The sequence below is a fragment of the Kitasatospora sp. NPDC048722 genome (assembly GCF_040650235.1).
Taxonomy (GTDB): domain Bacteria; phylum Actinomycetota; class Actinomycetes; order Streptomycetales; family Streptomycetaceae; genus Kitasatospora.
In genome coordinates this window covers 1-55,598 of record NZ_JBEZGX010000037.1, presented here as the reverse complement: position 1 = coordinate 55,598, position 55,598 = coordinate 1, and the positions used below count along the sequence as shown (strand labels likewise).

Genomic DNA, 55,598 nt, shown 5'->3' with positions numbered 1-55,598 from the left:
GCCTGGTCGACGCGGTCGACGCCGAGCGCCGCCGGATCGAGCGCGACCTGCACGACGGCGCCCAGCAGCGCCTCACCTCCCTCGCGATGAACCTCGGCCTGGCCCGGCGCACCCTCAGGGACGTCCCGCCGGACGCCATGGCGGTGATCGTCGCCGCGCACGAGGAGGCGCAGGCGGCCATCGACGAACTGCGCGACCTGGTCCGCGGCCTGCACCCGGCCGTCCTGGAGGACCGCGGCCTGGACGCGGCGCTGTCCGGCATCGCCGCCCGGGCCCCGCTGCCGGTGCGCCTGGACGTCGAACTGGCCGAGCGGATCGCCCCGACGGTCGAGGCGGTCGCCTACTTCACCGTCTCCGAGGCGCTCACCAACGTGGCCAAGCACGCCCGCGCCACGAGCGTCGACGTGTCGGTGCGGACGGCCGGGGGCAGGCTGCGCCTGGTCGTCAGCGACGACGGCGTCGGCGGCGCCGATCCGACGCGGGGCAGCGGGCTCACCGGTCTGCGCCAGCGCGCCGCCTCCGTCGACGGCACGCTGTCCGTTCTCAGCCCCCTCGGGGGCCCCACCACACTCACCGTGGAGTTGCCGTGCGCGCTGTGATCGCCGAGGACTCGGTCCTGCTGAGGGTCGGGCTGGTCAAGCTGCTGGAGGCGGTGAGCTTCGAGGTCGTGGCCGAGGTCGGCGATGCCGAAGCCCTGCTGGTCGCCGTCGAGGAGCACCGCCCCGACGTCGTGGTCGCGGACGTCCGGATGCCGCCGGGCTTCCACGACGAGGGCGTGAAGGCCGCGATGGTCATCCGCCGGCAGTGGCCGCAGGTGGCCGTCCTGCTGCTCTCCCAGTACGTGGAGGAGCGCTACGCCGCCGACCTGCTGTCCACCAACACCAGCGGCGTCGGGTACCTGCTCAAGCAGCGGGTGGCCAACGTGGACGACTTCCTCGACGCGCTCCAGCGGGTCGCCGCGGGCGGCACCGCGCTGGACCCGGAGGTCGTCGCCCAGCTGCTGGTGCGCCGCCACCGGGACCCGTTGGAGAAGCTGACCCCGCGCGAGCGCGACGTCCTCGCCCTGATGGCGGAGGGCCGCTCCAACGCCGCGATCGCCGCGTCCCTGGTGGTCAGCGACAGCGCGGTGGCCAAGCACATCAACTCGATCTTCACCAAGCTCGACCTCCCGCCGGCCGACGACAGCCACCGCCGGGTGATGGCCGTGCTGCGCTTCCTGGAGGTCGGCTAGCCATGGCGGACGCTACGGGGGAGGCCAGGCCAGGGGCGGCGGACCGGGCGCTCGGGAGGGCGAAGGCCTGGCGGATCACCGGCTCGCTCGCCGTCGCGTTCGTGACGATCATGGGCGCCTCGCAGACCTGGGGCCTGGTGGCGCGCCAGCAGACGACGGCGGAGCGGACGTACGACCACGCCGTCCGCAAGCTCCAGCTGGCTGCGGGCAGTGCGTCCGTGCAGGTCAGGGCGGGCAAGGAGGGCCGGGTCGTGATCCGCAAGAACCTGGACTACACGTTCCGCGCGCCGCAGGTCTCGACCGAGGTCGAGGGCGACGTCCTGGTCGTCGCGGTGTCCTGCCGACAGCCGCTGCCCTTCTTCGGCTGCGGTGCCGAGATCGAGCTGGAAGTGCCGAGCGGCACCGAGGTCGCGGGCTCGGTGGACTCGGGCAGCGTCGACGTGGCGGACCTGGGCGGCGAGGTCAGGCTGGAGGCGACCTCCGGGGCGCTGAACCTGCACCGCCTCTCCGGCGAGGTCCACACCCGGACCACCTCGGGCATGGTGCAGGGTACGGAGCTCACCTCGGCCCGGGTGGAGGCGAGCAGCACCTCGGGCTCCGTGGAGCTGGACTTCGTCAGGGCCCCGCACGCCGTGGACGTGAGCACCACCTCCGGTTCGGCGACGGTGACGCTCCCGAAGGGCAGCCGGTACGCCTTCAGCGGGCAGGTCGGCTCGGGCAGCCGCAGCGTCGACCCGAAGCTGCCCGACGCCTCCAGCCCGGACAGCCTCCGGGCCTCGGTCGTGTCGGGCTCGTTGCGGATCGGCTACCGCGACGACGGCCGAAGCGGGTGAGCCGAGTGGGGGACAATGGAGAGTCCCGTCCCCTGCTCCCGAGGTCAGCCGCGCATGACAGCCACGCCCGCACCCACCGCGACCAGCTCTGAGTTCGCGCCGTTGGACATCGGCCCGATCCAGGTGTGGCCGCCCGTCGTGCTGGCGCCGATGGCCGGCATCACCAACGCCCCGTTCCGCACCCTGTGCCGGGAGCAGAGCGGCGGCAAGGGCCTGTACGTCTCGGAGATGATCACCACCCGGGCGCTGGTCGAGCGCAATGCCAAGACCATGCAGCTGATCAAGTTCGACCCGAGCGAGAAGCCGCGCTCGATCCAGCTGTACGGCGTGGACCCGGTGACGGTCGGCAAGGCCGCCCGGATGATCTCGGACGAGGGCCTGGCCGACCACATCGACCTCAACTTCGGCTGCCCCGTCCCCAAGGTGACCCGCAAGGGCGGCGGCTCGGCGCTGCCGTACAAGCGCAACCTGCTGCGCGAGATCCTGCGCGAGGCCGTCGCCAACGCGGGCGGCCTGCCGGTGACCATGAAGATGCGCAAGGGCATCGACGACGACCACCTCACGTACCTGGACGCCGGCCGGATCGGCGCCGAGGAGGGCGTGGCCGCGATCGCCCTGCACGGGCGCACCGCCGCCCAGCACTACGGCGGGACGGCCGACTGGTCGGCGATCGCCCGGCTGCGCGAGTCCGTGCCGGCGCACGTCCCGGTGCTGGGCAACGGCGACATCTGGTCGGCGGACGACGCGCTGCGGATGATGCGCGAGACCGGCTGCGACGGCGTCGTGGTGGGCCGCGGCTGCCTGGGCCGTCCGTGGCTGTTCCGCGACCTCGTCTCGATCTTCGAGGGCGACGTCGACTACGCCCGCCCGGACTTCGCCTACGTCGCCGCGGCGATGGTCCGGCACGCGCAGCTGCTCGGCGAGTGGCTGGGCGACGAGGCACGCGGAGTGATCGACTTCCGTAAGCACGTCGCCTGGTACACCAAGGGCTTCTCGGTCGGTTCCGAGCTGCGGGTGCGGCTGGCCAACTCGTCGTCGCTGGCCGAACTGGCCGAAACCCTGGCCCTGGTGGAGCAGTCCCAGCCCTGGCCGGCCGGTGCCGACGGCCCGCGCGGACGGACCGCCGGCAACAACCGCGTGGTCCTGCCCGAGGGCTGGTTGGACGATCCGTATGACTGCGCCCGGCCGGGCGAGGACGCCGAATCGGACACCTCTGGCGGGTGATCTGTCCGGAGCGTCGAAATGACCCCTCATGGCGGGTCCGACGCCCTGGCCCAGCCCTCTTGTCCAATCTGGACAGGAGGGCTCCCTTTCGGCAGTGGATCATGACTCAGCGAGCACGATTCTGGACGGAGTGCGACGATCGTCGGAGTCGGACTACGTCCGGCCGGCGTGACGCGCTGGTGACACTTGCCACACGCGGCCGAGGCTGACGCGGGGTCAGTGGACGAAATGGCCAGATCGGCCGTGGATCGCTTCCCGAAGCCGCCCGGCCACGGACGGCCGATTCGGGTGCAGGAAATCAAGCCGGGGCAACGCGGTCGACCACCACCGGCTACCGTGCGTCCGGATCGTGTGATCTTCACGTTTCCTTGCTTTCAAGACTTGAAGGCTGGCTCGCGTCAGCCGGACGATTTCGGCTACAGAGGTGAACGCCTTTACGCGCTTTCGATCTAGCGGGTTACCCCTGGGTACCGGCCTCGTACGGCCTATTGGGGGCAGAGAAAGACCTTCGAAATGGGTATGTTCTCCGGCGTCAGGGCAACCGCGTACGAGGAGACCGACCCGTGCCGTCCCAGCAGAAGTTTGTTTACTCCTTCACCGAAGGAAACAAGGACCTCAAGGATCTTCTTGGCGGCAAGGGCGCGAACCTGGCCGAGATGACCAACCTGGGTCTCCCCGTCCCTCCGGGGTTCACCATCACCACCGAGGCCTGCAAGGTCTTCCTGGAGACCGGCAGCGAGCCCTCCTCCCTGCACGAGGAGATCAGCGCCCACTTGGCCGCCCTCGAGGAGGAGATGGGCAAGAAGCTCGGCCAGGCCGACAACCCGCTGCTGGTCTCCGTCCGCTCGGGCGCCAAGTTCTCCATGCCCGGCATGATGGACACCGTCCTGAACATCGGCCTGTCCGACGCCTCGGTGGCCGGCCTCGCCGCCCAGTCCGGCAACGAGCGCTTCGCCTGGGACTCCTACCGCCGCCTGGTCCAGATGTTCGGCAAGACCGTGCTGGGCGTCGACGGCGAGCTGTTCGAGGAGGCCCTGGACGAGGCCAAGCACGCCAAGGGCACCGTCAACGACCTGGACCTGGACGCTTCCGACCTCCGGGAACTCGTCGAGGTGTTCAAGGGCATCGTCGAGCGCGAGACCGGCCGGGCCTTCCCGCAGGACCCGCGCGAGCAGATGGACCTCGCCATCCACGCCGTCTTCCACTCCTGGAACGGCGACCGCGCCCGGCTGTACCGCCGCCAGGAGCGCATCCCGAACGACCTCGGCACGGCGGTCAACGTCTGCACCATGGTCTTCGGCAACCTCGGCGAGGACTCCGGCACCGGCGTCGCCTTCACCCGCGACCCCTCCACCGGTGCGCAGGGCGTCTACGGCGACTACCTGTCCAACGCCCAGGGCGAGGACGTCGTCGCCGGCATCCGCAACACCCTGCAGCTGTCCGAGCTGGAGAAGCTCGACAAGAAGTCGTACGACGAGCTCATGGCGATCATGCAGAAGCTCGAGAACCACTACCGCGACCTCTGCGACATCGAGTTCACCATCGAGCGCGGCAAGCTCTGGATGCTGCAGACCCGCGTCGGCAAGCGCACCGCCGCCGCGGCCTTCCGGATCGCCGTCCAGCTCGTCGACCAGGGTCTGATCGACCTGGACGAGGCCCTGATGCGCGTCACCGGCGGCCAGCTGGCCCAGCTGATGTTCCCGCGCTTCGCCCCGACCGCCGAGTCCAAGCAGATCGGCTGGGGCCTCGCCGCCTCGCCGGGCGCCGCGATCGGCAAGGTCGTCTTCGACTCCTACACCGCCGTCAAGTGGTCCCGCTCGGGCGAGAAGGTCATCCTGGTCCGCCGGGAGACCAACCCGGACGACCTGGACGGCATGATCGCGGCCGAGGGCATCCTCACCTCGCGCGGCGGCAAGACCTCGCACGCCGCCGTCGTCGCCCGCGGCATGGGCAAGACCTGTGTCTGCGGCGCCGAGGAGCTGGAGGTCGACACCAAGTCCCGCAAGTTCACCACCGCCGACGGCCTGGTGGTCCACGAGGGCGACGTCGTCTCCATCGACGGCGCCAGCGGCAAGGTCTACCTCGGTGAGGTACCGGTCCTGCCGTCCCCCGTCGTCGAGTACTTCGAGGGCACCCTGCACGCCGGCGCCGACGTCCAGGGCGGGCTGGTCCAGGCCGTCCACCGGCTGATGTCGCACGCCGACGGCCGCCGCCGCCTGGCCGTGCGCGCCAATGCCGACAACGCCGAGGACGGCGGGCGCGCCCGCCGCTACGGCGCCCAGGGCATCGGCCTGTGCCGCACCGAGCACATGTTCCTCGGCGAGGAGCGCCGCAAGGAGGTCGAGCACCTGATCCTCGCGGACAACGACAAGGACCGCGAGCAGGCCCTCTCCACGCTGCTGCCGCTGCAGAAGAGCGACTTCCTGGAGCTCTTCCAGGCGATGGACGGACTGCCCGTCACCGTCCGCCTGCTCGACCCGCCGCTGCACGAGTTCCTGCCGGACATCACCGAGCTGTCGGTGCGCGTCGCCCTCGCCGAGGCCCGCAAGGACCCGAACGAGAACGACCTGCGCCTGCTCCAGGCGGTGCACAAGCTGCACGAGCAGAACCCGATGCTCGGCCTGCGCGGCGTACGCCTCGGCCTGGTCATCCCCGGCCTGTTCGGCATGCAGGTCCGCGCCATCGCCGAGGCCGCCGCCGAGCGCAAGCTGGCCGGCGGGGACCCGCGCCCCGAGGTGATGATCCCGCTGGTCGGCACCGTCCAGGAGCTGGAGCTGGTCCGCGACGAGTGCGAGCGCGTGCTCGCCGAGGTCGCCCAGTCCACCGGCGTGAGCCTGGACATCAAGCTCGGCACCATGATCGAGCTGCCGCGTGCCGCGGTGACCGCCGGTCAGATCGCCGAGGCCGCCGAGTTCTTCTCCTTCGGCACCAACGACCTGACCCAGACGGTGTGGGGCTTCTCCCGCGACGACGTCGAGGCCTCGTTCTTCACCGCCTACCTGGAGAAGGGCATCTTCGGGGTCTCCCCGTTCGAGACCATCGACCGCGACGGCGTCGGCTCGCTCGTCAAGCACGCCGTCGAGGCCGGCCGGGCCACCCGCCCCGACCTCAAGCTCGGCGTCTGCGGCGAGCACGGCGGCGACCCGGATTCGGTCCACTTCTTCCACGAGGTGGGGCTGGACTACGTGTCCTGCTCCCCCTTCCGGATCCCGGTGGCGCGCCTGGAGGCAGGCCGCGCCGCCATCGAGACGGCGGGCAGCGACTCGCGCTGAGGCAGGGAGGCATCCCCTCCTCACCCGCGTGGTCGACTGACCGCTCTCCCTCCCGCCGGGAGGGCGTGCACCGGAGCTCGGCGCAGGAGAACCGGCGTACGTAACACGGCCGGGCGGGGACGGACAACGGCGTCCGTCCCCGCCCGGCCGTACGTGTGTGTGGCGGCGGCCGCCCACCCGTGGCCCACCCCCGGTCCTGGCAAGCTGGTGCGCATGACCAGACGCAAAAGCCCGCTCGTAGTCGTGGCCGTCCTGATCCTGGCCGTCCTCGGCGCGGCCGGGTACCTGCTCGCCGGCAAGGGCGGCGGCAGCCACTCCAAGGCCTCCGGCTCCTCCACCACGGCCGCCCAGTCCGCCGCGAACTCCGCGGGCTCCCCGGGCGCCAGGTCCCAGGCCCCGAAGCCGTCCCCGCCCGCCGGCCGCACCCCCGCCCCGAGCGGCACCTGGGTGCCCGCCGACCCCGCGCTGGCCGACGTCTGCCGCACCAAGCTCCCCAGTCAGGCCCAGGACACCCTCGGCCTGATCGACAAGGGCGGCCCCTACCCGTACAACCGCGACGGCATCGTCTTCGAGAACCGCGAGAGCCGCCTGCCGAAGAAGTCCGACGGCTACTACCACGAGTTCACCGTGGTCACCCCGGGCTCCAACGACCGCGGCACCCGACGCGTCGTCACCGGCGGGGCCGGCGAGCAGTACTGGTCCCCCGACCACTACGCGACCTTCCAGGAGATCGACCCGCGCTGCTGAAAGTACTTTCCAGTTCGGAAAGTAGATGCCATAGTGGAATCACCGTCGCCGTCCGAGGGGGATTCCATGAGCGACTCCGTTTCCGTGCCCGCCGACCTGCCCGCCGCCGAGGCGCTGCGCCTGGCCGACCGCGCCAGGGCGGCCGCCCGGCAGCCGGTCCCGCTGCCGAACTGGTACGGGCCGGCGTTCGCGGCCGGCTTCACTGCCTACGGGACGGTGGTCGGCTACGCCATCGACACGCAGCGGATCTGGTTGGTCGGCGTGTTCAGCGGCGCCTGGAGCCTGCTCTCCGGCCTCGCCGCCCGGGCCGCCATGCGCGGCAGCGGCATCATGCCGAAGGGTATGGCGCCCGGCACCGGGGGCGCCGTCGTCCTGGCCGTCCTCGCGGTGACGCTGGTCGGGCTGGCCGCGGCGGCGCTCACGTGGGTGGCGGCCGGCGGGCCGCAGTGGATCTGTACGGTCGCCGGTCTGGCCGCCGGCGTGGCCTTCTGGGTGTCGAACCAGGGCGTCAACCGCCGGATCCGGCGGCTGCGGGAGGCCGGCTGATGGCCCCCGTGCTGATCCCGCTGCTCCAGCACCCCACCCGGCTCGCCGTGCTCGCCTTCCTGGGCGCCTGCCAGGAGGCCGAGTTCGGTGCCGTCCGCGACCACTGCGAGGTCTCCGACTCCGTCCTGAGCAAGGCCGCGAGCGCACTCGAAGAGGCCGGCTACGTAGCCGTGAAGAAGGGGTACGTCGGCAAGCGCCCCCGCACCTGGCTCTCCGCCACCCGCGCCGGCCGCGCCGCCCTCGCCGCCCACCTCGCCGAACTCCAGCGCCTCGTGGCCGCGGCCGAGCTCGCCGGTGCGCGGCACACTTCCTCGGGTCCGCAAGGGAATTGACGCCCTCAACGCGCCCGCCGCCAGGTGATCCTGGCGTGCGGGCCGTGGGGGCCGGTGGTCAGCAGGGCGGTCAGTTCGTGGAGGACCGGGGTCGGGTCGCGGCGCAGCTGGGCCGGGGTGGTGCGGACGACCGGGAGCCCCGAGGCGGTGAGGCGGTTGGCCCGGACCAGGCTGCGCTCGTGGTCGGCCGGGCGCAGGTGCCAGGCCCGGGAGTCGATCTCCAGCGCCACGCACGCGTGCGGCCAGTAGGCGTCGGGCACGGCGAGGAAGCGGCCGTCCAGGAACAGCACCGGGTTCCACAGCGGCTCCGACAGGCCCGAGCTCCGCAGGAGGTCGCGCGCCTCGCCCTCGACCACCGACCGCACCCCGGACGTCAGGTCCTCGACCGCCTGGGCGACCTGCGGCAGCCCGAGCGCACCCGGCCGGGCCAGCAAGTGGTCCAGCAGTTCCCCGAGTTCGCAGTGCCGCCGCTGGACGGCTTCCGCGCACAGCGCCCGGAAGCGCCGTAGTCCCGGCTCGCGCGGGGCGAGGTCCGCCAGTGCCCGCGCGACGGTGGTGCTCCACAGGCCGTCGTCCCGCTCGTACCCGCCCGGCATCGGCCCGGCCGCCCGGTGGATCCGGACGAACTCGCGGTCGCAGACCCGGCGTTGCCCCGGGATCAGCACGTCGACGCCGATGAGGTCGGCCGGGTGCCCGGCGCTCGGCAGACCCGCCTCCGCGAGCACCGCGAACCCGGTCAGCAGCACCTCCCCGGGCTGCGGCGACCGCCCCTTCGGCGCCGCGTACGCCAGCGCGGCGCGCAGCCGTTGATGCGCGGTCAGGCGCCCGGTCTGCAGGCAGATCACCCGGGGCAGCACCTGCTGCCACGGCCCGCCCGGCCGCAGCCGGTGGGCGATCGTGCCGGACGGCACCCCGAGGTGGCGCAGCTGCGCCCGGGTGACGACGTGCTGATGGTCGGCGCCGAGCAGGCCGACGGGGTCGAGGGAGTCGACCGGGTTGAGGGGAATGGCGCGGGTCATGCCCCGGTGCTTCCCGCCGGGATCGGATGTATGCGAAACATCGCCCGTGGGAGGGGCCCGGCAAAACAGGTTGACGCGGCCTCGGCCGGCCGCTGAGCTGGGGGCATATGACGACTCCCCATCGAGGCCCCGCGTTCGACGCACTCGTCGGCCTCTCCGTGGCCGATGCCTTCGGCGCCCAGTTCTTCGTACCCGAGGTCGCCGCCGCGCACCTCGCCACCCGCACCACCCCGCCCGCGCCGTGGCCGTGGACCGACGACACCGAGATGGCCTGCTCGGTGTACGCCGCCCACACCGAACGCGGCACCGTCGACACCTTCGACCTGACCTATGCCTTCGCCCTCCGCCACGACTTCGACCGCGGCTACGGCCCGGCCGCCAACCGGATGCTCCGGCTGATCCGCGAGGGCGGGGACGCCGCCGCGCTGGCCGCCGAAGTCTTCGACGGCCAGGGCTCGTACGGCAACGGTGCCGCGATGCGGGTCGCTCCGCTCGGTGCCGCCCTGGCCGGGGAGCCGGACGAGTGCGTCCGGCTGGCCGCGCGGACGGCGGTGATCACGCACACCCACCCGCAGGCCGTCGACGGTGCCATCGCCGTGGCGGTGGCCGCCGCGTACGCGGTGCGGGCACGGAGCGAGCCGCTGACGCCGGACGGGCTGCTGGAGAACGTCCTGCGCCGCACCCCGTACGGCGCCGTCCGCCGCGGGCTCGCCGAGGCCGTCCGCCTGCTCGCGGAGCCGGACTTCCGGGTCGCCGCGAGGGCGCTCGGCAACGGCAGCCGCACGTCCGCCGCCGACACCGTCCCGTACGCGCTGTGGTGCGCCGCCCGCCGGCTCGGCGACTATCCGGCGGCCGTGTGGGAGGCGGTCGCGGCCGGTGGCGACATGGACACCGTCGCCGCGATCACCGGGGGAGTGGTCGCCGCGCACACCGGCACCGCCGGCATCCCGGAGGCCTGGCGGTCCGCCCGCGAGCCGCTGCCCGCCTGGGCCTTCCCGGAGCCGGGGTCCGTCACGGCCGGGCGCGGCCGTGACGACATGCTCGTGCCGCGGCCGCTGCCCGTCCCCGACGTGGTGTGGAGCGACGAGCAGTGGCAGCGCGCACGGGCCGTCCACAGCCACGAGGGCGCGCTCCGGATCTGCGACGCCGGGAGCGGCCACCCGCTGTGGGAGGTGGCGGTCACGCGCGTCCGCGGCGGCTGGCGCCCGGTCTCGGCGGTCGTCGAGGCCGGCCGGGGCCCGGTGGACCCGGCCGCCCTCGCCCGGGTCCTGGAGTCCGCCGGCGGAGGGCGGCTCAGGCCGTGACGCTCAGGCCGTAGCTCAGATGGCCGGAGCCGCTGCCGCCGTGTCTAAGGCACTCCTGGTTGATCTCCGGATCCGGGGCGCTCGGCGACGTGGCGTTGGCGATCCGCAGCTCGATGATGTCCCGGACGGCCGGCCATTCGGCGTCCAGGATCGAGTAGAACGCGGTGGACCTGACCACCCCGTCCAGGCCGCGCGAGTGCGCCCGGCGGACGCCCTCGGAGGTCGCGCCCAGCCGTTCGATCGCCGTGCGCGAGCGCAGGTTGCGGGCGTCGGCGCGCAGCGAGATCCGCTGCACCCCCCAGGTCTCGAAGGCGTGGCGCAGCATCAGCAGCTTGGCCTCGGTGTTGATGCCGGTGCCCTGGGCCCGGGGCGAGAGCCAGGTGTTGCCGATCTCCGCGGCGTCCGGCACGGCGGTGGCCGGGTCGCCGTGCGGCACCCCCGGGACCGGCGGCCACACCAGCGGGCCCTGCCAGTAGTCGAGTTCCAGGAAGCGGGTGGAGCCGACCACCCTGCCGTCGGCGGCGTTCACCGTCGCGAACGGCAGCGACCGGCCCGCGGCCTGGTCCGCGAGGGCGCGCGCGACGTAGTCGCGGGCCGCTTCGAGGCCGTGTGGGACGGGGGTGAAGGCGTAGGTCGTACGGTCCTCGGCGCCGGCCTCGGCGATGGCCTCGGCGTGGTGCGCGGCGAGGGGCTCCAGCCGCACGGTGCGGCCGGTGAGGGTGACAGGTACGGGCACGGAACCTTCTGTCCTTCATCGGTCGTAGGGGGCATCTCGCGCCGGGGTGCGGCACGGGCTGCGGTGGACTGGTTCGCCCCGGCCCGGTGTCCGACCACCGGGTACCCCGGCGCGCGCCGGAGGTCCGGTCGGGCGGGGCGGGGGCGGCGGTCCGGAGCGGACGGCGCGGGTGCCGGAACGGACACGGGTCCACGGACCGGTCCGGCGGGATGAGCGAGGGGACAGTGTGCGTCCGCGAGATGGCCGAGGAGGAACGAGAGCGCGAAAGGAAGCGGGCGGCCAGATGAAGGCAAGATGCGTCGTGGGTTCTGCCGGCACCGATCCGGGACGTGATCGACGGCGTTACGGACGACGTGATGACGACGCGACGATGCGAGGCAGCGAGAGGACGATACCCGCCAGAAGGCGGTGCGTCACTTCGCGGCACACGAATGGGGGCTCGGGTCGTCGCGGCGTGCTCCCGATCTTGCTGCCGGGACCCCTTGGCGACCCCCCTGACCAGCGGCTTTTCGATCGGGTGCGATCATGGTGCGCGGCGGTCGGCCACGGCCCGCGGCGACGTCGTCCGGGCGGGCGGGAATTCCGGCGGGGTGCCGCACGCTGGAGACGACGAGAAGGGCGAACAGCCGGGTCCGCCGGTACGAGCAGAGAACGGGGTTGGGTGCGCGGTGCGTGATTTCCAGGCGCTGTACGAGCTGGATCAGCAGGGCGTGGCCGCCGTGGCCGCGGCGAACGCCGAGCTGAGCGACACCGGTGCGGGCCTCGTGCTGCTCCACCACTTCGAGGGCTTCATGGACGCCGGCGAGGCCGGCGGGCAGGTGGTGGACCACCTGCTGGAGTCGGGGTCGCCGCAGGTCGTCGCCCGCTTCGACCACGACCGCCTGGTGGACTACCGCGCCCGCCGCCCGTCGATGGTCTTCGACCGCGACCACTGGACGTCGTACGACCCGCCGGAGATCCTGCTCCAGCTCGTGCGCGACGCGGCCGGCGCGCCGTTCCTGCTGCTCAGCGGCCCCGAGCCGGACGTCGAGTGGGAGCGCTTCGCGGGGGCCGTCCGCGAGCTGGTGGAGCGCTTCGAGGTCCGGCTGAGCCTGGACTTCCACGGCATCCCGATGGGCGTGCCGCACACCCGCCCGGTCGGCCTGACGCCGCACGGCAACCGGCTCGACCTGGCCGCCGACCACCCGCAGTGGTTCGAGCGGGCGCAGGTCCCCGGCAGCGCGCAGGCGCTGCTGGAGTACCGGCTCGCCGAGTCCGGCCACGACGTCCTGGGTTTCGCCGTGCACGTGCCGCACTACGTGGCGCGCTCGGCCTACCCGGCCGCCTCCGTGCTGATCCTGGAGGCCGTGCAGTCGGCCACCGGCCTGGTGCTCCCGGGCACGGGGCTGCGCCGCCGGGTCGACGAGGTCCACGCCGACATCGAGGAGCAGTTGTCCCAGGGGGACGGCGAGTTGCGGTCCGCGATCCGTGGCATGGAGGGCCAGTACGACGCCGTGGCGGGCGCGGACGGCCGGGAGAGCCTGCTGGCGGAGCCGGTCGACCTGCCCTCGGCGGACGAGCTGGGCCGCCGCTTCGAGCAGTTCCTGGCCGAGCACGAGCGCGGCGCGGAATAGCCGACCGGGAGTCATCCGGCGCCCGCCGTTCGTTGGCCCCTGCGGTGCCCGGGGGACGGGCCGCCGCACGGAGACGACTCCTGCCCCCGGGGGGATGCCATGCCGATGACCACACGCCCGGCCGCCGCCGTGACGGCCGCCGGGCTGGCCGCCGTGCTGCTCGCGGCCTGCAGCTCCGGGAGCGGGTCGGACGGAGCGTCCGGGAAGGGCTTCGCGGGCGCGCAGCCCGCTCACGCCCCGGCGACCCCCACGGCCACGCAGACACCCACGCCGACGCCGACTCCGCTCCCCGCCGGGCCCTACGTGGCGCTCGGCGACTCGTACACCGCCGGCATCAGGATCGCCCCGCAGGTCGGCGACCCGAAGGGCTGTGACCGCTCCGGGGCCAACTACCCGTCCCTGGTGGCGAAGGCGCTCGGGCTGGCACCCGGCCAGTTCCAGGACGTCAGCTGCAGCGGCGCCCGCACCGGTGACCTCACCAGCCCCCAGCAGACCGACGGCGGCGCCAACCCGCCCCAGCTGGACGCGCTCACCCCGGCCACCCGCCTGGTCACCGTCGGCATCGGCGGCAACGACGCGGGCTTCATGGAGGTCCTCACCCAGTGCGCCAAGGACAACCTGGTGGACGCGATGAAGGGCCTCGTCGGCAACGGGCGCGCCGCCTCGCCCTGCCGCGACCGCTACGCCGGCGGCGGCACCGACGAGGTGCAGCGCAGGGTCGACGCGGCCGGTGACCGGCTCGGCCAGGCCCTGCGGGAGATCAGGCACCGCTCCCCGCAGGCCCGGGTGTACGTGGTCGGCTACCCGGCCCTGCTGCCGGCCGACCCGGCGAGCTGCGTGCCGGTGCTCGGCAGCACCGTCGCCCCCGCCGACCTCGGCTTCCTGGTCGAGAAGGAGCAGCAGCTCAACGGCATGCTCCGCAAGCGCGCGGAGAGCGCCGGCGCGGTCTTCGTGGACGCCGCCACCCCCTCCGCGGGGCACGACATGTGCGCCGGAGGGGCCCGCTGGGTCGAGCCGCCGTTCCCGGCCCCGGGCCTCGCGGCGATCCACCCGAACGCCAAGGGCCAGGAGGCGGTGGCCGCCGTCGTCCTCAAGGCCGTCAAGGGCTGAAGGGGGCCGAGAGGTCTGAACGGCAGGGCACGGCGCGCGTACACGGAGGATTCACGCCCCGGTAGGCGCCCCGTCGCGCGCGGCACATCCCGCGTGTCGGAGGCGCGGCGTACGGTGAACCCCATATGGACGACACTGCGTACCGCCCCGCCGCCGCCCCCGACCCGTACGACCACGCCGCGGAGGCCCGCTGGGTCCCCGAACCCGACAAGCGTCCCGGTCGCACGGCCTTCCAGCGCGACCGCGCCCGGGTGCTGCACTCGGCCGCGCTGCGCCGCCTGGCCGGCACCACGCAGGTGGTCGCCCCGATGCGCAGCGACTTCCCCCGCACCCGGCTCACCCACTCCCTCGAATGCGCCCAGGTCGGCCGGGAGTTGGGCGCGGCCCTGGGCTGCGACCCGGACCTCGTCGAGACGGCCTGCCTGGCCCACGACATCGGCCACCCGCCCTTCGGTCACACCGGCGAGGAGGCCCTCGACCAGGCCGCCGAGGCCTGCGGCGGCTTCGAGGGCAACGCGCAGTCCCTGCGCATCCTCACCCGGCTCGAACCCAAGCGCTTCGCCCCGCAGGACGAGCAGCCCGCCGCCCGCCTCGCCCCCTGGCCGGGCCGCAGCGTCGGCCTCAACCTGACCCGCGCCGCCCTCGACGCCGCCACCAAGTACCCGTGGACCCACGGCGCCCACCCGGCCGACCCGGCCTCGCCCAAGTACGGCGTCTACGCCGACGACCTGCCGGTCTTCCGCTGGCTGCGGGCGGGCTCCCCGGCCGGGCGCAAGTGCTTCGAGGCCACCGTCATGGACTGGTCCGACGACGTCGCCTACTCCACCCACGACGTCGAGGACGGCCTCCAGGCCGGCCACATCGACCCGGCCGCACTGCGCGCCCCCGGCGAGCGCGAGGAGCTCTTCAAGGTCGCCGAGCGCTACGCCCGCGACGCCGAGCCCGCGGAGCTCGCCGCCGCGCTCGACCGGCTGCTCGCCCAGGAGTGGTGGCCGCGCTCCTACGACGGCACCGCGCGCGCCCGGGCCGGTCTCAAGGACCTCACCAGCCAGCTGATCGGCCGCTTCTGCCTGGCCGCCGAGCGGGCCACCCGGGCCCGCTACGGCCCCGGCCGACTGACCCGGTACGCGGCCGAGCTGGTGGTGCCGCGGGACGTCCGGCTGGAGTGCGCGGTGCTCAAGGCGGTCGCCGTCCGCTACGTGATGCAGCGCGACGAGCAGGCCCAGCTGCGGGCCCGCCAGCGGATCGTGATCGCCGAGCTGGCCTACGTGCTGACCGAGCGCGCGCCCGAGGGCCTCGACCCGGTCTTCGCAGCCCAGTACCACGAGGCCGAGGACGACCGGGCGGCCCTGCGGACGGTCATCGACCAGATCGCCACCCTGACCGACGCCTCGGCGCTGGCCCTCCACGCCAAACTCGTCGGCGCCGCCTGGACGTAGGCGGGGGCGGGGCGCGCGGGCCCGTGGGGAACGATCCGGCCGGAAACCCCGGCCACCCCAGTAGACTTCCGGGGTGGCCGGGCGGATCAGGGACGAAGACGTGCAGGCGGTGCGCAGCGCACTGCCGATCGACGCGGTGGTCGGCGACTACGTACAGCTGACCAACGGTGGCGGTGGCGAGTACAAGGGCGTCTGCCCCTTCCACGACGAGAAGTCCGCCTCCTTCTACGTGAACCCCGCCAAGGGCGTCTTCCACTGCTTCGGCTGCCAGGAGAACGGCGACACCATCGCCTTCCTGATGAAGATCGAGCACTTCACCTTCGCCGAGGCCGTCGAGCGGATGGCCGCCCAGGCCGGCATCACCCTGCGTTACGAGGAGGGCGGCTACAGCCCCCGTCACCAGCAGGGCGAGCGCACCCGCCTGGTCGAGGCGCACAAGGTGGCCGCCGCCTTCTACCAGGAACAGCTGGCCTCGCCGGAGGCGGAGATCGGCCGCCGCTTCCTGGCCGAGCGCGGCTTCGACGAGGAGTCCGCCAAGACCTTCGGCGTCGGCTACGCCCCGGCCGGCTGGGAGCACCTGGTCCGCTACCTGCGCGGCAAGGGCTTCTCGGACAAGGAGATCCTGCTCGGCGGCCTGGCCTCGCAGGGGCAGCGCGGCGGCCTGATCGACCGATTCCGGGGCAGGCTGGTCTGGCCGATCCGGGACATCGCGGGCGAGGTGGTGGGCTTCGGCGCCCGCCGTCTGCGCGAGGACGACAACGGCCCGAAGTACCTGAACACCCCCGAGACACCGATCTACAAGAAGTCCCACGTGCTGTACGGCATCGACCTGGCGAAGAAGGAGATCGCCAAGTCCGGCCGCGCGGTGGTGGTCGAGGGCTACACCGACGTGATGGCCTGCCACCTGGCGGGCGTCACCACGGCGGTGGCCACCTGCGGCACAGCCTTCGCCGAGGACCACATCAAGATCATCCGCCGGCTGCTGATGGACACCTCCCAGTACCGCGGCGAGACGGTCTTCACCTTCGACGGCGACGCGGCCGGCCAGAAGGCCGCGCTGCGCGCGTTCGAGGACGACCAGAAGTTCGCCGCCAAGACCTCCATCGCGGTCAGCCCGGGCGGCATGGACCCGTGCGAGCTGCGCCTGGCCAAGGGCGACGACGCGGTCCGCGAGCTGATCGACAACCCCGTCCCGCTGTTCGAGTTCGCACTGACCTCGGCGGTGGCCCGGCACCGGGTGGACACTCCGGAGGGGCGGTCGGCGGCGCTGGAGGAGGCGGCCCCGATCGTCGCCAAGATCAAGGACCGCTCGATCCAGCACGAGTACGCCGTCCGTCTGGCAGGCATGCTCGGCATCCTGGACGAGCCCTTCGTCGTCCGCCGGGTCTCCCAGCTGGCCCGCTGGGACCGCGAGCGCCAGCAGAACCCGCGCGGCGCCGCCCAGCGCCGCCCGGAGCCCGAGCAGGTCCGCCCGGCCCGGCCCGCCTTCGTGCTGAACCCGCGCGACCCGGCCCAGTTCGTGGAGCGCGAACTGCTCAAGCTGGCGCTCCAGCACCCGGACCTGGTCAGCCCGGCCTTCGACCACTACGGCGACGACGAGTTCCCGACCCCGCCCTACACGGCGGTGCGGCAGGCGATCGCCAAGGCCGGCGGCGCCGCGTACGGGGCGACCCTGCCCGACTTCACGAGCGCGGTGCGCGAGGCGGCCCCGGACGACCGGGTGCGCTCGCTGGTGACCGAGCTGACCGTGGAGCCGGTGCGCTCGCGCCGCAAGGCGGACGCCGTCTACGCGGGGGAATTCCTGGTCAAGCTGCGCCTGCTGGCCGTCGACCGGCGGATCGCCGAGGTCCGCGGCTACCTCCAGCGGCTCGGCCCGCGGGCCGACGCCGAGCAGCAGCACGCGGTGCAGACGGAGCTGTGGCAGCTCCAGCAGTACGGGCAGCAGCTGCGCAGCCGCGGCGCCGCGGCGCTCTGACGCGGGCGCGGGCGGCCCGCGGGGCGCGTCCAGAAAGTCGGCGCACGAGTCTCGGCCACGGAGCGTGGCGTACCGCACACTGGAGGGCGTCCCAGCACCGTACAGCGCGGGTCCGCCAGAGTCGCGCGCGCCCCGAGGGGATGCCCGTGGACCAAGGCCTTGCCGCGACGTCCAGTCCGACCGACAGACCGAATCCCCCCGCGCCGCCCGCCGGCCCGGTGCCGATCCCCTGCGAGGAGGCGGACCACGGCCGGGCCGGTGCCCCGCCCCCGGACGGTGCCCGGGTGCCCGCCCAGGGCCGGCCGGAGGGCCACCCCGAAGCCCCGGACGTCCCGGTGCCCGAGGCCGAGGCGGCGACGGAGGTCGATTCCGACGACGAGCCCGAGGACCGGAGCCGTCCCGACACGGGGGGCCCGGCCGCGGACCTGCTCCGCCAGTACCTCCGCGAGATCGGCCGGATCCGGCTGCTCAACGCCGCCGAGGAGGTGGAGCTGGCCCGCCGGATCGAGGCGGGCCTGTTCGCCGAGGAGCGCCTCCACCGCGAACCCCCGCCGCCCGACCCGCTGGCCGACGAGCTGGACTCCCTCGTGGTGCTGGGCCGGATCGCCAAGCGCCGCCTGATCGAGGCGAACCTGCGCCTCGTCGTGTCCGTCGCCAAGCGCTACGTCGGCCGCGGGCTGACCCTGCTGGACCTGGTCCAGGAGGGCAACCTCGGTCTGATCCGGGCGGTGGAGAAGTTCGACTACGCGCGCGGCTACAAGTTCTCCACCTACGCCACCTGGTGGATCCGGCAGGCGATGAGCCGGGCCCTGGCCGACCAGGCCCGGACGATCCGGGTGCCGGTGCACGTGGTCGAGCTGATCAACCGGGTGGTCCGGGTGCAGCGGGCGCTGCTCCAGGAGCGCGGCGTCGAGCCGGGCGCGGCCGACATCGCGACGGCGCTCGAACTGACGGAGGAGCGGGTGCGCGAGCTGCTCCGGTTGGCGCAGGAGCCGATCTCGCTGCACACCCCGGTGGGGGAGGAGGACGACGTCGCGCTCGGGGACCTGATCGAGGACGCCGACGCCGCCTCGCCCGCCGAGTCCGCGACCTTCCTCCTGCTGCGCCAGCACCTGGAGGCCGTGCTGGCCACCCTCGGCGAGCGCGAGCGCCAGGTGGTCCAGCTCCGCTACGGCCTGGACGACGGGCGGCCGCGCACGCTGGAGGAGATCGGCTCGGTGTTCGGGGTGACGCGCGAGCGGATCCGCCAGATCGAGTCGAAGACGCTGGTCAAGCTCCGTGAGCACGCCTTCGCCGCTCAGCTGCGCGGGTACCTCGACTGAGCGGCGCCGCTACGACACGGCCGTGGGACCGGCGGACGGGCTCGCGGTGGCGTCGGCCGTGGGACTCGCCGTGCCCCCGACCCCGGGGGGCGGCGAGGCGGGTCCGACCGGGATCGGGGTGGACGCCACCATGCCTGCCGGGTCGGACATCGGCGCGATGCACAGGTTGCCCTCGGGCTGGTGCCCGCAGACCTGGAAGGTGACGGTCGGGTCCGCCGCGCTGAGCATCAGGGAGTAGTTGTCGTAGCCGTAGTGGATCAGCGCCTGCTCGCTCTCACCGGTGCTGCTGGTGATGGTCGCGTAGTCCTGCGGCTGGCCTTCGTTGATCGCCGCCCACACGGCCTGGCACTTCTGGCTGTAGCGGAGGTAGATGACCACCTTGCCGATGACGTCGGACTGCAGCGTGCGGGCGTCCTTGCCGCAGCCGGTGTCCTTGGGGTTCTTGTGTGCGCAGCCCATGGCCTGGCAGGTGGGGTCGGAGGAGACGGGCTTGGCGGGCACGGTCGCGGGGGCGGAGACGGAGGCGGAGGCGGTGCCGGGCTCGGCGACGGGCGTCGACGGACCGTGGTGCCGGGTCGCCCGCAGGCCCACCAGCACCAGGACGACGGCCACCACGGCCGCGCAGGCCAGCAGCGGGGCGGGGCGCCGCCACCAGGTCGCGGCGGGTTCGGGCTCGCCGGCCGGGACGACCTCGGCCGGTCCGGTGGCGTCCTGGACGTCCGCGACCCGCGGAGCGTCCACCGGGGCCTCCACCGGGGCCTCCACCGGGGCGTCGGCGACGGCCCCGGTGGACGTGTCATCCGCACCGCTTTCCGTGCCGGAGGGCCCGGCCACGGCCTGCTGCCAGAGCGCCCGCAGGGCGGGCCCGTCGCACTCGACGGCCCCGATCAGGGCGTCCAGGGCCTGCTCGGTGATGACCCGCTTGCCGTTCAGCCAGCGCTCCCAGGAGGCCCGGCTGTAGTGGGTCCGGGTGGCCAGCTCGGACAGCGAGAGCCCGGCGGCGTCCTTGAGCGTGCGCAGTTCCTCGGCAAGGCTTCGAGCGGGCCCGGTCAGCTCCTCGGGCAGTTGCTTCCAGGCGGAACCCATGCGGCCCTTCCATGCATTCGAGACGGTGGATCGGGAGGATCGATCGGGGGGAGCTCCGGGGCGAGGGGAGCTCCGACCCCGGGCCGTTCGGGTGTCTCCGCTTCTCCAACCTCATCCTTCGGCCGTCCCAAACCCCAGGTCCTGGCGCTGAGACGGTCCGAAGTGTCTCACAACCCCCGGGGACGCTCGAACAATCGGGTCTCCGTCGTGCACAGTTCTCTAGCCGGTGCGGTTCGCCCACCGGACGCTTCGTTCGGACGCGGACCGTTCAGCGGTCGTCCGTCCGACACCCAGGTCCCGGTACCCCCACCGTCCGGGGCAGCCTCGCGGGGGGAGGCTGCCCCGGACGTACCGGGACGCACGACGGGGAGGGCGCTCCGGCGCCCTCCCCGTCGTGGCCGTTCACTGGGAGGTCCGGCGGGGACGGTTCAGTGGTGGAACCCCGTCCGGGCCGGCACCCCGAGCTCCTTCAGCGGGACGGGCTGGCGCCGCAGCTCGGGCACCAACCGGTCGAGGTCGGTCAGCGGCAGGTCGGCGAGGTCGCGGGAGAAGCCGTTGCGGCACACGACCCGCAGCACCGACAGGTCCTCCCGGTTCGCCGGGAACGTGTACGCGGGCACCTGCCAGCCGCGCTCGCGCAGGCGCCGGGACACGTCGAACACGTCGAAGGGGACGCCGTCGTCCGTGGTGACGGCGAACACCGGCAGCTCGTCGCCGCGGGTGAGCAGCCGGAAGCCGTCGAGCTCGCCGATCTTCCCGGACAGGTAGGTCGCCCCGCAGACCGCCGAACTGGAGCGGCGCTGCGTCTCGATCCTCGCCGACCTGTGGCACGCCCCCGACCCCGACGCCGCCGTCGGCTGCTCCACCACCGGCTCCAGCGAGGCCTGCATGCTGGCCGGCCTCGCGCTCAAGCGCCGCTGGATGCGCCGCAACGCCGAGCGCTACGCGGCCGGGGCCAGGCCCAATACTCGTCCTTGTCGATCATGTTCTTGTCCAGGCACTCGGTCATCACCCGGGTGGCCTGCACCTCCATCGAGGTGGTGACGAAGGTGGCCAGGTTGAGCCTGGCGTTGCCGTCCAGCATCAGCTCGTCGTGGATCGGCTGGCAGGCGGTGTCGGCCGGGACGGGGCCGTCGCCGAGGCGGTGCAGCGGCGGCGCCAGCTCCGTCGCGCCGAGCGGGTCGGCGGTGGCCACGAACGGACTGATGTTCAGCCGGCGGTCGTCGCCGGTCCCCTTGTGCAGCGCCATGGGTGCCCGTCGCCCTTCGCTCGGGCGGCGGTGTCCCGCCCCACGCTGCCACCGGTGGCGGGGTGACGCACCTTCATCGGGCGGATCCGCCGGGGGCCGGACGGCTCAAGCGGCCGTCTCCGGGTGGATCCGCTCGCGGGCGGCCCGGTACTGGCGCAGCACCGCGGAGCCGATCGCCAGGTCCTGCTCGCCCTCGGGCTCGACGGTCTCGGCCTCGGTCAGCTCCCACTCCGGCGGCTCGGGCGTGCCGGCCAGCGCCCAGGCGGCCTGCCGGGCGGCCCCGCGGGCGGCGTGGGCGCCCGGCGGGGGGATCACGACGGGGACGCCGAACACCAGCGGGGCCACGTGCCGGACGGCCGGCAGCCGCCCGGCCGTGCCCAGCAGGAACACCCGCTTGATCCCCACGCCCTGGGCGCGCAGGACGTCCAGGGCGTCCGCGACGTTGCAGAGCATGCCCTCGACGGCGGCCCGGGCCAGGTGCTGCGGGGCCATCGACTCGGCCCGCAGACCGGTCAGGGTGCCGGCCGCGTGCGGCAGGGCGGGCGTCCGCTCGCCGTCCAGGTAGGGCAGCAGGACGAGGCCGTACGCGCCGGGGGAGGAGTGCAGGGCGAGGTCGCTCAGGCCGTCGAGGTCCTGGCCGAGCACGGCGGCGGTGGAGCGGAGGACCTGGGCGGCGTTCAGGGTGGCGACCATCGGCAGGTGGTGGCCGGTGGCGTCGGCGAAGGAGGAGACCAGTCCGGTGGCGTCCACGACGGCCCGGTCGTGCACCGCGAAGATCGTCCCGGCGCTGCCCAGCGAGACCACCGCGTCGCCGGGGCGCAGGCCGAGGCCGAGCGCGGCGGCCATGTTGTCGCCGGTGCCGGCCGAGATCAGCAGGCCCTCGGGGGTGTGTCCGGCGGGCTCGGCGGGGCCGAGGACGTCGGGCAGCTTCAGCTCGTGGCCGAGCGCGAGCTTCACCAGGTCCTGCCGGTACTCGCCGGTGATCGGGGACCAGTAGCCGGTGCCGGAGGCGTCGCCCCGGTCGGTGGTGCGGCGCTTGGGGCTGCCGAGCAACTGGGAGACCAGCCAGTCGTGCGGCAGCAGCACCTCGGCCACCCGGCGGGCGTTGGCGGGCTCGAACTCGGCCAGCCAGCGCAGCTTGGCGATGGTGTACGTCGGCCCGGGGACGGCGCCGATCGCGGAGGTCCAGGCGGCCGGTCCGCCGAGGGCGTCGAGCAGCTTGGCGGCGGCTCCGCTGGAGCGCGGGTCGTGCCACAGGATCGCGGGCCGCACCAGCACGCCGCCCGCGTCGAGCCCGATCATGCCGTGCTGCTGCGCGCTGACGCCGATCGCTCGGACACCCTCCAGCAGGCCGCCGGCGGCCGCGTCGCCGAGGGAGTGCAGCCAGACCTGAGGGTCGACCTCGCCGGCGCGGGTCTCGGTGCCCTCGGGCACGGGATGGGGAGCCTTCCCGGAGCGCAGCACGGCACCGGTCTCGGCGTCGCACGCGACGATCCGGGTGCGACTGGTCGAGCTGTCTATCCCCGCGACGATGGCCATGTCGAGATCATGCCTCAGCCCGGCCCGGGGCGCGTCCGGACCGGGGAGGCCTTTGCCCGTTCGGTACCTGCCGACGAGGCCCCGGACACCCGGGCTTCACCGGGCTGTCACGGCCGGAAGGTACCCCAGCCGTCGTCCTCCGGGCGGGCCCGGTTGAAGTACGGCACCCGGTCGGTCACGGCGGCCGGCAGGTGGTCGCCGACCCGGTCCGCGACCGCGCCGGCGGCCTTCCCGGCCACCGCGCCGGCCTGCTGCCTGGCCCGGTCCGTCGCGCCCTGGACCTTGGGGCTCTGGGCGATCTGCCGGGTGACCTTGGCGATCTGCTCGTAGCGCTGGCGCCCGGCCCGGGAGCCAAGGACGTAGCCGGCCGCGAGTCCGACGGCCAACGACAGCTTCCACATGATCGGATTCCACCCTCTCCTGGCGGCCTTCTGCCGCATTGCCCTACCCGTCCGTCGGGACGGCGAACCGTCCGCGTCCCCAGCATCCCCGGGGGGTGCGTCCGGCGCGCGCGGGGCACGCCGCACGGGGCCCCGGGGCGGCGGGGGAAAGCGATTGGCGGACCACCCCCCCGAGTGCGCTAATGTATGTCCCGCAGCGAACGCCGAGGAGCCCGGGGAACCGGGGCCGGAGCGGAAGCCGATCCCCCATAGCTCAATTGGCAGAGCAGCCGACTGTTAATCGGCAGGTTATTGGTTCGAGTCCAATTGGGGGAGCTCGGGAAGCGGTCCCTCGGGGTCCGTTTTCCCTCCGTGGTACGGCAGTTGTGTACCGCGATCCCGCATAGCTCAATTGGCAGAGCAGCCGGCTGTTAACCGGCAGGTTTTTGGTTCGAGTCCAAATGCGGGAGCTGCGCCGGGTGCGCCCGGTGACTGCTCAGAGCGAAGGCCCCTCGGACGACCGGGGGGCCTTCGTGTTTCCCGTCCCCGTGTCGTCTCCGTCACACCCGCCACACCCGTCCCGCCCGGGCCGTCAGGCGGTCGCCTGCCGGTACAGGTCGGAGACCCGGCCGTCGAAGGTGATGCTGTACGAGGTGCCGGGGGTGTTCCCGCCCTCCTCGTAGCCGCCGATGACGCCGACGACCGTCCCGCCGGGGGTGACCCACGGGCTGCCGCTGGTGCCGTCGGTGTAGCCGCCGCAGTCGAAGCGCTCCTGGGTCGGGCTCTGCGAGCGGGTCCGGACCGAGCAGGTGATCGGCTCGTCGCGCTCGTTGGGGTAGCCGGTGACCGACACGTCCAGCCCGAAGCCCTGGCCGGTGGCGAGCCGGTTGCCGCCGACGGCGTCCTCGACCTCCCGGCCGTCGACCGGGCGGACGGTGATGAATGCCACGTCGTACTCGGGATCGTGGTCGTCCGCCCAGTGGGGGTCGACGGTGATCGACTGCACCGGCCAACTCCCGTACGGGGAGTATCCGTTGCGGTAGCCGGGGGTGAACACCAGGCCGTCCAGCAGGCCGACCCTGCGGTTCTGCACGCAGTGCGCGGCGGTCACCAGCAGGTTGTGCCCGGGGCTCTGCACGACGCTGGCCGTGCAGGCCCGTGGGCCCTGCGGGGTGCGGACCGAGAGGGTGCCGATGCGGTCGCGGGCCGCGCTCTGCTGCGCGACCTCGGCGGTGGGCGCCTCGTCCGTCCCGGCGCAGGCGGTGCCGGCGGCGAGCAGCAGGGCCGTCAGCGCGGCCGTCCGTGCGGCGCGCGCGGGCCGTGCCGGGCGGGGGGCCATCGGGGCTCCGTCTCGTTTCCTCGGGGCGGGTGCGGGTCCTGTTGTCCGCCGTTCGTGGGGAACATCTACCAGGCCGCGCGCGGCAGCGCCACTGCCGGTCGTTCGATCACACCGCGGCGCGGGCGCCCGTGCCCGCCCGGCTACTGGGTCGCTCGGTCGTAGAGCGCCTGGACGCGGTCCCCGAAGTAGCTGGTGTACGAGATGTCGGGGTTGTCGCCGCCCTCCTGGTAGCCGCCGATCACGCCGACCACCGTGCCGGTCCTGGTGCTCGGGTCGAAGTCGGTGACCCACGGGCTGCCGCTGGTGCCGCCGGTGTAGTCGGGGCAGTCGATCCGCAGCTGGGTGGGGCTCTGTTCGACGGTGTTGTTGGCGCAGGTGATCGGGACGTCGCTGGTCCCGGGGTAGCCGGTGACCCGCACGGGGAGCTGGTAGCCGAGGTTGACGCCCAGTTTGTTGGCGCCGAGCACCTGCTGCACCTGCTGCCCGTTCTGGGCCTGGACGACGGCGAAGGCGACGTCCACGTCCGGGTCGGCGTGGTCCTTCCAGCCGTCGTCGACGGTGACGGCCACCAGTGGCCAGATGCCGCTCGGGGTGTCGCCGTTGCGGTAGCCGGGCACGAAGACCAGGTCGCTGCGCTGGCCGAGCTTCGGGTCCCAGACGCAGTGCGCGGCGGTGACGATGAGGTTCTGGCCGGCGCTGTCGACCACGCTGGCGGTGCAGAAGTGGTCGCCGTCCGCGTTGCGGGTGAAGACGGCGCCGACCAGGCCGTTGAGCACGGTGGGCCTGGCGGTGCGGGTGATCCCGGTGTGCTTGCCGAGCGCGCCCTTGAGGCGCTGGCGGCTCCAGCCGTGGGCGCCGTCCGACGCGGCGGACGAGGCGCCGGGCGAGGCCGGGGCCGAGGTGACGGTCGGGGCGCCGGCGCCGGGGCGGGCCGCCGTGGTGCAGCCGGCCGCCGCCAGCAGCACCAGCACGGTGCCCGCCGCCACTCCCGCCTCACGCATCGTCACCCGCTCAGGCTGCCCGCCCGCCGTCGCGCGTGCCAACCGGACTGGTCCGCACGGAAACGGCGTGCACGCCCGCGCACCCCATGTGCGCCCCCGGCGCGCACCACGGGTGATCGACCGGCTATGCTGCCCGGGACGGCCTTTCGGGGCCGTCTGCTGCTGCCGTGGCCGACGACCGGCGCGCGCGGCGAACCGGGGCGGTAGCTCAGCCGGTTAGAGCAGGGGACTCATAATCCCTTGGTCGTGGGTTCGAGTCCCACCCGCCCCACCCAGATCGACCGGCCCATCGGGCCGAGGGGTCGCTGACCTGCGAGAACTGTAGGCGAACGGCGACCGTCCGGCGGTGATTACACGCCGAAGTTCACCCACTCGGTCAGGGTCCGGGAACGTTCCGCTGACGTTCCGGGCGCCTGAGCAGCGCGTTTGCCGGTTCCTCGGCCGCCACCCCCGTCGTTCCGTTCCGGCCCCTGGCCCGCTCGCGCGAAAAGTGATATCACTTTGATTGCTAGGCGGAATCACTCGCTGGAGGAGCCGGTCCCATGACCACACCGCGCATCCCCGTCGACGTCGACGACGAAGACGGCCCTGTCCTGGACCTGCCGGTCCCCAAGATCACCGAACGCCTCATCACCCCCCGCGCCGGTCTGCCGGTCCTCGGGGCCGGCCTGCTCGGGCTGGTCGCGGGGGCCGCCCTGGTCATCGTCGGCGGCGTGCAGATCGCGGGCGGCGCCAAGGGCCTCGGCACCGCCCTGGTGGTCGCCGGGCCGCTGCTGGCGCTGGCCTCGCTGGTGGTGCTGGCCGGCCTGACCGTGGTCTCGCCCGGCGAGGCCCGGGTGGTCCAGCTGCTCGGCGACTACCGCGGCACCATCCGCACCGAGGGCCTGAGCTGGGTGAACCCCTTCACCAGCCGCCGCCGGATCTCCACCCGGATCCGCAACCACGAGACCGAGACCAGCAAGGTCAACGACGCCGACGGCAACCCGATCGAGATGGCCGCCGTCGTGGTCTGGCAGGTCGAGGACACCGCCAAGGCCGTGTTCGAGGTCGACGACTACACCGACTTCGTCGCCATCCAGACCGAGACCGCCGTCCGGCACATCGCCGGCAGCTACCCCTACGACGCCCACCGCGAGGGCGAGTTGTCGCTGCGCGACGGCGCCGACGAGATCACCCGCAAGCTCTCCGCCGAGATCGCCGCCCGGGTCGTGTCGGCCGGCGTGCGGGTCGTCGAGTCCCGGATCACCCGGCTCGCGTACGCGCCCGAGGTCGCCCAGGTGATGCTGCAGCGCCAGCAGGCCGGGGCCGTGGTGGCCGCGCGCAGGCTGATCGTCGAGGGCGCCGTCGGTATGGTCGAGGAGGCCCTGGACCGGCTGGCCGAGCGCGACGTCGTCGAACTGGACGAGGAGCGCAAGGCGGCCATGGTGAGCAACCTCCTCGTGGTGCTCTGCGGAGACCGCGGCACCCAGCCGGTCGTGAACACGGGCTCCCTCTACCAGTAAGGAGCGGCGCGGCGTTGGCGACCGAGCGGAAGAAGATCCTGCTGCGCCTGGACCCGGCGGTGCACGACGCGCTGGCCCGGTGGGCGGCGGACGAACTGCGCAGCGCGAATGCACAGATCGAGTTCCTGCTCCGCCGCGCCCTCACGGACGCGGGGCGGATGCCCAGCGGTGCTGCGACGCTTCCCCGGCGCGGCCGACCGCCCAAGGAGAGCCCGGACGACGGCCCCGACGCCGACTGACCGGGCGGCACACCACCACACCGTCCTCAGCTTGGAGCGCACCATGGACGTGCCCACGGCCCTGCCGGAGAAGCTGTACCTGCTCGCCTACAACCCCGCGCGCGAGCGCCTGAGCGCCACCGCGAGGCTCGACCTCGTGCTGCGGGCGGCGGCCCTCGTCGAACTGCTGCGGCGCGGGCTGATCCGCGACGACGGCCGCCACCCGGCCGTGGTCGAGGGCGCCGCGGCCGACGGTCTCGACCCGCTCTCCGCCGCGCTGCTGGAGCAGATCCGCGAAGGGCGGCGGCGCAGCTGGCAACACTGGATCGGCCGGCGCCCCGGCCCGGCCGGCCGCGCCGGCCGGGTGGTGCGCGACGGGCTCGCGCAGGCCGGCCGGATCCGGGTCGAGGAGCACCGGATCCTCGGGATCTTCCCCGGCCGCCGGATCACGCTGCGGGAGCCCGGTGCGCGCAAGGCGCTGGCGGCGGCGGTCACGTCGGCGCTGAGCGCGCCGCTGAGCCGGGTCGACCCGGCGGACGCCGCCGTGGTCGCGCTGGTGGACGCGGCCCGGCTGGGCACGGCCCTGACGTGGCGCCAGAGCCGCGAGCACCGTACCCGGATCCAGAAGCTGGCACCCGCCGCCGGGCCCGTCCCGCGCGCGCTGCGCCGGGCCATCGCCGCCTCCCGCAGTGCGGAGGGCGCCGCGGCCTGACCGCCCCGACCCCCGAGCCCGACCCCCGAGCCCGGCCGCCGTCCACGGCAGCCGGGCTTCCCGGGTTCCGGGGGGCTTCCGCGACCCGGTGGATCCGCACCATCCACCGATCGGTTGATCGGCGCTCCACCGCATCGTCCGACCGGTGGGACCGGCTGGTCGATCCGCCGCAGGGCCCCCGCGCGGGAAGCTCGTTGTGAGCCGGGGAGCACCCGGGACGAACGGGAGGGAGCGGCACGATGGCCGTGATCGAGGTGGCGGGCCTGCGGAAGGCGTACGGGCGGCGCCAGGTGCTGGAGGACGTGTCCTTCACCGTGGAGCGCGGCGAGGTGTTCGGCCTGCTGGGCCCGAACGGCGCCGGCAAGACCACCGCCGTCGAGTGCTGCGAGGGCCTGCGCCGGGCCGACTCCGGGACCGTCCGGGTGCTTGGCCTGGACCCGGTCCGCGACGCGCACAAGCTGCGCCCCCGGATCGGCATCCAGCTCCAGCAGGCCCAGCTGCAGGGCGCGTTGCGGGTCGGTGAGGCGCTGGAGCTGTACGCCGCCCTCTACCCGAAGCCGCGGGAGCCGCGCGAGCTGCTCGACGAGTGGGGGCTGGCCGGCGAGGTCCGGACGCCGTTCGACAAGCTCTCCGGCGGCCAGCGCCAGCGGCTGTTCATCGCCCTCGCCCTGGTCGGCGACCCGGAGGTGGCGTTCCTGGACGAGCTGACCACCGCGCTCGACCCGCAGGGCCGCCGGGACACCTGGGAGCTGGTCCGCCGGATCCGCGACAACGGCGTGACGGTGGTGCTGGTCTCGCACTTCATGGACGAGGTCGAGGCGCTCTGCGACCGGGCCGCCGTCCTGGACGGCGGGCGGATCGTCGCCGCCGGCACGCCGGCCGAGCTGGTCGCCCGCTCCGGCAGCGGCGGCACCCTGGGCTTTTGTCCCACCGCACCGCTGGACACCGCCCGGCTGGCCGCCCTGCCCGGGGTCACCGCCGTCGAGGAGCGGGACGGCCGGATCGAGGTCACCGGCACCGGGGACTTCGCCGACGAGGTGACCGGCCTGCTCGCCCGCGAGGGCATCGTCGTCACCGGCCTGCGGATCCGCGAGCACAGCCTCGACGACGCCTACCTCGCCCTCACCCACCACGACGCCTGAGCCTGCGCACTCCAGAAACGGACCCCCGTCATGAACCACACCGTCCACGCCGTCCGCCGCCTGGCCACCGTCGAGGCCCGCCTGTTCCTCCGCGACCCGCTGACCGCCTTCTTCAGCCTGGCCTTTCCGGTCCTGCTGCTGGTCGTCCTCGGCTGCATCCCGGCCCTGCGCCGCACGTCGCCCGACCTGCACGGCATGAGCACCATCCAGCTGTACGCGCCGATCCTGGCCGTCTTCACCCTGCTGCTGCTCGGCCTCAACGGCCTGCCGTCGCTGCTCTCCGCCTACCGCGAGCGCGGCGTGCTGCGCCGGATGTCGGCCAGCCCGGTCCGCCCGGGGCTGCTGTTCGGCGCGCTCGTGCCGATGTACGTCGGCATCGCGACCGTCTCGGTGCTGCTGGTGGTCCTCGGCGGGGTCGCCCTCGGGGTGCCGCTGCCGCGCCAGCCGCTGGGCTTCCTGCTGGCCTTCGTGCTCGCCGCCGCCGCGATGATGTCGGTCGGCCTGCTGATCGCCTCGTTCGTCCCGTCGGCGAAGGCCGGCAACGCGGTCGGCGCCCTCGCCTTCTTCCCGATGATGTTCTTCTCCGGGATCTGGCTGCCCCGCGACATGTCGCCCGCGCTGCTCGACCGGATCGGCGACTTCACCCCGAGCGGCGCCGCCGTCCAGGCCCTCCAGGACTCCTGGAACGGACACTTCCCGCACGCCGTGGGCCTGCTCACACTCGCCGCGTACGCGGTGCTCGCGGGCGGCGCCGCTGCCAAGCTGTTCCGGTGGGAATGATCAAGGAGCCGGCCGTGGACGAGAACGCCCTCGGCGACTGGCAGCACCGCCTGGACCGGCTGATCGGCCCGCTGTGCTACGTCGCCCTGCTGATCGCCCTCGCGCTGGCCCTCCTGGTCCCCGTCCCGACCGCGCGCTCCGCCGCCGCCACCCTCCCGGCGGCGGCCGCCGCGTTCCTCTGGCTGGTGCTGCGCTCCGCCCTCGACCGTCGGCCGCTTCCGGACGGGCGCGCCCGCTGGGCCGGTGCCCACTTCGCCGTCCTGCTGGTGCTGATCACCGTCCTGGTGCTGGACAACCCGTACTTCGGCTTCTTCGCCTTCACCGGCTACCTGCACGCCGCCCGGTACCTGCGCGGCCGGGCCCGGATCGCCGGCGCGGCGGCCACCACCGTGCCGAGCGCGCTCTCCCAGACCGGCGGGGTGCTGCCCGCCGGCGCCGCCCAGGTCGGCGGGCTCCTCGCGGTCACGGCCTTCAACCTGGTGGTCGTCGGCGTGATCCTCGCGCTCAGCGAGGTCACCGACCGGCTGAGCCTGCGCCGCAAGGCCGCCAACGCCGAACTCGCCGAGGCCAACCGGCTGCTGACCGAGATGCTCGCCGAGAACGCGGGACTGCACGCCCAGCTCCTGGTCCAGGCCCGCGAGGCCGGGGCCGCCGACGAGCGCCGCCGGCTCGCCCGCGAACTGCACGACACCGTCGCCCAGGGCCTGGCCGGCATCGTCACCCAGCTCCAGGCCGCCGACCTGGCCCGCGAGCAGGACACCCCGCCCGAGCAGTGGCGGCGCCACCTCGACAACGCGGCCGGCCTCGCCCGCGAGAGCCTCACCCAGGCGCGCCGGGCCGTCCACGCGCTGCGCCCGCTGGAACTGGAGCGCGCCGCCCTGCCGGAGGCGCTGGCCGAACTCGCCGAGCAGTGGCAGGAGCGCAACGGCACCACGGCCGGGCTGACCGTCACCGGCGAGGCACGCCCGCTGCACCCGGAGGTCGAGGTGACGTTGCTGCGGATCGCCCAGGAGTCCCTCGCCAACGCCGCCAAGTACGCGCGGGCGGGCCGGGTCGGACTGACCCTCTCGTACATGCCCGGCCTCGTCACCCTGGACGTCCGGGACGACGGAGTCGGCTTCGACCCGGCCGCCGAACCGGCCTCCCGGGCCACCGGCGGCGGCTACGGTCTCGCGGTGATGCGCCGCCGCGCCGAGCGCCTCGCGGGCCGGCTCGACCTGGAGACCGAACCGGGCGCCGGCACCACGGTGACCGCGACCCTGCCGGCGATCGGCATCGAGGAATGAGGGGGACCTTCGTGAACGGGACACCGATCAGGCTGCTGCTGGTCGACGACCACCCGGTGGTCAGGGACGGGCTGCGCGGCATGTTCACCGCCGCCCCCGGCTTCGAGGTGGTCGGCGAGGCCGGCGACGGCGCGGAGGCGCTGCCGCTGATCGCCGCGCTGCTCCCGGACGTCGTGCTGATGGACCTGCGGATGCCGCGGATGGACGGCGTCACGACGATCCGCACGATGGCCGAGCGCGGCCTGACCAGTCGGGTGCTGGTGCTCACGACGTACGACACCGACGCGGACGTGCTGCCCGCCGTCCGGGCCGGCGCCACCGGCTACCTGCTCAAGGACGCGGCCCGCGAGGAGCTCTTCCACGCCGTCCGGGAGGCCGCCCGCGGCGCCTCGGTGATCGCGCCGACGGTCGCCGCCAAACTGCTCGGCCAGGTCCGCGAGCCGGTCCGGGAGGCGCTCAGCCCGCGCGAGGTGGAGGTGCTGGAGCTGGTCGCCTCCGGCGCGACCAACCGGGAGGCCGCGGCCCGGCTGTTCATCAGCGAGGCGACGGTGAAGACCCACCTCATCCACATCTACACGAAGCTCGACGTCAAGGACCGCGCGTCCGCCGTCGCCGCCGGCTACAACCGGGGTCTGCTGACCCCGACGCCGCCTCGGTAGCCTGGGACGGTGCTCGAACCCGCTCTGCTGCCGACCCCGCTGGTGGACTGCACCGACGAGGCGCTCGCCCGGGCCGGGATCGAGCTGCGGCTGAAGCGGGACGACCTCCTGCACCCGGCCGTCCCCGGCAACAAGTGGCGCAAGCTCGGGCCCAACCTGGCGGCGGCGGTCGAGCAGGGCCACACCCGGCTGCTCACCTTCGGCGGCGCGTACTCCACGCACCTGCGCGCGGTCGCGGTGGCCGCCGCGGCGCTGGGGCTGGAGAGCGTCGGACTCGTCCGCGGCGACGAGCTGGCCGGCCGTCCGCGCAACTGGTCGCTGCGGGCGGCCGAGGCGGCCGGGATGGAGCTCGCCTTCCTCTCCCGCACGGAGTACCGCGAGGCGACCGGCCGCAGCGGCGCGGAGGGGACGCCCGGTCCCGACGGCCCGGCGGTGCTGCAACGGCGGTGGGGCCCGTGCCTGGTGCTCCCCGAGGGCGGTTCCAACGCGCTCGCCGCGATCGGCGCGGCGGCGATCCCGGCCGAGCTGACCGACCTCGGAGCCCGCGACGTCGTCTGCTGTCCGGTCGGCACCGGCGGCACATTGGCCGGGATCGCGGCCGGCCTGCCGTCCGGCGCCCGGGCCCTCGGCGTGGCGGTGCTGCGCGGCGGCGCGGGCTACCTGGAGGACGAGGTCGCGCGGCTCCACCGGGCCGCGTACGGGCGGGAGTTCGGCAACTGGCGGATCGACCACGCCCACCACGGCGGTGGCTACGGCAAGGTCCGGCCCGAACTCGCCGCCTTCGCCGAGCGGTTCGAGCACCGGCACGGCGTCGCGCTGGAGCGCCGGTACGTCGCGAAGCTCCTGGCCGCCCTCCACGACCTGGCCGCCGCGGGGGAGTTCCCCCGCGGCACCCGCCTGACGGCCGTCGTCACGGGCCTGCCGGACCCGGTCTGAGCCCCGTCCGAAGTCCTACGAGTGCTACCCGAACGTCAGGTTCGCGCAGGGGTCGGTGTCGGCGTTGCGCTCGTTCTCCGCTATGCCCGTCGGGACCCCGCCGGGCACCGCCGCGGTCGGGCTCGGGCTCGCGCCCAGGGCGTTGATCTGGGTGCCGGCCGGCTGGTAGTCGCGGCCGAGGGTGACGGTGATCGCCCCGCTGCCGGGCTCCTCGACGGCCTTGGCCCCGGGGAAGAGGGCGGCCACCTGGTCGGCGGCGGCCTTCAGCGCCGGGTCGTAGGAGACCTGGGTGGTCTGCCGACCGGGGTCGTTCGCGCCGAGCGTGACGTTCGTGAAGCCGCGTGCCTTGAGCGCCGCCGCGCCGGAGCCGGCCAGGCCCGAGGTGCCGACCCCGTTGACCACGACGACCGGCGCCGCGGCCTGCTCGGGCGCGAGCGGCCCGGCGGAGGCTGACGCCTGCGCGCCGGCGCTCGCGGACGCGGTGGCCGCACCCGTTCCCGCGGTGCCCTGACCGTCGAGGGTGCGGTCCTCCTTGAGCAGCTTCCACAGGGTGTCCGCGTCCGGCTGCACCAGCCGGACGCGCTCCCCGGCGAAGCGCCAGGGCGCGGTGACGAAGGTGACGTCGGAGAGCTTGATGTCCTGGACGGACCGGGCGAAGTCCACGAGCTTCATCGCGGTGCCGAGACCCTCGTCCACGGTGAGCGACTTGGTGGCCGCGTCGGCCAGCGGCAGCAGGGTGGGCAGCGAGAAGCCCTGGGCCTGGACCTTCCTGATCATCGAGGAGAGGAAGGCCTGCTGGCGCTTCATCCGGCCTATGTCGGAGCCGTCGCCGATGCCGTGCCGCGTTCTCAGGTAGTCCACCGCGGACTGCCCGGAGAGCTTCTGCAGGCCCTTCTTGAGGTGGATGCCGTACTGGTCGACGTCGTTGGGCACGCAGGCGTCCACGCCGCCGATGGCCTCGGTCATCGCGGCCGCGCCCTTGAAGTCGACCACGACGGTGTGGTCGATCCGCAGGCCGGTGAGGCTCTCGACGGTGTTCTGCGTGCAGGCCGGGTTGCCGTGCGCGAACTGGCCCAGGCTGAAGGCCGAGTTGAACATCTGGTCGTTGCGCGGCTTGGTCCAGGTGCCGTCCGGCAGCTTGCAGGACGGGATCGTGACCAGGGTGTCCCGGGGTATCGAGACGCCGACGGCGTGCTTGTGGTCCGCGTATATGTGCACCAGGATCGCGGTGTCCGAGTTGCCGACGCCCTCGTCGCCGCCGCCGAGCGCGTTGTTGCCGTCGTCCCGCGTGTCCGAGCCGAGCAGCAGGACGTTGACCGGCACCTGGGCGCCCGGTGTCGCCGGGGCGGGCGCGGGCGGGCGCTCGGTGGCGACGCCGCCCGCGTCGAACGTGGTGATGTTGTGGTCGAGCCGGTGGTAGAACCAGGCACCGGCTCCCACGACGGACAGCACCAGGACGGCGGCCAGGCCGATGGCGGTCCGCAGGAAACGCCGCCTGGGCGAGCTGCTGCTCATCGTCACGGTCCCCCCGTCTTCGTCTGTTGCTGTTCGGTGCTCGAACATTAGACGTTTCGGGAAGGCGTTCGGTTACCTCGGTGAAGGTCCCGGTTCGGCGCCCGTGCCTGTGATGCTGGTCACGCACCCGGCCCGGAGGCGCCCGTGAGCATCCGCCGGAGCAGGTCGCGCAGGACGGTCCGCTCGTCCTGGCCGAGCGCGGCCAGCGGCTCGCGGGCGAAGTTCAGCGACTCGCGCAGTTCCTCGGAGGCGGCGGCACCGCTGTCGGTGGCGGCGACCAGCTTGACCCGGCGGTCCTGCCGGTCGGCCTCCCTGGTCACGAAGCCACGGGACTCCAGGCGGTCGACGATGCCGGTGATGTTCGACGGCTCGCAGCTGAGCGTCTGGGCGATCTGTCGCATCGGCATCGGTCCCCGGCGCAGGAGGGCGAGCACCTTGGCCTGGGCCCCGGTGAGCGACCGGGCGGCGGCGGCGTCCTCGTACTCGCGGTGGAAGAGCGCGACCAGGTTGGCCATGAGGTCGACGACCTCGCGGGTGATCTCGTCGGGCTGCTGCGGCGTGGCGGCCGCGGTCGGCTGCGTCTCCATGGGGCACAGTCTACCTGAAAAGTTGACAACATGAACCTTTCATGTCCATCGTTACTTCATTCGCTCAACCTTTTAGGTGTGAGACACCGCCGATCACTCCCAGGAACAAAGGAGCAATCCGATGGCAGAGCAGGCAGCGCCCGCCACCGCCCGTGAGTGGCACCTCGCCGCGCGTCCGCAGGGCTGGCCGGTCCCGGCCGACTTCGCCCTCGTCGAGGCCCCGGTCCGCACCCCGGGCCCGGGCGAGATCCTGGTCCGCAACGCCTTCCTCTCGGTCGACCCGTACATGCGCGGCCGGATGAACGACGTGAAGTCCTACGTGCCGCCGTTCCAGCTGGGCGAGGCGATGGACGGCGGCGCCGTCGGCTACGTCGTCGCCTCGGAGGCCGAGGGCTTCGCCCCCGGCGACGCCGTGCTGCACGGCCTCGGCTGGCGCGAGTACGCGACCGTCGACGCCAAGCGCGCCGTCAAGGTCGACGCCACCGCCGCCCCGCTCTCCGCCTACCTCGGCGTGCTCGGCATGCCCGGCCTGACCGCCTACGCGGGCCTGCTCGCCGTGGGCGCCCTCAAGGAGGGCGACAAGGTCTTCGTCTCCGGCGCGGCCGGCGCGGTCGGCTCGCTGGTCGGCCAGATCGCCCGGCTCAAGGGTGCCTCCCTGGTGGTCGGTTCGGCCGGCTCCGCGGAGAAGGTCGCCAAGCTGGTGGACGAGTACGGCTTCGACGCCGCCTTCAACTACAAGGACGGCCCGGTCGCCGAGCAGCTCGCCAAGGCCGCCCCGGAGGGCATCGACCTCTACTTCGACAACGTCGGCGGCGACCACCTGGAGGCCGCGATCGGCGCGCTCGGCGTGCACGGCCGCGCGGTGCTCTGCGGCGCGATCGCCCAGTACAACGACACCACCGCGCCCGCCGCCCCGCGCAACCTCGCGCTCGCGATCGGCAAGCGGCTGCGCCTGGAGGGCATGCTGGTCGGCGACCACGCCGCGCTCCAGCCGCAGTTCGTCGGCGAGGTCGCGGGCTGGCTCGCGGCCGGTGAGCTCCGCTCCGACGAAACCGTGGTGGACGGCTTCGAGAACGCGGCGGAGGCCTTCATCGACCTGCTGCGCGGGGCCAACACCGGCAAGATGGTCGTCCGCCTGGACGCCTGACCCGCCGTCAGGGAATCCGACCGCCCCGCCGCCCACCCGGGCGCGCGGGGCGGTTTGCATGCACGGCGCAGGGGAGACCGTCGCACTACCGTATTCCGGCCGGATCCGAAAGCGCGTCATCCATCGTGCGGGGCGGCGCGGTACGGTGGTCCCGCCTGGCGATGGGGCCGTTCGGGGGAGAGATCCAGCCGAGGGGTAGACCTCGTTGAGGATTCGACTAGCATTGAGCGAAAGCCTGTCCGTTTTGCTCAATTTAGTGGCTTAATGTCGGTAAACGTGGGTAACTGTGGATCAACTGCAGGCACGAGGCAGCTGGGGAAGGCGACCCTCGTCCACAGCCTGGAGGTCCCGGTGACGACACGTGGAGTTCTCTACATCCACTCCGCGCCCCGCGCGCTGTGCCCGCACGTCGAGTGGGCCGTCGCGGGGGTGCTCGGTGTGCGGGTGAGCCTGGACTGGATCCGCCAGCCGGTCGCGCCCGGACACTGGCGCGCCGAGCTCTCCTGGCAGGGTGAGCCCGGTACGGCCTCGAAGCTCGCCTCCGCTCTGCGCGGCTGGCAGCTGATGCGGTACGAGGTCACCAGCGAGCCCTGCGCCACGGCGGAGGGCGAGCGCTACAGCAGCACGCCCTCGCTCGGCATCTTCCACGCCGTCACGGGCATCCACGGGGACATCCTGATCCCCGAGGACCGGCTGCGCGCCGTCCTGCTGCGCGCCCGCAGCGAGGGGGCGGACCTGGAGGCCGAGATCTCCCGGCTGCTCGGCAAGCCCTGGGACGACGAGCTGGAGCCGTTCCGGTACGCCGGCGAGGGCGCGCCGGTGCGATGGCTGCACCAGGTGGTCTGACCTCCGGCACGTACCCCCGGAACGACGGAAGGGGCCGGCGCTCACGAAGAGCGCCGGCCCCTTCCGTACGTACGGGCGGGTCAGCGGGTGCGGAAGGCCAGCACCACGTTGTGGCCGCCGAAGCCGAACGAGTTGTTGAGCGCCGCGATCCGGCCCTCGGCGGGCAGCGCGCGGGCCTCGTCGCGCACGATGTCCGCGTCCACGTCGTCGTCGAGCTCCTCGACGTTGATGGTCGGCGGGGCGAGCCGGTTGTAGAGGGCCAGCACGGTGGCGACGGTCTCGATGCCGCCGGCGCCGCCCAGCAGGTGGCCGGTCATCGACTTGGTGGCCGAGACGGCGATGTGGTCCAGGTGCTCGCCGAGCTCCTTGCGCAGCGCCTTCAGCTCGGCGGTGTCGCCCTGCGGGGTCGAGGTGGCGTGCGCGTTGACGTGCACGATCTCGGCCTTGTCGAGGGTGTTGCGGTCGAACAGGTCGGCCAGCGCGCGGGCCACGCCGGCGCCGGTCGGCTCGGGCTGGGCGATGTGGTGGGCGTCCGAGGACAGGCCCTGGCCCACGGCCTCGCAGTAGATCCGGGCCCCGCGGGCCTCGGCGTGCTCGACCGACTCCAGCACGACCACGCCGGCGCCCTCGCCGAGGACGAAGCCGTCGCGGGCCTTGTCGTACGGGCGCGAGGCGCGCTCGGGCTCGTCGTTGTTCTTGGACATCGCCATCATGTTGGCGAACGCGGCGATCGGCAGCGGGTGGATCGCGGCCTCGGTGCCGCCGGCCACCACGACGTCGGCGCGGCCGCTGCGGATCATCTCGATCGCGTAGCCGATCGCCTCGGCGCCGGAGGCACAGGCGGAGACGGGGGTGTGCACACCCGCGCGGGCGCCGACCTCCAGGCCGACGTTGGCGGCCGGGGAGTTGGGCATCAGCATCGGGACGGTGTGCGGGGAGACCTTGCGGGAGCCCTTCTCCTTCAGCACGTCGTACTGGTCGAGGAGGGTGGTCACGCCGCCGATGCCGGAGGCGATGACCGCGCCGAGGCGCTCGGGGGCGAGCTTGGAGGACTCGTCGGTGGCCGGGGTCTCGTAGCCGGCGTCGGCCCAGGCCTCGCGGGCGGCGATCAGCGCGAACTGCGCCGAGCGGTCCAGCTTGCGGGCCAGCGGGCGGGGCAGGATCTCGCCGGGGTCGACCGCGGTGCGGGCGGCGATGCGGACGGGCAGGTCCGCGGCCCACTCCTCGGTCAGGGCCGACACTCCGGAACGGCCCGCCACCAGGTTCTCCCAGGTGGTGGCGGCGTCGCCGCCCAGCGGCGTGAAGGCGCCGATACCCGTGACGACCACGGTACGGTTTTCAGCGGTCACTGGTTCTTCTTCTCTCACGTTGGTGCGGGGTCGGCGGCGAGCCGGGGGGTTGGGCCCGGCCGGGCGCCCGGTGGGGGGCGGCCCGGCCGGCGGGTCGGCCGGCTCGGCGAGCCGGTCGACGATCACGCGAACGCTCAGGCGTTGGTGAGGATGTACTCGACGGCGTCGCCGACGGTCTTCAGGTTCTTGACCTCGTCGTCCGGGATCTTGACGTCGAAGCGCTCCTCAGCGGCCACGACGACCTCGACCATGGACAGCGAGTCGACGTCCAGGTCGTCGGTGAAGGACTTGTCGAGCTGGACGTCCTCGGTCGGGATGCCGGCGATCTCGTTGACGATCTCGGCGAGACCTTCCAGGACCTCGTCCTTGGTAGCCATACTGGCTGCTCCTCTTCGGTGTTGAACGCGTCCGACCGGCGGACGGACGCAGGCTTGCGGATGAGTGGGGCGAAACGCGCCTAGGGGAGCGTAACGACTGCCGCGGCGTACACGAGACCCGCCCCGAACCCGATGATCAGCGCGAGGTCTCCGCTGCGGGCCTCGCCGCTCTCCAGCATGCGCTCCATCGCCAACGGGATGGAGGCCGCGGAGGTGTTCCCGGTCTCGGTGATGTCGCGGGCGACCGGCACCGAGTCGGGCAGCTTGAGGGCCTTGATCATGGCATCGGTGATGCGCATGTTGGCCTGGTGCGGGATGAAGGCGCCGAGCTGGTCGGCGGTGATCCCCGCGGCGTCCAGCGCCTGCTGGGCCACCTTGGCCATCTCCCAGACGGCCCAGCGGAAGACCGTCTGGCCCTCCATCCGCAGGGCCGGCCACTTGGCCCCCTGCTCCGGGGATTCACCCGGCCCGTTCACGGCGTCGGGCTTGGCGAACGCGGTGTCCCAGGCCTGGGTCTGCGAGATGACGTCCTTCTGCGAGCCGTCCGAGCCCCAGATCACCTTGCCGATGCCGGGGGTGTCGGAGGGGCCGACGATCGCGGCGCCGGCGCCGTCGCCGAAGATGAACGCGGTCGAGCGGTCCGACTGGTCGGTCAGGTCGCTCAGCCGCTCGACGCCGATCACCAGCACGTACTCGGCGCTGCCGCCGCGGATCATGCCGTCGGCCAGGCCCAGTCCGTAGCCGAAGCCGGCGCAGGCGGCCGAGATGTCGAAGGCCGGGGCGGTGCCGCAGCCCAGGCGCTCGGCGATCTCGGTGGCGATGGCGGGGGTCTGCTTGAGGTGCGAGACGGTCGCGACGATGACGCCGCCGATCTGGTCGGGAGCGATCCCGGCCTGGGCGATGGCCTTGCCGGCGGCCTGCACCGACATCTCGGCGACGCTCTCCTCCGGGCCGGCCCAGCGGCGCTCGGCGATGCCGCTGCGGGTGCGGATCCACTCGTCCGAGGACTCGATCCACTCCAGGACCTCGGCGTTCGGGATCACGCGGACGGGGCGGTAACCGCCCACGCCGTGGATCCGCGAGTACTCGGCCCCGGTCGACGGACGAATCTGCGGCTTGCTCATGCGGCCACCTCGCTGCGCTCGGCGGTCGCTTCGCAAGATGCGCACCGGTCGATGATTCGCTCGCTTCGCTTGCTCATGCGGCCACCTCGCTGCGCTCGGCGGTCGCTTCGCAAGATGCGCGCCCGTCGATGATTCGCTCGCTTCGCTTGCTCATGCCTGGCTCTCCTGGTCCTTACCGCCGTGCTCCGCGATCAGCTCGCGGGCCTTGTCGAGGTCGGCGGGGGTCTTGAGGGCGAGCGTCGCCACACCCTTGAGGTTGCGCTTGACCAGACCGGTGAGCGTGCCCGCGGGGGCCAGCTCGATCACGGCGGTCGCGCCCAGCGCGGCCAGCGTCTCCATGCAGAGGTCCCAGCGGACCGGGTTGGAGACCTGCGACACCAGACGCTCCAGCACCTCGGTGCCGGAGGAGACCACCGCGCCGTCCCGGTTGGAGACGTAGCGCACCTGCGGATCGGCCACGGACAGGGTCGGGGCCAGCTTCGCCAGCCGCTCGACGCCCGGGGCCATGTGTTCGGTGTGGAAGGCGCCCGCCACCTTCAGCGGGATCAGCCGGGCACCGGTCGGCGGGTCCGCCTTCAGCGCCTCCAGCTGGGCGAGCGTGCCGGCGGCGACGATCTGGCCGCCGCCGTTGTTGTTGGCCGGGGTCAGGCCGTGCTCGGCCAGCTTGGCCGCGACGGCCTCCGGGTCGCCGCCGAGGACGGCGGTCATGCCGGTCTCGGTCACTGCGGCGGCCTCGGCCATCGCGCGGCTGCGCTCCCGGACGAAGGTCAGCGCGTCGTGGGCGCCGAGCACACCGGCACCGGCGGCGGCGGTGATCTCACCGACGCTGTGGCCGGCCACGGCGCCGACCAGGGAACGGGCGGCGGTCTCGTCGGGGAAGAGCGCGCGGGCGGTGACCAGGCCGGCGGCGACCAGCAGCGGCTGGGCGACGGCGGTGTCCTTGATCTCCTCCGCGGACGCCTCGGTGCCGGCGTGCAGGAGGTCGAGTCCGGCGACCTCCGACCAGCCGCTCAGGCGGTCGGCGACACCGTCGACCTCCAGCCAGGGGCTGAGGAATCCGGGGGTCTGGGCACCCTGTCCAGGGGCGACGATTACGAGCACGGTTCAACCCTCTCTCGCCAGGCGCCCGGGGGCGGGTAGGCGACGGTAACGAAGAAAACCATCCGGGATTGTAAGTTCCCTACATCCTGGTCAACGCTGCTCACCGACGTCCGTCAGTCGGCCGAGGGCCAGGGCGATCCGCAGCGTGAACGCCGATCGAACGTCCGATGGCGCGTAGCCCGTGACGTCGGTCACACGTCGGAGCCGGTAGCGCACCGTGTTCGGGTGGACGAAGAGCATCCGGGCGGCGCCCTCCAACGAGGAGGCCTGCTCCAGGTAGACGCTCAGCGTCTCCAGCAGGGCCGAGCCCGCCTCGTCGAGCGGTGTGTAGATCTCCTCCACCAGCTGGCGGCGGGCCGCCTCGTCGCCGGCGAGCGCCCGTTCGGGCAGCAGGTCGTCGGCCAGCACCGGGCGGGGGGCGTCCGGCCAGGCGGCGCAGGCCCGCAGGCCGGCCGCGGCGGCGTGCGCCGAACGGGTGGCCGAGAGCAGGTCGGGCACGGTCGGGCCGACCACCACCGGGCCCGGCGCGAACTGGCCGATCAGCGCCCGGGCCGCGTGCACCGGCTCCTTGTCGCCACCCACCACGACCACCAGGCGCTTGCCCAGGACGCCGGTCAGCACGTTCAGCTTGGCGTAGCGGGCGGCCCGGCGGATCGCCTCGACGACCAGCTCGCTGTCGCCGTCCGGGGCGCTGCCCATCACCACCCGGACCTGGCTCGGCTGGCCCCAGCCGAGCGCCGCGGCCCGCGAGAGCACTCCCTCGTCCGCATCGCCGGAGAGCAGCGAGTTGACGACCAGCGCCTCCAGCCGGGCGTCCCAGGCGCCGCGCGCCTCGGCCGCCTGGGCGTAGACCTGGGCGGTGGCGAAGGCGATCTCCCGGGCGTAGACCAGCACGGACTCGCGCATGTCCGCCTCGTCGCCGGGGGCGGCCACCTCCTCGATGGCCTCCTCCATCACCTCGATCGTGGTGCGGATCAGTTCGACGGTCTGGCGCAGCGTGATCGCCCGGGTCAGCTCGCGCGGGGCGGTGCCGAAGACGTCGGTGGAGATCGCCTGCGCGGCCTCCGGCTGGCGGTACCACTCGGTGAAGGCGGCGATGCCCGCCTGGGCGACCAGGCCGATCCAGGAGCGGTGCTCCGGCGGCATCCGCCGGTACCAGCCGAGCTGGTCGTCCATCCGTGCGATCGCGGCGCTGGCCAGCTTGCCCGAGGACTTCTCCAGCCGCTTGAGCGTCGCGGCCCGGCGCTCGGCGCGGTCGGCGGCGTTTCTGCGCTCCTGCGGGGTCAGGCGCGGCGCGGAGCGGCCTGGGCGGTGGCGGCCCGGTGCGGCGGCCGGGGCCTTCCCGCCCGGCGCGGGATTCTCGGTGGGGTCGCTGGTGGCGTCTGAGGAAGCGGCTGGCACAAGGACAAGACTGCCTCACGTGAGTCACTGCTCGTGCACACCCCCCGGCGGAGCGCCGCGGTTGCGCCCGTCGCACCGGTTACGGTGGGGCCGTGACCGACGCCCCCGCCCGCCCCCGCGCGGACCACCGCCGCACCGCCGAGCGCTACCTCTCCACCCCGGCCGAGGGCGTCGAGACCAGGCACGCGTTCTCCTTCTCGGGGCACTACGACCCGAAGAACACGCACTTCGGCGCGTTGCTCGCCTGCAACGAGGAACTCCTCGCGCCCGGGGCCGGATTCGACGAGCACAAGCACCGGGACACCGAGATCCTCACCTGGGTCCTGGAGGGCGCGCTGGCCCACCGGGACTCGCACGGCCACAGCGGCGTGGTGCGCCCGGGGATGATCCAGCACCTGAGCGCGGGCTCGGGCGTGACCCACACCGAGCGCAACGTCGGCGGTGCCGAGGGGCCGGTCCGGTTCGTCCAGATGTGGCTCCAGCCGGACGCGTTCGACGCGCCCCCGGCCTACGGGCTGCGCCGGGTGGAAGCGGCCGCGGGCGGGTTGACGCTGCTGGCCTCCGGGCTGGGGCGCGACGCAGGGGCGGACGTCCTGCGGCTGCGGCGCAGCGACGCCGCGCTCTGGCTGGCGACCGCGGGGCCGTGGCAGCCGCTGCCCCAACTGCCCGCCGCCGCTTGGCGATACGCGCACCTGACGGCCGGGTCGCTGGGCTACCGGACGGTGCCGGGCCCGAAGGGCGAGGGGCGTTCGATGGCGCCGGGGGACAGCGTGCGGATCACCGGTGACGCGTTCGCGGACCCGTCGGCCGGTGAGACCGGCGCCGAGCTCCTGCTGTGGGAGATGCACTCGCCGGTCTCGTACGGCTGACTCAGCCGGGCAGCCCCGGCAGCTCGGCCAGCACCGCGTCGGACAGCTGCGGCCAGGCCTCGGCCGCCCAGGGGCCGAAGTCCCGGTCGGTGAGGGCGACGCAGGCGGCCCCGGCCGCCGGGTCGACCCACAGGAAGGTGCCGGACTGGCCGAAGTGTCCGAAGGTCTCGGGGGAGTTGGCGGTCCCCGTCCAGTGCGGCGTCTTGCCGTCGCGGATCTCGAAGCCGAGGCCCCAGTCGTTGGGGCGGCGGTGGCCGAAGCCGGGCAGCACGCCGCTGGTGCCGGGGAAGGCGACCTCGCGGGTGGCCCGGTGGACGGTGGACGGGTCGAGCAGCTTGGGGGACTGCAGCTCGGCGGCGAACCGGGTGAGGTCGGCGAGCGTGGACAGGCCGCCGGCGCCGGCGGGGGACTTGTGGGCGGTGTTGACCAGGGTGTCGTGCATGCCCAGCGGCTCGAAGACGGCCTCGGCGACGTAGCGGGAGAATTCGATCCCCGCGGCCGTGGCGAGGGCGTTCGCCAGGGCGTCGAAGCCGGCGTTGGAGTAGAGGCGGCGCGTGCCCGGGTCGCCGAACACCCGGTCCTCGTCGAAGCCGAGGCCGGAGGTGTGGGCGAGCAGGTGGCGGACGGTCGAACCGGGCGGTCCGGCCGGGTCGTCGAGCTCGAAGACGCCCTCCTCCACGGCGACCAGCGCGGCGTAGGAGGTGAGCAGCTTGGTCACCGACGCGAGCGGGAAGAGGTGCTGCTGCGGCCCGTGCGAGCCCAGCACCGCTCCGTCCGAGCCCCGGACGACCGCCGCGGCGGCGTGGGGGACGGGCCAGTTCTCGATCATCCGCAAGCTCTCCATGGGCCCGACTCTAACGGGGCTCGAAAGCGGGTGGCGGGACCACCCGGTTGTGAGGCTTGCTTGGAGTGCACTCCAACTAGGTAGCGTCGTAGCCATCACGGCACAGGGGGTATCGATCATGGCCACACTCGCACCCGTCGAGGTCGACCTGCGGAGCTGTTCCGAGGTGTTCGACCGGCCGGTCGGCGATCCGGACCGGACTCCGCGGCACACCATCGGCGAGGTCTCCGCGGCCAGCGGTCTGACCACGCACACCCTGCGCTGGTACGAGCGGATCGGCCTGCTCGACCCGGTCGACCGCGCGGTCGGCGGCCAGCGCCGCTACTGCGACTCCGACCTGCACCGGCTGGCCTTCCTCGGCCGGCTGCGGCTGACCGGCATGTCGGTGGCGGACATGCTCAGGTACGTCGACATGGCCCGCGAGGGCGAGCGGACGTACGAGGGCCGGCGGCAGCTGCTGGAGACGCAGCGCGAGGAGGTCCGGCAGCGGATCGTCGACCTCCAGGCCACCCTCGCCGTCCTCGACTACAAGATCGATCTCTACGCGGGGAAGATCGCCGACGCCACCGGCGCACCCGTCCAGTGCCAGTACTACCGAGCAGAGGAAGAGCAGCGAGCATGACGCACCCCGCACTCCCCACCGCCCGACTCGGCGCCGACGGCCCGCTCGTCGGTGTCCAGGGCCTCGGCTGCATGGGTATGAGCGAGTTCTACGGCCCGACCGACACGACCGAGTCGCTGGCCACCCTGGACGCCGCGCTGGAAGCCGGCGTCACCCTGTTCGACACGGCCGACATGTACGGCTCCGGCCACAACGAGGAGCTGATCGGCCCGTTCGTCCGGGCCAACCGCGACCGGGTGGTGATCGCCACCAAGTTCGCCATCGAGCGCAAGGAGGACGACCCGGGCTACCGCGCCATCCGCAACGACCCCGGGTACATCCGGGCCGCGGTCGACGCGTCGCTGCGCCGGCTGGGCGTGGACGTCATCGACCTCTACTACATGCACCGCCGCAACCCGGATGTGCCGTTCGCCGAATCCGTGGGCGCCATGGCCGAGTTGGTGCAGGCCGGCAAGGTGCGCCACCTCGGGCTCTCCGAGGTGACCGGGGCCGAGCTGCGCGAGGCGCACGCCGTCCACCCGATCGCCGCGGTGCAGTCCGAGTGGTCGGTCTTCTCCCGCGACGTCGAGCGCTCGGCGGTGCCGGCCGCGGCCGAGCTGGGCGTCGCGTTCGTACCGTACTCACCGCTCGGCCGGGGCTTTCTGACCGGCTCCTTCCAGGACGCCGAGCAGCTCCCGGCGGACGACTTCCGGCGCACCCAGCCGCGTTTCACCGGCGCCAACGCGAAGGCCAACGACGCTCTGCTGGAGCCGGTGCGGCGGATCGCGGCGGACCGCGGGGCGACGCCGGCCCAGGTCGCGCTGGCCTGGGTGCACCAGCGGGCGCAGGTGCACGGGCTCACCGTGGTGCCGATCCCGGGCACGCGCAAGCGCACCCGGCTCGCGGAGAACACAGCCGCCGCGACGCTGGAGCTGACCGGCGCCGAACTGGCGCTGTTGGAGCCGGTGGCCGGCAAGGTGGCCGGGGACCGCTACCCGAGCATGGCGAACACGCAGGTCGAGCGCGAGTAACGGCCCCGGGGGCCTGGCCGGTTCGGCCCGGGGAGCTGTTCCGGCTCTCCGGGCCGCCGGCGTGCGGCGAATCAACTCCCATGTATCGAACGGGATTTCGTATCGACCCGGCAATGTCCGGGTAAAACCTGACAACAGCCGTCATGATTGCTGCGATTCTGCTGCCATGAAGGCCGACCGGCTGCTCTCGATCCTCCTGCTGCTGCAGAGCCGCGGCCGGATGCCCGCCACCGAACTGGCGGAGCGCCTGGAGGTGTCCGTCCGCACCATCTACCGCGACGTGGAGTCGCTCGCCGCGGCCGGCGTCCCGGTGTTCACCGAGCGCGGTCGGCGCGGCGGCATCGGCCTGCTGCCCGGCCACCGCGCCGACGTCGGCGGGCTGACCGGGGACGAGGCCCGCGCGCTGCTCGTGCTGTCCGCGCGGGGCGCGCACGGCGAGCTCGCGCTGGACGGGGCGCTCGGCTCGGCGCTGCGCAAGGTGATGGCGGCGCTGCCGGCGCCGGAGCGGCCCGCCGTCGAGCGCGGCGGCGAGCGCGTCCTGGTCGATCCGCCGCGCTGGCTGCCGAGCGGGGCCGGCGCCGCCGCGGGACCGGACCTGGGCGAGCTGCAGTACGCGGTCTTCGCCGATCGCCGGCTGCGCCTGCGCTACCGGCACGGCGGCACGCCGGTGCCGGTGGAGTACACCGTCGACCCGTACGGCCTGGTGAGCCGGGCCGCGCTCTGGTACCTGGTGGCCGACCTGAACGGCGAGCCCCGGCTGTTCCGGGCCGACCGGGTGCTGGCCGCGGAGACGGCCGAGGAGCCGGTGCGCCGCCGCCCCGGAGCGGGGCTCGGCGACGTGTGGGCGGTGCTGCGCGAGCACGTGGAACGGCGGCCGAACGAGCTGCCGGTGCGGGTGCGGGTGCGGCGCGGGCGGCTGGACCTGTTCGTCCGGGTCCACGGCGGGCGGGTCACCGCGCAGCCGCCGGAGGCGGGCGCCGGGCCGGCCGAGGAGTGGGTCGAACTGGCGATGGCCTTCCCCTCGCCGGCCGCCGTCCGCGCGCTGCTCGCCTTCGGCCCGGACGCCGAGGTGCTGTCCCCGCCCGCCGCCCGCCGGGAACTGGCCCGGGCGGCGGCGGAGGCGCTGAGGCTCTACCAGGAGTAGAACCCCCCCTGCGGGGATCAGGAGTTGGACTGCGGCCGGAGGACGACGTCCTGGTAGTGGCCGAGCGAGATCGCCGCGAAGTTGTGCAGGCTGTCGGTGCCCTCGGTGAAGTAGCCGTTGTGGCCGGCCGCGCGGGCCGAGGAGATCTCCTGGGCGCCGAAGCCGGAGGACGTCGGGTCGGCGCCGTGGCCCAGGCCGCCGACCTCCAGGTACGGGACGTTGCCGATCCAGTCGCTGGGGTTGCGGGTGGCCCACACCTTCACGCCGGTGCCGAGCTCGCTGGTGCTCTGCACGCCCATGCCGGGGCTGCCGAACACCATCATGTCGGTGACGCCGGAGGTGTCGGACGGCGAGGCCGCGGCGCGCGGGATCTCGGGGGCGGCGTCGCCGCAGACCACGGACCCGTAGGAGTGGCACAGCAGGGACGGCGGCGCGTCCGGGCGGGTGGTCTCCTTGAGCCCGGCGAGCAGGCGCTGCAGCCGGGGCGCGCCGATGTCGGCGAGGCGGGAGGTGACGGCGTCCGGGCCGAGGCCGGAGGGGGTGACGTAGCCGGTCCAGGCGATCACCGCGGTGCGGGTCTTCGGGGCCTGCTTGTGCTCCTCGGCGTACAGGGCGCGGGCCATGCCGGCGGGGGAGCGCAGCGGGTCGGCGGCCTGGTCGAAGTGGCCGAGGTCGGCGTCCGAACCGGGCACCAGGACGGAGACCCGCTCGGCGTCGGCGAGGTCGCCCCACACCTCGGTGACCAGGCCGCGCCCGCGCGGGTCGAAGGCGAGGACCTGACGGTCGGGGGAGAGCAGGTGCTCGACGTCGTTGGCGCGGGAGACGGCCAGCGCGCGGGCGTCGGAGTCGAGCCTGGGGTCGTTGGCGCGGGCGCGGGCGGCGTCGCGCTCCTCGGCGAGGGCGATCCGGTTGGCGCGGTAGCGCAGGTCGAGCGGGGCGCCGTCGAAGTTGCCGACGACCAGCGGGTACTGCCGGATCAGCCGGTCGAGCTCGGTGGGGGCCAGCGAGGCGAAGAACTCGGCGGCGGCGGCCGGGGTGGTGGTGGCCGGGTCGGGCAGGCCGCGGCCGAAGGAGTGGTCCTGGACCCAGGCGGCGCTGCCGGCCGGCGGCGTGCTGATCGCCAGTTGCTCGGTGGAGGCGGCGGCCGCGGCGGCCGAGGCGCCGGCGTCGGCGAGGACCGCGAAACCCGCGAACGCCCCGATCAGTACACGCTTCCAGCGTCGACGGTTGCGCACCGCACCAACTCCCTTGGGCCCGTCACCATGTCCTGGGCGGGGCCCGAGGGGTGCGTCAGACTGCGAACTTCCCTCCGCAAGCGTAGAGGTCACAGGAGGGTGACGGACCCGCCCAAACTGTGGGATGGATCACATGAACCACGGGTGTCCGGTTCGCGTCTTCCCGTGGTCCGGCACGCCCGCCGGGCCCCGGGATCCGCCGTCCCGGGCGTCACCGCGCTCCCTCGTCGAACTCCCTGACGAGTCGCTTCGGCGCGGTGCGCCGCCAGGCCTCGGTGACCAGGTCGCGGAGCTCCTCGGGGTCGACGAGGTCCAGTCGGACGCTCACCCAGCCGTGCCGGCCGACGTAGGGGGCGGACGAGAACACCTCGGGCTCGGCGGCCAGGAGTTCGGCCTGGTCCGCGGGGCTCGCCTTGACGGTGACCCGCTCGCCCTCGGGGGAGCCCATCGCGAAGATCTTGGCCCGCACCCGCAGCGTCTCGATCTCCCACGTCGGCTCCTGCGCGGCCTCCGGGAGAGCCAGGGCCATCGCGCGGAACTCGTCGAACGTCACCATGGCGGCAGGTTAGAGCACGCCGCCGACAACGCGCCCCCGGTGCGCGCCGAGGCGCTCCCGGGGGCGTGTGGCGGCTGAGGGCGGGCGGGTCACACCACGCCCAGCGCGTACGCGGTGAACAGGGCCGCCCCGGCTCCGGCCGCGGCCTTCCACGGGCGGGGGAAGGACGTCCACGGGGCGTCGAACCGCCGGGCGAACCAAGCGATCGCCACCAGCGCGGCCGTGAACAGGGGGAGCAGCGCCAGCCGGGCGGCCACCCAGGCGAGGGAGTCCGGCGCGGTGGTCAGCCCGGGGACGGTGCCGAGGCCGGCGGTGCCGGGCACCGCCACGGCGAGCATCGCGGTCTGGTGCCAGCAGAAGACCGTCATCGCCGACAGGTTGACCACGACCACCGGCAGCCACAGCAGCGGACGGCGGGTCAGCAGCCGGCCCAGGCGCTCCCGCAGCAGCACCGCGGCGCCGCACTGCGCCGCCGCCAGAGCGAGCACCAGCAGGGACGGCGGGTGCGAGTTGGTCCGCTCGACGCCGGGCACGCCGACCATGCTCGCCGGGTAGTGGAACACCAGCAGCAGCGCGGCGAACAGCACGGCGCCGCCGCCCAGCAGGACCCGCGCGGCCCGGCGGTCGAGCCGGCCCCGCGCCCACAGCACGCCCAGCTGGTAGCCGAAGAGCCAGCCCGGCAGGATGTTGACCAGCCCGACCCAGGACGGCACCGCCTCCGCCCACGGTCCGTACCGCAGTGCGTCGACGACGGCGACGACGGCCACCAGGAGCCCCGCCGACCACGTGCCGAGCCGACGGGCGGCGGCCAGCCAGACCGAGGTGAGCGCGGTCACCCCCAGGTAGACAGCGATGTACCAGAGCGGCTGCACCACCAGCGTCGCGCCGGTGCGGACGGTGCCGGCCGGGACGCCGAGCCGCGGCAGTACCGGGATCAGCACCGCCCACACCGCCGTCACGCCGAGCACCGGGCGCAGCAGCCGGACCGTCCGGGCGCGCAGCCAGCCCCCGTAGGTCGCGCCCCTGGCACGGGCGCGGTCCAGCGAGCGGACCGAGGAGTAGCCGCCGACCAGGAAGAACACCCCGAGCATCTGCAGCACCCAGCTGACCGGCGCGAAGCCGCCGAGGGCGGAGAGCGGGCTGGCGTTGTGCAGGGTGCCGTCGGGGTCGCGGGTGAAGCCGCCGAGCATCCAGTGCCCCAGCGGGACGGCGAGCAGGGCGAGGGCGCGCAGGCCGTCGAGGGCGCGGTCGCGGTGCGCGGGGGTGCGGGCGTCGACCTCGTGGGCGGTGCGGCGCAGGGCGGTGAGGGGGTGGGCCATGGCGGTGCTCCTTCTCCGGTTGAGGCGGTCCGGGCGCGTCAGCGGCCCTGTGCGAGCGCGGCGTAGGCGGTGAGCGAGGCGGTGCCGGGGGCGAAGTAGCCGGTGTGGCCGTGCGAGCCGGTGGACGGCAGGGGACGGGCGCCGAAGTCCGGGCCGGTCGGGTCGGCGCCGTGGCCCAGGCCGAACAGCGAGACGTTGGGCACCCGGCCGATCCAGTCGGAGCCGTTGCGGGTGGTGGCCCAGAGCGGGACGCGGGGGTCGAGGTCGGCGGCGGAGCCGACGCCCATGCCGGGCGAACCGAGCACCACCACGCCGGAGGCCTGTGCGGGGCCCGGGCGGGCCAGGCCGCAGACGACCGAGCCGTAGCTGTGGCAGAAGACGGTGGCCGGGGCCTCGGGGCGGGTGCTGACGGCGAGCCCGTCGAGCAGCCGGGTCAGCCGGCCGGCCCCGGCGCGGGCCAGGTCCTCGGTGGCGGCGTCCGGGCCGAGTCCGACCGGGGTGGTGTAGCCGGCCCAGGCGATGACGGCGGTCGTCCGGCCGGTGGCCTCGTACAGGGACCTCGCCATGCCGGCGGGGGTGCCGTACGGGTCGGCGGCGCGGTCGAAGCTCAGCAGGTCGATGTCGGAGCCGGGGACGACGACGGCGGTGCGGCGGGCGGTGGCCAGGTCGCCGTAGACCTCGGCGACCTGGCCGCGGCCGCGCGGGTCGAAGGCGAGGACCTGCCGTCCGCCGTCGAGCAGGGTGCGGTAGCGCTCGGCGCGGGTGCGGGCGGCGGCCCGGTCCTGCGGGGTGAGCGCCGGATCGGCGGCGCGGGCGGCCTCCCGGTCGCGTTCGGCGGCGAGGGCCAGGGCGTTGGCGTGGTACCGGAGTTGAACGGGCGCGCCGTCCAGGTTGCCGACCACCAGCGGGTGTCCGGCGGCGAGTGCTTCGCGCTGGGTGGGCGTCAACCGGGCGAAGAACGCGGCGACTTCGGCCGGGCCGGCGGCGGCCGGGTCGGGCAGCCCGAGGCCGAACGCGGTGTCGGCCGTCCACGCGGCGCTGCCGGGCGGCGGGCCGGTGACGGCCTGCTGCGTGTCGGCGGCCCAGCCGCCGGCGCCGAGCGCCGCCGCGAGTGCCACCGTGGCTGCGACGATCGCACGTTTGGCCCGAAGCTTTCCCATCTTCCCTTGCTCCCTTGTCCGTTGCTCACTGGCGACGGAGAGGAAGGTAGGAACGGGAAGGCCCCGCGGACGTCACACCGCGGGGCCAAGTCGGGGATGCTACCCGGGTATCACTCCCGCCCCGAGGCGAAGGGCGTGCCCGGGGGAGAGCGGGCGGGTCACTGCCCGGGGGCGACGAGCCCGGACTCGTAGGCGAGCACGACCGCCTGGGCGCGGTCGCGCAGGTCGAGCTTGGCGAGGATCCGGCCGATGTGCGTCTTGACCGTCTGCTCGGCCAGCACCAGGAGGCCGGCGATCTCCTGGTTGGACAGGCCGCGGGCGATCAGCTCCAGCACCTCGGTCTCCCGCGGAGTCAGCCCGTTGAGCCGCACCTTGGGGTCGCGCCGCCGGGCCGGGCGGGTGCGGGCGAAGTCCTCGATCAGCCGGCGCGTCACCGAGGGCGCCAGCAGCGCCTCCCCGGCCGCGACGACCCGCACGGCGGCGATCAGGTCGGTCGGCGGGGCGTCCTTCAGCAGGAAGCCGCTCGCTCCGGCGCGCAGCGCCTCGTACACGTAGTCGTCCACGTCGAAGGTGGTCAGCATCAGCACCTTGGGCCGGTGGGCGCCGGCCCCTCCGCGATGGCCGGGCGCCGGGTCGAGCAGCCGGCGGGCCGCCTCCAGGCCGTCCATGCCGGGCATCCGGACGTCCATCAGGACGACGTCCGGATGGGTGCGGCCGCTGACCTCCAGGGCCTGCGCGCCGTCCGCCGCGTCCCCCACCACGTCGATGTCGCTCTGGGCGTTCAGCAGTGCGGCGAAGCCGGCGCGCACCATGGCCTGGTCGTCGACGATGATCACGCGGATGGTCATGCGGGTGTCTCCCGGGAGGGGTCGAGGGGCAGGGCGGCGGCCACCTTGAAGCCGCCGTCCGGCAGCGGGCCGGTGTCCAGCCTGCCATCCACGAGCCGGACGCGTTCGCGCATTCCGACCAGCCCCTGCCCGGTGCCCTCGGCCGAGGCCTCCAGCGACTCGCGACGCTCGGGCGGCGGCGCGTTCACCACGGTGACCAGCAGTTCCGGGCCGTCGGCCGTGAGCGACACCCAGGTCCGCGCCCCGGGCGCGTGCCGGACGACGTTGGCCAGCGCCTCCTGGACGATCCGGTACGCGGAGAGGGCGACGGCCTGCGGCAACCGCTGCGCCAGCCCCGGATCCGCCGTCAGCTCGGCCGGGACCCCGGCCCGGCCCACCGTCTCGACCAGCTGGCCGAGTTGCTCCACGCCCGGCTGCGGAGCGGTCTCGGCCGCGCTCTCCTCGCTGCGCAACACCCCCAGCAGGCGCCGCATTTCGGCGAGCGACTCGCGCGCGGAGCCGGCGATCGCGGTGAACTCCTCGACGGCCTCGTCCGGGACGCCGCCGATCCGGTACGGCGCGCTGGCCGCCTGCACGGCGATCACCGACATGTGGTGCGCCACCACGTCGTGCAGCTCGCGCGCGATCCGGGCGCGCTCCTCCAGCAGCGTTCGGCGCTCGCGCTCGGCCTCGCTGATGTGTTCCTGCTCGGTGAGCAGCCGACGGGCCTCGGCGCGTTCCCGCAGGGCGCCGCCGAGGAGCAGGACCGCTCCGCTGAGGGCGATCGCCAGCAGGCTGTCGTCCCCGCCCCAGTCGCGCACGGCGCCGAGCACGGAGAACACGAGGCTCACGGCGGTGGTGGCCAGCCACACCGCGACCAGGGTGCGGCGCGCCTCGCGGAGGGCGAGCGGCAGCATCAGCAGCAGGTACCCGACCAGGTTGGTGGCCGGCCAGGGGAAGACCGGCGCGGTCCTGGTGGCCGTGGCGAGCACCACCGCGGACGTGAGGAGGGCCGTCAGCCCGATCATCCACCAGGCGGGCAGCGGCCGGGTGGGCGCCAGGAGCAGCGGCGCGGTCTGCGCGACGGCGAGGGCCGCCGCGAGCCCGGTGTCGATCCCGTAGTCGTTGGCCAGCACGTTGATCGAGCTGGGCAGCAGTGCGGCGATCGCGGCCAGCGCGAGGACGTACGGCAGGTGGCGCAGCCAGGGCCGGCGCGACTGTGCCAGGAGCGGCGTGTGGTCGGTGGACGGGCTCAGCAGCACCGCGAACAGGGCGCGCGGGGACCGTCGGCGGGGCTTCCCGGTGGGCGGGGCGATCATTCGGCCAGCGTAGGGGCGGCTGGCGCGGGCGGCGTCGGACCGGGGACCGGATTCCGCCTAGTACTCCGGTATGACTCCGGTGTGACGCCGGGTGCTACGACCGCCAGTGGCCGGCGAGGGCGGGGCCGAGCTGGTCGAAGTGGCGTTCGATCAGGGCGATCATGCCCTCCGGGCCGGCCGGTTCCTGGTCGGCGGTCCAGGAGAGGTGGGCGGCGCGCAGCACGCTGCCGAAGACGGCGGCGAGGACGGTGGGGCGCAGGTCCAGGGCGGGGTCGAGGCCCTCGCGTTCGGCGATCACCTGGACCACGACCCGCTCCTGTTCGGTGACCCGGCGCAGGTGGGCGGCGAGCAGGGTGGGGGTCTCCTCGATCATCCGCATGAGTTCGAGGGCGCTGTGGATGGAACCGAGGCCGGTGTGCTCGGCGCTCCCGAGGTCGCGCCAGGCCTTGACGATCGAGGCGCGCAGCGCCTGGAGCGGGGTCTCGGCGGCGGGGCGGTGGCGCAGGCACTCGATGAAGTAGTCCTCGGCGTCGGCCATGACGGCGAGCGCGACCTCGTCCTTGTTGGCGAAGTAGCGGAAGAAGGTGCGCTGGGAGACGTCGACGGCGGTGGCGATCTCGTCGACGGTGGTCTGCGCGAAGCCCTGGCCGAGGAAGAGGACGTGGGCGGCCTGGACGAGGGCGTCGCGGGTCTGCTGCTTCTTGCGCTCGCGCAGTCCGGGCACCCGCCCCGGGGGCGTGACCGGCACGGGGCCCGTCGGGGCGTCGGGGTGGGGGGCGTGAGCGGCCATGGCGGGGCCTTCCGGGCGCGGGTGCGGTCGGGGTGGGAGGACAACCTTAGCGGCCTGACAAATGGCAGCACTGGCCAGAAGTCAGCCTTTGCCCATTGTCAGCGACTGACATAATCTGCCGGAAGTGGCGCCCGTCGGGCCGGGTAGCTCGTGGGGACGGGTGGGCCGGGGCGCCACGACCACGTTCCTTCGGTTTCGTTCGCCGCACACGCCCCGTGGAGGGCCCCAGATGAGCCAGTCCGTCGTCAACAACGCCAAGGCGGACGACCCGCCGCAGCGCTCGGCACCCCCTGGGGGTGGGATCAAGGGCCACCCGTGGCTGACCCTGCTGACCGTCGCGGTCGGCGTGATGATGGTCGCCCTGGACGGCACGATCGTCGCGATCGCCAACCCGGTCATCCAGGAGAAGCTGAAGGCCGCGCCGTCCGAGATCCAGTGGGTGACCAGCGGCTACCTGCTCGCGCTCGCGGTCTTCCTCATCACCGCCGGCAAGATCGGCGACCGCTTCGGGCACAAGACCACGTTCCTGGTCGGCGCGGTCGGCTTCGCCGCCACCTCGGCCGCGATCGGCTTCGCCGGCAACATCCAGACCGTGATCGCCTTCCGCGTCCTCCAGGGCCTGTTCGGCGCGCTGCTCCAGCCGGCCGCGCTCGGCCTGCTGCGCGGGGCCTTCCCGGCCGAGAAGCTCAACATGGCGATCGGCATCTGGGGCGGCGTGATCGGCGCCTCCACCGCGGCCGGCCCGATCGTCGGCGGCCTGCTGGTCGAGCACGTCAGCTGGGAGTCGGTGTTCTTCATCAACATCCCGGTCGGCCTGATCGCGCTCGTCCTCGGCCTGCTGGTGCTCCGGGACGTCCGTGCCGAGAACGCCGCCAAGTCCTTCGACGTGCCCGGCATCGTGCTGCTCTCGGTCGCGATGTTCGCCCTCGTCTTCGGCATCATCAAGGCCCCCGAGTGGGGCTGGGGCGACGTGTCCACGCTGCTGCTCCTCGGCGGTGCCGTCGTGCTGATGGTGCTGTTCGCGCTCTGGCAGGGCAAGGCCAGGGAGCCCCTGATCCCGCTCGGCCTGTTCCGCTCGGTCCCGCTGTCGGCGGGCACGCTGCTGATGGTGCTGATGGCCTTCGCGTTCTTCGGCGCGATCTTCTTCGTCACCTTCTACCTGCAGAACGTGCACGGGATGACGCCGGTCCAGGCGGGCGTCCACCTGCTGCCGATGACCGGCATGATGATCGTCGGCTCGCCGATCGCCGGCATCGCGATCGGCAAGCTCGGCCCGCGCGTCCCGATCGTGGCCGGGATGCTGATCACCACCGCCGCGATGTTCGGCATGTCCACCCTGGACACCGGCTCCGGCACCGGCGTGATGTCGCTGTGGTTCGTCCTGATGGGCCTCGGCATCAGCCCGGTCATGGTCGGTGCCACCGAGGTGATCGTCGGCAACGCACCGCTGGAGCTGTCCGGCGTGGCCGGCGGCCTCCAGCAGGCCGCGATGCAGGTCGGCGGCAGCCTCGGCACCGCCGTGCTGGGCGCGCTGATGGCCGCCAAGGTCGGCGACGTGCTGCCCGGCAACTGGGCCGAGGCCGGTCTGCCGCCGGTCGAGGGCCCGCAGGCCGAGGGCCTCAAGCAGGCCGCCCAGCTCGGCATCGCCCCGCCGGCCCCGCCCGGCACCCCGCAGCAGGTCGTGGACGGCATGGCCGGTGCGGTCCACCAGTCCTTCGTGAGCGGCATGTCGCTCGCCTTCGCGGTGGCCGCGGTGGTGGCCTTCGGCGCCGCCCTGCTCGGCCTGCTCACCCGCCGCGGCGCCAATGACGCGGGCCCGGCCGTGCACATCTGACAGTGAGGATGTTCATGAGCGGTTCCCGGGCAGGTCTGACTCAACCTCTGACTGACCTCGGGTCCTCAACCGGATCTGTCGGCCTCGTCC

51 protein-coding genes, 3 tRNA genes and 3 pseudogenes (1 of these 57 running past the window's edge) are annotated in these 55,598 nt (G+C 73.7%); 33 read left to right on the top strand and 24 right to left on the bottom strand.

Features of this window, described 5'->3' with window-relative positions; translation table 11 throughout:
• The 8 genes from AB0C76_RS25555 to AB0C76_RS25520 form a co-directional block, all read left to right on the top strand.
• Positions 1–599, top strand: the 3' portion of a protein-coding gene (locus AB0C76_RS25555; RefSeq protein WP_359969770.1) for a sensor histidine kinase. 628 nt of this gene lie to the left of the window's left edge; only the last 599 of its 1,227 coding nucleotides appear in the window; the start codon falls outside the window, past its left edge; it ends in the stop codon at positions 597–599.
• Positions 587–1,231 carry a response regulator transcription factor gene (locus AB0C76_RS25550; RefSeq protein WP_359969767.1) on the top strand — a complete coding sequence of 215 codons (645 nt, stop codon included), beginning with the start codon at positions 587–589 and terminating at the stop codon, positions 1,229–1,231. The genes AB0C76_RS25555 and AB0C76_RS25550 overlap by 13 nt, the downstream gene beginning before the upstream one ends.
• A gap of 2 nt (positions 1,232–1,233) precedes the next feature.
• Positions 1,234–2,064 carry a DUF4097 family beta strand repeat-containing protein gene (locus AB0C76_RS25545; protein ID WP_359969764.1) on the top strand — a complete coding sequence of 277 codons (831 nt, stop codon included), beginning with the start codon at positions 1,234–1,236 and terminating at the stop codon, positions 2,062–2,064.
• Positions 2,065–2,118: 54 nt separating this feature from the next.
• The gene (gene dusB, locus AB0C76_RS25540) at positions 2,119–3,288 is read left to right on the top strand and encodes a tRNA dihydrouridine synthase DusB (RefSeq protein ID WP_359969761.1); all 1,170 of its coding nucleotides are present in this window, start codon (positions 2,119–2,121) and stop codon (positions 3,286–3,288) included.
• A gap of 563 nt (positions 3,289–3,851) precedes the next feature.
• Positions 3,852–6,560 carry a pyruvate, phosphate dikinase gene (ppdK, locus tag AB0C76_RS25535; RefSeq protein ID WP_359969758.1) on the top strand — a complete coding sequence of 903 codons (2,709 nt, stop codon included), beginning with the start codon at positions 3,852–3,854 and terminating at the stop codon, positions 6,558–6,560.
• A 213-nt stretch (positions 6,561–6,773) separates the two neighbouring features.
• Positions 6,774–7,307, top strand: coding sequence for a ribonuclease domain-containing protein (locus AB0C76_RS25530; protein WP_359969755.1), 534 nt, complete (start codon positions 6,774–6,776; stop codon positions 7,305–7,307).
• Positions 7,308–7,373: 66 nt separating this feature from the next.
• Positions 7,374–7,853, top strand: a complete 480-nt coding sequence (locus tag AB0C76_RS25525) for a hypothetical protein (RefSeq protein ID WP_359969752.1) — start codon at positions 7,374–7,376, stop codon at positions 7,851–7,853.
• Positions 7,853–8,185, top strand: a complete 333-nt coding sequence (locus AB0C76_RS25520; RefSeq protein ID WP_359969749.1) for a transcriptional regulator — start codon at positions 7,853–7,855, stop codon at positions 8,183–8,185. Before AB0C76_RS25525 ends, AB0C76_RS25520 begins: the two co-directional genes overlap by 1 nt.
• A gap of 5 nt (positions 8,186–8,190) precedes the next feature.
• Here AB0C76_RS25520 and AB0C76_RS25515 read toward each other — a convergent pair whose 3' ends face one another.
• A complete protein-coding gene (locus tag AB0C76_RS25515) occupies positions 8,191–9,204 on the bottom strand; it encodes a hypothetical protein (RefSeq protein ID WP_359969746.1) in 1,014 nt (337 codons plus the stop codon).
• Between the two features lie 107 nt (positions 9,205–9,311).
• On the opposite strand from AB0C76_RS25515, the gene AB0C76_RS25510 reads away from it, so the two are divergent.
• Positions 9,312–10,508 (top strand): ADP-ribosylglycohydrolase family protein, encoded by a 1,197-nt coding sequence (locus AB0C76_RS25510; protein WP_359969743.1) that lies wholly within the window; start codon positions 9,312–9,314, stop codon positions 10,506–10,508.
• Here AB0C76_RS25510 and AB0C76_RS25505 read toward each other — a convergent pair.
• Positions 10,498–11,244 carry a GNAT family protein gene (locus tag AB0C76_RS25505; protein WP_359969740.1) on the bottom strand — a complete coding sequence of 249 codons (747 nt, stop codon included), beginning with the start codon at positions 11,242–11,244 and terminating at the stop codon, positions 10,498–10,500. The genes AB0C76_RS25510 and AB0C76_RS25505 overlap by 11 nt on opposite strands.
• Before the next feature lie 668 nt (positions 11,245–11,912).
• On the opposite strand from AB0C76_RS25505, the gene AB0C76_RS25500 reads away from it, so the two are divergent.
• From AB0C76_RS25500 to AB0C76_RS25480, 5 genes are all read left to right on the top strand, one after another.
• Positions 11,913–12,857, top strand: a complete 945-nt coding sequence (locus tag AB0C76_RS25500) for a PAC2 family protein (RefSeq protein ID WP_359969737.1) — start codon at positions 11,913–11,915, stop codon at positions 12,855–12,857.
• Positions 12,858–12,962: 105 nt separating this feature from the next.
• Positions 12,963–13,967 (top strand): SGNH/GDSL hydrolase family protein, encoded by a 1,005-nt coding sequence (locus tag AB0C76_RS25495; RefSeq protein ID WP_359969734.1) that lies wholly within the window; start codon positions 12,963–12,965, stop codon positions 13,965–13,967.
• A 125-nt stretch (positions 13,968–14,092) separates the two neighbouring features.
• A complete protein-coding gene (locus tag AB0C76_RS25490; protein ID WP_359969732.1) occupies positions 14,093–15,406 on the top strand; it encodes a deoxyguanosinetriphosphate triphosphohydrolase in 1,314 nt (437 codons plus the stop codon).
• A gap of 73 nt (positions 15,407–15,479) precedes the next feature.
• Positions 15,480–17,381: a DNA primase gene (gene dnaG / locus AB0C76_RS25485; RefSeq protein WP_359969729.1), complete on the top strand. Its 1,902-nt coding sequence runs from the start codon at positions 15,480–15,482 to the stop codon at positions 17,379–17,381.
• 140 nt (positions 17,382–17,521) lie between these two features.
• Positions 17,522–18,703 (top strand): RNA polymerase sigma factor, encoded by a 1,182-nt coding sequence (locus tag AB0C76_RS25480; RefSeq protein WP_359969726.1) that lies wholly within the window; start codon positions 17,522–17,524, stop codon positions 18,701–18,703.
• Between the two features lie 9 nt (positions 18,704–18,712).
• Here AB0C76_RS25480 and AB0C76_RS25475 read toward each other — a convergent pair whose 3' ends face one another.
• On the bottom strand, positions 18,713–19,789 hold the full coding sequence (locus AB0C76_RS25475; RefSeq protein WP_359969723.1) for a DUF2690 domain-containing protein: 1,077 nt from the start codon (positions 19,787–19,789) through the stop codon (positions 18,713–18,715).
• Positions 19,790–20,217: 428 nt separating this feature from the next.
• A pseudogene (locus tag AB0C76_RS25470) lies at positions 20,218–20,562 on the bottom strand (glutamate decarboxylase); the annotation flags it as partial.
• Position 20,563: 1 nt separating this feature from the next.
• On the opposite strand from AB0C76_RS25470, the pseudogene AB0C76_RS25465 reads away from it, so the two are divergent.
• Positions 20,564–20,755 (top strand): annotated as a pseudogene (locus AB0C76_RS25465) (pyridoxal-dependent decarboxylase); the annotation flags it as partial.
• Here the strand turns inward: AB0C76_RS25465 and AB0C76_RS25460 are convergent.
• The 3 genes and pseudogenes from AB0C76_RS25460 to AB0C76_RS25450 all read right to left on the bottom strand — a co-directional run.
• Positions 20,754–21,038: pseudogene (locus AB0C76_RS25460) on the bottom strand (glutamate decarboxylase); the annotation flags it as partial. The pseudogenes AB0C76_RS25465 and AB0C76_RS25460 overlap by 2 nt on opposite strands.
• A 105-nt stretch (positions 21,039–21,143) precedes the next feature.
• A complete protein-coding gene (locus AB0C76_RS25455; protein WP_359969720.1) occupies positions 21,144–22,577 on the bottom strand; it encodes an FGGY family carbohydrate kinase in 1,434 nt (477 codons plus the stop codon).
• Positions 22,578–22,684: 107 nt separating this feature from the next.
• On the bottom strand, positions 22,685–22,978 hold the full coding sequence (locus AB0C76_RS25450; RefSeq protein ID WP_359969717.1) for a hypothetical protein: 294 nt from the start codon (positions 22,976–22,978) through the stop codon (positions 22,685–22,687).
• Between the two features lie 242 nt (positions 22,979–23,220).
• Here AB0C76_RS25450 and AB0C76_RS25445 point away from each other — a divergent pair.
• Positions 23,221–23,293, top strand: a tRNA-Asn gene (locus AB0C76_RS25445).
• Positions 23,294–23,354: 61 nt separating this feature from the next.
• Positions 23,355–23,427: transfer RNA gene (locus tag AB0C76_RS25440), tRNA-Asn, on the top strand.
• A gap of 122 nt (positions 23,428–23,549) precedes the next feature.
• On the opposite strand, the gene AB0C76_RS25435 is transcribed toward AB0C76_RS25440, so the two are convergent.
• Both AB0C76_RS25435 and AB0C76_RS25430 read right to left on the bottom strand, forming a co-directional pair.
• Positions 23,550–24,296: a trypsin-like serine protease gene (locus AB0C76_RS25435; protein WP_359969714.1), complete on the bottom strand. Its 747-nt coding sequence runs from the start codon at positions 24,294–24,296 to the stop codon at positions 23,550–23,552.
• 140 nt (positions 24,297–24,436) lie between these two features.
• Positions 24,437–25,297, bottom strand: a complete 861-nt coding sequence (locus AB0C76_RS25430) for a hypothetical protein (protein ID WP_359969872.1) — start codon at positions 25,295–25,297, stop codon at positions 24,437–24,439.
• A gap of 197 nt (positions 25,298–25,494) precedes the next feature.
• Here AB0C76_RS25430 and AB0C76_RS25425 point away from each other — a divergent pair.
• The 9 genes from AB0C76_RS25425 to AB0C76_RS25385 all read left to right on the top strand — a co-directional run bounded on the left by AB0C76_RS25425 (position 25,495) and on the right by AB0C76_RS25385 (position 32,532).
• Positions 25,495–25,568, top strand: a tRNA-Ile gene (locus AB0C76_RS25425).
• A 271-nt stretch (positions 25,569–25,839) separates the two neighbouring features.
• A complete protein-coding gene (locus AB0C76_RS25420) occupies positions 25,840–26,799 on the top strand; it encodes an SPFH domain-containing protein (protein ID WP_359969711.1) in 960 nt (319 codons plus the stop codon).
• A gap of 14 nt (positions 26,800–26,813) precedes the next feature.
• Positions 26,814–27,038 carry a hypothetical protein gene (locus AB0C76_RS25415; RefSeq protein WP_359969708.1) on the top strand — a complete coding sequence of 75 codons (225 nt, stop codon included), beginning with the start codon at positions 26,814–26,816 and terminating at the stop codon, positions 27,036–27,038.
• Positions 27,039–27,081: 43 nt separating this feature from the next.
• Positions 27,082–27,729, top strand: coding sequence for a GPP34 family phosphoprotein (locus tag AB0C76_RS25410; protein ID WP_359969706.1), 648 nt, complete (start codon positions 27,082–27,084; stop codon positions 27,727–27,729).
• Positions 27,730–27,968: 239 nt separating this feature from the next.
• Positions 27,969–28,871, top strand: a complete 903-nt coding sequence (locus AB0C76_RS25405; protein WP_359969703.1) for an ABC transporter ATP-binding protein — start codon at positions 27,969–27,971, stop codon at positions 28,869–28,871.
• Positions 28,872–28,901: 30 nt separating this feature from the next.
• On the top strand, positions 28,902–29,651 hold the full coding sequence (locus tag AB0C76_RS25400; RefSeq protein ID WP_359969700.1) for an ABC transporter permease: 750 nt from the start codon (positions 28,902–28,904) through the stop codon (positions 29,649–29,651).
• 14 nt (positions 29,652–29,665) lie between these two features.
• Positions 29,666–30,937 carry a sensor histidine kinase gene (locus AB0C76_RS25395; protein WP_359969698.1) on the top strand — a complete coding sequence of 424 codons (1,272 nt, stop codon included), beginning with the start codon at positions 29,666–29,668 and terminating at the stop codon, positions 30,935–30,937.
• 11 nt (positions 30,938–30,948) lie between these two features.
• Positions 30,949–31,596 (top strand): response regulator transcription factor, encoded by a 648-nt coding sequence (locus AB0C76_RS25390; RefSeq protein ID WP_359969695.1) that lies wholly within the window; start codon positions 30,949–30,951, stop codon positions 31,594–31,596.
• Positions 31,597–31,605: 9 nt separating this feature from the next.
• Complete coding sequence (locus AB0C76_RS25385; protein ID WP_359969692.1) at positions 31,606–32,532, top strand: pyridoxal-phosphate dependent enzyme; 927 nt, start codon at positions 31,606–31,608, stop codon at positions 32,530–32,532.
• Between the two features lie 24 nt (positions 32,533–32,556).
• Here AB0C76_RS25385 and AB0C76_RS25380 read toward each other — a convergent pair whose 3' ends face one another.
• Positions 32,557–34,047 carry an LCP family protein gene (locus AB0C76_RS25380; RefSeq protein ID WP_359969689.1) on the bottom strand — a complete coding sequence of 497 codons (1,491 nt, stop codon included), beginning with the start codon at positions 34,045–34,047 and terminating at the stop codon, positions 32,557–32,559.
• A gap of 119 nt (positions 34,048–34,166) precedes the next feature.
• Positions 34,167–34,634 (bottom strand): MarR family transcriptional regulator, encoded by a 468-nt coding sequence (locus tag AB0C76_RS25375; protein WP_329931053.1) that lies wholly within the window; start codon positions 34,632–34,634, stop codon positions 34,167–34,169.
• A 121-nt stretch (positions 34,635–34,755) separates the two neighbouring features.
• Here AB0C76_RS25375 and AB0C76_RS25370 point away from each other — a divergent pair, with 121 nt between their 5' ends.
• Both AB0C76_RS25370 and AB0C76_RS25365 read left to right on the top strand, forming a co-directional pair.
• On the top strand, positions 34,756–35,781 hold the full coding sequence (locus AB0C76_RS25370) for an NADP-dependent oxidoreductase (RefSeq protein ID WP_359969686.1): 1,026 nt from the start codon (positions 34,756–34,758) through the stop codon (positions 35,779–35,781).
• 351 nt (positions 35,782–36,132) lie between these two features.
• Positions 36,133–36,627, top strand: coding sequence for a DUF3145 domain-containing protein (locus AB0C76_RS25365; RefSeq protein WP_359969683.1), 495 nt, complete (start codon positions 36,133–36,135; stop codon positions 36,625–36,627).
• An 80-nt stretch (positions 36,628–36,707) separates the two neighbouring features.
• Here AB0C76_RS25365 and fabF read toward each other — a convergent pair whose 3' ends face one another.
• From fabF to AB0C76_RS25340, 5 genes are all read right to left on the bottom strand, one after another.
• Positions 36,708–37,976, bottom strand: coding sequence for a beta-ketoacyl-ACP synthase II (fabF, locus tag AB0C76_RS25360; protein WP_359969680.1), 1,269 nt, complete (start codon positions 37,974–37,976; stop codon positions 36,708–36,710).
• Positions 37,977–38,110: 134 nt separating this feature from the next.
• Positions 38,111–38,353 carry an acyl carrier protein gene (locus AB0C76_RS25355; protein WP_359969677.1) on the bottom strand — a complete coding sequence of 81 codons (243 nt, stop codon included), beginning with the start codon at positions 38,351–38,353 and terminating at the stop codon, positions 38,111–38,113.
• 80 nt (positions 38,354–38,433) lie between these two features.
• A complete protein-coding gene (locus AB0C76_RS25350) occupies positions 38,434–39,477 on the bottom strand; it encodes a beta-ketoacyl-ACP synthase III (protein WP_359969674.1) in 1,044 nt (347 codons plus the stop codon).
• 150 nt (positions 39,478–39,627) lie between these two features.
• Complete coding sequence (locus AB0C76_RS25345) at positions 39,628–40,578, bottom strand: ACP S-malonyltransferase (protein ID WP_359969671.1); 951 nt, start codon at positions 40,576–40,578, stop codon at positions 39,628–39,630.
• A 90-nt stretch (positions 40,579–40,668) separates the two neighbouring features.
• Complete coding sequence (locus AB0C76_RS25340; RefSeq protein ID WP_359969869.1) at positions 40,669–41,865, bottom strand: helix-turn-helix domain-containing protein; 1,197 nt, start codon at positions 41,863–41,865, stop codon at positions 40,669–40,671.
• A 206-nt stretch (positions 41,866–42,071) separates the two neighbouring features.
• Here AB0C76_RS25340 and AB0C76_RS25335 point away from each other — a divergent pair, with 206 nt between their 5' ends.
• Positions 42,072–42,848 (top strand): pirin family protein, encoded by a 777-nt coding sequence (locus AB0C76_RS25335; protein ID WP_359969669.1) that lies wholly within the window; start codon positions 42,072–42,074, stop codon positions 42,846–42,848.
• 1 nt (position 42,849) lies between these two features.
• Here the strand turns inward: AB0C76_RS25335 and AB0C76_RS25330 are convergent, their stop codons facing one another.
• The gene (locus tag AB0C76_RS25330) at positions 42,850–43,692 is read right to left on the bottom strand and encodes a serine hydrolase domain-containing protein (protein ID WP_359969666.1); all 843 of its coding nucleotides are present in this window, start codon (positions 43,690–43,692) and stop codon (positions 42,850–42,852) included.
• Between the two features lie 118 nt (positions 43,693–43,810).
• On the opposite strand from AB0C76_RS25330, the gene AB0C76_RS25325 reads away from it, so the two are divergent.
• The 3 genes from AB0C76_RS25325 to AB0C76_RS25315 all read left to right on the top strand — a co-directional run bounded on the left by AB0C76_RS25325 (position 43,811) and on the right by AB0C76_RS25315 (position 46,468).
• Positions 43,811–44,314: a MerR family transcriptional regulator gene (locus AB0C76_RS25325; protein ID WP_359969663.1), complete on the top strand. Its 504-nt coding sequence runs from the start codon at positions 43,811–43,813 to the stop codon at positions 44,312–44,314.
• Positions 44,311–45,324: an aldo/keto reductase gene (locus tag AB0C76_RS25320; protein ID WP_359969661.1), complete on the top strand. Its 1,014-nt coding sequence runs from the start codon at positions 44,311–44,313 to the stop codon at positions 45,322–45,324. The genes AB0C76_RS25325 and AB0C76_RS25320 overlap by 4 nt, the downstream gene beginning before the upstream one ends.
• A 166-nt stretch (positions 45,325–45,490) precedes the next feature.
• Entirely contained in the window at positions 45,491–46,468 is a 978-nt protein-coding gene (locus AB0C76_RS25315) for a WYL domain-containing protein (RefSeq protein ID WP_359969658.1), read from the top strand.
• Positions 46,469–46,485: 17 nt separating this feature from the next.
• On the opposite strand, the gene AB0C76_RS25310 is transcribed toward AB0C76_RS25315, so the two are convergent.
• From AB0C76_RS25310 to AB0C76_RS25280, 7 genes are all read right to left on the bottom strand, one after another.
• Entirely contained in the window at positions 46,486–47,703 is a 1,218-nt protein-coding gene (locus tag AB0C76_RS25310) for an alpha/beta hydrolase (RefSeq protein WP_359969655.1), read from the bottom strand.
• Positions 47,704–47,914: 211 nt separating this feature from the next.
• A complete protein-coding gene (locus tag AB0C76_RS25305) occupies positions 47,915–48,259 on the bottom strand; it encodes an MmcQ/YjbR family DNA-binding protein (RefSeq protein ID WP_359969652.1) in 345 nt (114 codons plus the stop codon).
• Positions 48,260–48,348: 89 nt separating this feature from the next.
• Positions 48,349–49,578 carry an acyltransferase gene (locus AB0C76_RS25300; protein ID WP_359969649.1) on the bottom strand — a complete coding sequence of 410 codons (1,230 nt, stop codon included), beginning with the start codon at positions 49,576–49,578 and terminating at the stop codon, positions 48,349–48,351.
• Between the two features lie 38 nt (positions 49,579–49,616).
• Positions 49,617–50,738 carry an alpha/beta hydrolase gene (locus AB0C76_RS25295; protein WP_359969646.1) on the bottom strand — a complete coding sequence of 374 codons (1,122 nt, stop codon included), beginning with the start codon at positions 50,736–50,738 and terminating at the stop codon, positions 49,617–49,619.
• A gap of 158 nt (positions 50,739–50,896) precedes the next feature.
• The gene (locus AB0C76_RS25290) at positions 50,897–51,586 is read right to left on the bottom strand and encodes a response regulator transcription factor (protein WP_359969643.1); all 690 of its coding nucleotides are present in this window, start codon (positions 51,584–51,586) and stop codon (positions 50,897–50,899) included.
• Positions 51,583–52,884, bottom strand: a complete 1,302-nt coding sequence (locus AB0C76_RS25285) for a sensor histidine kinase (protein ID WP_359969640.1) — start codon at positions 52,882–52,884, stop codon at positions 51,583–51,585. The genes AB0C76_RS25290 and AB0C76_RS25285 overlap by 4 nt, the downstream gene beginning before the upstream one ends.
• A gap of 94 nt (positions 52,885–52,978) precedes the next feature.
• The gene (locus AB0C76_RS25280) at positions 52,979–53,674 is read right to left on the bottom strand and encodes a TetR family transcriptional regulator (RefSeq protein ID WP_359969637.1); all 696 of its coding nucleotides are present in this window, start codon (positions 53,672–53,674) and stop codon (positions 52,979–52,981) included.
• A gap of 229 nt (positions 53,675–53,903) precedes the next feature.
• Between AB0C76_RS25280 and AB0C76_RS25275 the strand changes: the two genes are divergently transcribed.
• Positions 53,904–55,508 carry an MFS transporter gene (locus AB0C76_RS25275; RefSeq protein WP_359969634.1) on the top strand — a complete coding sequence of 535 codons (1,605 nt, stop codon included), beginning with the start codon at positions 53,904–53,906 and terminating at the stop codon, positions 55,506–55,508.
• Positions 55,509–55,598: the final 90 nt, after the last annotated feature.

Bases quoted from the DNA above. Each gene is read 5' to 3' on its own strand.
- AB0C76_RS25285 (WP_359969640.1), bottom strand. From the start codon at position 52,884: ATGATCGCCCCGCCCACCGGGAAGCCCCGCCGACGGTCCCCGCGCGCC.
- AB0C76_RS25280 (WP_359969637.1), bottom strand. From the start codon at position 53,674: ATGGCCGCTCACGCCCCCCACCCCGACGCCCCGACGGGCCCCGTGCCG.
- AB0C76_RS25430 (WP_359969872.1), bottom strand. From the start codon at position 25,297: ATGCGTGAGGCGGGAGTGGCGGCGGGCACCGTGCTGGTGCTGCTGGCG.
- AB0C76_RS25435 (WP_359969714.1), bottom strand. From the start codon at position 24,296: ATGGCCCCCCGCCCGGCACGGCCCGCGCGCGCCGCACGGACGGCCGCG.
- AB0C76_RS25300 (WP_359969649.1), bottom strand. From the start codon at position 49,578: ATGGCCCACCCCCTCACCGCCCTGCGCCGCACCGCCCACGAGGTCGAC.
- AB0C76_RS25450 (WP_359969717.1), bottom strand. From the start codon at position 22,978: ATGTGGAAGCTGTCGTTGGCCGTCGGACTCGCGGCCGGCTACGTCCTT.
- AB0C76_RS25410 (WP_359969706.1), top strand. From the start codon at position 27,082: ATGGACGTGCCCACGGCCCTGCCGGAGAAGCTGTACCTGCTCGCCTAC.
- AB0C76_RS25380 (WP_359969689.1), bottom strand. From the start codon at position 34,047: ATGAGCAGCAGCTCGCCCAGGCGGCGTTTCCTGCGGACCGCCATCGGC.
- AB0C76_RS25405 (WP_359969703.1), top strand. From the start codon at position 27,969: ATGGCCGTGATCGAGGTGGCGGGCCTGCGGAAGGCGTACGGGCGGCGC.
- AB0C76_RS25490 (WP_359969732.1), top strand. From the start codon at position 14,093: ATGGACGACACTGCGTACCGCCCCGCCGCCGCCCCCGACCCGTACGAC.
- AB0C76_RS25480 (WP_359969726.1), top strand. From the start codon at position 17,522: ATGCCCGTGGACCAAGGCCTTGCCGCGACGTCCAGTCCGACCGACAGA.
- AB0C76_RS25275 (WP_359969634.1), top strand. From the start codon at position 53,904: ATGAGCCAGTCCGTCGTCAACAACGCCAAGGCGGACGACCCGCCGCAG.
- AB0C76_RS25475 (WP_359969723.1), bottom strand. From the start codon at position 19,789: ATGGGTTCCGCCTGGAAGCAACTGCCCGAGGAGCTGACCGGGCCCGCT.
- AB0C76_RS25520 (WP_359969749.1), top strand. From the start codon at position 7,853: ATGGCCCCCGTGCTGATCCCGCTGCTCCAGCACCCCACCCGGCTCGCC.
- AB0C76_RS25295 (WP_359969646.1), bottom strand. From the start codon at position 50,738: ATGGGAAAGCTTCGGGCCAAACGTGCGATCGTCGCAGCCACGGTGGCA.
- AB0C76_RS25305 (WP_359969652.1), bottom strand. From the start codon at position 48,259: ATGGTGACGTTCGACGAGTTCCGCGCGATGGCCCTGGCTCTCCCGGAG.
- AB0C76_RS25315 (WP_359969658.1), top strand. From the start codon at position 45,491: ATGAAGGCCGACCGGCTGCTCTCGATCCTCCTGCTGCTGCAGAGCCGC.
- AB0C76_RS25420 (WP_359969711.1), top strand. From the start codon at position 25,840: ATGACCACACCGCGCATCCCCGTCGACGTCGACGACGAAGACGGCCCT.
- AB0C76_RS25530 (WP_359969755.1), top strand. From the start codon at position 6,774: ATGACCAGACGCAAAAGCCCGCTCGTAGTCGTGGCCGTCCTGATCCTG.
- AB0C76_RS25375 (WP_329931053.1), bottom strand. From the start codon at position 34,634: ATGGAGACGCAGCCGACCGCGGCCGCCACGCCGCAGCAGCCCGACGAG.
- AB0C76_RS25510 (WP_359969743.1), top strand. From the start codon at position 9,312: ATGACGACTCCCCATCGAGGCCCCGCGTTCGACGCACTCGTCGGCCTC.
- AB0C76_RS25290 (WP_359969643.1), bottom strand. From the start codon at position 51,586: ATGACCATCCGCGTGATCATCGTCGACGACCAGGCCATGGTGCGCGCC.
- AB0C76_RS25495 (WP_359969734.1), top strand. From the start codon at position 12,963: ATGACCACACGCCCGGCCGCCGCCGTGACGGCCGCCGGGCTGGCCGCC.
- AB0C76_RS25350 (WP_359969674.1), bottom strand. From the start codon at position 39,477: ATGAGCAAGCCGCAGATTCGTCCGTCGACCGGGGCCGAGTACTCGCGG.
- AB0C76_RS25355 (WP_359969677.1), bottom strand. From the start codon at position 38,353: ATGGCTACCAAGGACGAGGTCCTGGAAGGTCTCGCCGAGATCGTCAAC.
- dusB (WP_359969761.1), top strand. From the start codon at position 2,119: ATGACAGCCACGCCCGCACCCACCGCGACCAGCTCTGAGTTCGCGCCG.
- AB0C76_RS25320 (WP_359969661.1), top strand. From the start codon at position 44,311: ATGACGCACCCCGCACTCCCCACCGCCCGACTCGGCGCCGACGGCCCG.
- AB0C76_RS25545 (WP_359969764.1), top strand. From the start codon at position 1,234: ATGGCGGACGCTACGGGGGAGGCCAGGCCAGGGGCGGCGGACCGGGCG.
- AB0C76_RS25370 (WP_359969686.1), top strand. From the start codon at position 34,756: ATGGCAGAGCAGGCAGCGCCCGCCACCGCCCGTGAGTGGCACCTCGCC.
- AB0C76_RS25525 (WP_359969752.1), top strand. From the start codon at position 7,374: ATGAGCGACTCCGTTTCCGTGCCCGCCGACCTGCCCGCCGCCGAGGCG.
- AB0C76_RS25515 (WP_359969746.1), bottom strand. From the start codon at position 9,204: ATGACCCGCGCCATTCCCCTCAACCCGGTCGACTCCCTCGACCCCGTC.
- AB0C76_RS25455 (WP_359969720.1), bottom strand. From the start codon at position 22,577: ATGGCCATCGTCGCGGGGATAGACAGCTCGACCAGTCGCACCCGGATC.
- AB0C76_RS25400 (WP_359969700.1), top strand. From the start codon at position 28,902: ATGAACCACACCGTCCACGCCGTCCGCCGCCTGGCCACCGTCGAGGCC.
- AB0C76_RS25325 (WP_359969663.1), top strand. From the start codon at position 43,811: ATGGCCACACTCGCACCCGTCGAGGTCGACCTGCGGAGCTGTTCCGAG.
- AB0C76_RS25330 (WP_359969666.1), bottom strand. From the start codon at position 43,692: ATGGAGAGCTTGCGGATGATCGAGAACTGGCCCGTCCCCCACGCCGCC.